52 protein-coding genes are annotated in these 57,248 nt (G+C 66.3%); 24 read left to right on the forward strand and 28 right to left on the reverse strand.

Translation table 11 applies throughout. From position 1 onward, the window contains the following. The coding region (locus AAGA11_07145) for an integrase core domain-containing protein (GenBank protein MEM9602621.1) at positions 1-141 on the forward strand (141 nt) is incomplete at its 5' end. Here AAGA11_07145 and AAGA11_07150 read toward each other — a convergent pair. Beyond that, on the reverse strand, positions 138-1,106 hold the full coding sequence (locus tag AAGA11_07150; protein ID MEM9602622.1) for an arginase family protein: 969 nt from the start codon (positions 1,104-1,106) through the stop codon (positions 138-140). The genes AAGA11_07145 and AAGA11_07150 overlap by 4 nt on opposite strands. Positions 1,107-1,293: 187 nt before the next feature. Between AAGA11_07150 and AAGA11_07155 the strand changes: the two genes are divergently transcribed. Beyond that, the gene (locus tag AAGA11_07155) at positions 1,294-2,373 is read left to right on the forward strand and encodes a patatin-like phospholipase family protein (protein ID MEM9602623.1); all 1,080 of its coding nucleotides are present in this window, start codon (positions 1,294-1,296) and stop codon (positions 2,371-2,373) included. Positions 2,374-2,580: 207 nt separating this feature from the next. Here the strand turns inward: AAGA11_07155 and AAGA11_07160 are convergent, their stop codons facing one another. Both AAGA11_07160 and AAGA11_07165 read right to left on the reverse strand, forming a co-directional pair. Continuing rightward, positions 2,581-3,813: a pyridoxal phosphate-dependent aminotransferase gene (locus AAGA11_07160; GenBank protein ID MEM9602624.1), complete on the reverse strand. Its 1,233-nt coding sequence runs from the start codon at positions 3,811-3,813 to the stop codon at positions 2,581-2,583. A gap of 162 nt (positions 3,814-3,975) precedes the next feature. Beyond that, complete coding sequence (locus AAGA11_07165; protein ID MEM9602625.1) at positions 3,976-4,872, reverse strand: MurR/RpiR family transcriptional regulator; 897 nt, start codon at positions 4,870-4,872, stop codon at positions 3,976-3,978. A 120-nt stretch (positions 4,873-4,992) separates the two neighbouring features. On the opposite strand from AAGA11_07165, the gene AAGA11_07170 reads away from it, so the two are divergent. From AAGA11_07170 to AAGA11_07185, 4 genes are all read left to right on the forward strand, one after another. Beyond that, complete coding sequence (locus AAGA11_07170; GenBank protein MEM9602626.1) at positions 4,993-7,404, forward strand: FAD-dependent oxidoreductase; 2,412 nt, start codon at positions 4,993-4,995, stop codon at positions 7,402-7,404. After that, positions 7,401-8,153 (forward strand): 3-keto-5-aminohexanoate cleavage protein, encoded by a 753-nt coding sequence (locus tag AAGA11_07175; GenBank protein ID MEM9602627.1) that lies wholly within the window; start codon positions 7,401-7,403, stop codon positions 8,151-8,153. Before AAGA11_07170 ends, AAGA11_07175 begins: the two co-directional genes overlap by 4 nt. Further along, positions 8,150-9,493 (forward strand): aspartate aminotransferase family protein, encoded by a 1,344-nt coding sequence (locus tag AAGA11_07180; GenBank protein ID MEM9602628.1) that lies wholly within the window; start codon positions 8,150-8,152, stop codon positions 9,491-9,493. Before AAGA11_07175 ends, AAGA11_07180 begins: the two co-directional genes overlap by 4 nt. A 92-nt stretch (positions 9,494-9,585) precedes the next feature. After that, positions 9,586-10,530, forward strand: coding sequence for a nitronate monooxygenase family protein (locus tag AAGA11_07185; protein ID MEM9602629.1), 945 nt, complete (start codon positions 9,586-9,588; stop codon positions 10,528-10,530). An 80-nt stretch (positions 10,531-10,610) separates the two neighbouring features. On the opposite strand, the gene AAGA11_07190 is transcribed toward AAGA11_07185, so the two are convergent. Together AAGA11_07190 and tesB are read right to left on the reverse strand one after the other, a co-directional pair. Then, a complete protein-coding gene (locus AAGA11_07190; protein ID MEM9602630.1) occupies positions 10,611-10,946 on the reverse strand; it encodes a DUF2853 family protein in 336 nt (111 codons plus the stop codon). 123 nt (positions 10,947-11,069) lie between these two features. Beyond that, the gene (gene tesB / locus AAGA11_07195; protein ID MEM9602631.1) at positions 11,070-11,924 is read right to left on the reverse strand and encodes an acyl-CoA thioesterase II; all 855 of its coding nucleotides are present in this window, start codon (positions 11,922-11,924) and stop codon (positions 11,070-11,072) included. 113 nt (positions 11,925-12,037) lie between these two features. On the opposite strand from tesB, the gene AAGA11_07200 reads away from it, so the two are divergent. Then, the gene (locus AAGA11_07200) at positions 12,038-13,270 is read left to right on the forward strand and encodes a peptidase M42 (GenBank protein MEM9602632.1); all 1,233 of its coding nucleotides are present in this window, start codon (positions 12,038-12,040) and stop codon (positions 13,268-13,270) included. Beyond that, positions 13,263-14,279, forward strand: coding sequence for an Ldh family oxidoreductase (locus AAGA11_07205; protein MEM9602633.1), 1,017 nt, complete (start codon positions 13,263-13,265; stop codon positions 14,277-14,279). Before AAGA11_07200 ends, AAGA11_07205 begins: the two co-directional genes overlap by 8 nt. Before the next feature lie 6 nt (positions 14,280-14,285). On the opposite strand, the gene AAGA11_07210 is transcribed toward AAGA11_07205, so the two are convergent. Next, positions 14,286-15,116, reverse strand: coding sequence for a DMT family transporter (locus AAGA11_07210; protein MEM9602634.1), 831 nt, complete (start codon positions 15,114-15,116; stop codon positions 14,286-14,288). Between the two features lie 112 nt (positions 15,117-15,228). On the opposite strand from AAGA11_07210, the gene AAGA11_07215 reads away from it, so the two are divergent. Beyond that, entirely contained in the window at positions 15,229-15,918 is a 690-nt protein-coding gene (locus AAGA11_07215) for a YafY family protein (GenBank protein MEM9602635.1), read from the forward strand. A gap of 15 nt (positions 15,919-15,933) precedes the next feature. On the opposite strand, the gene AAGA11_07220 is transcribed toward AAGA11_07215, so the two are convergent. After that, positions 15,934-17,025, reverse strand: a complete 1,092-nt coding sequence (locus tag AAGA11_07220; protein MEM9602636.1) for an SAM-dependent methyltransferase — start codon at positions 17,023-17,025, stop codon at positions 15,934-15,936. A 178-nt stretch (positions 17,026-17,203) separates the two neighbouring features. Between AAGA11_07220 and AAGA11_07225 the strand changes: the two genes are divergently transcribed. Next, positions 17,204-18,589: an FAD-linked oxidase C-terminal domain-containing protein gene (locus tag AAGA11_07225; protein ID MEM9602637.1), complete on the forward strand. Its 1,386-nt coding sequence runs from the start codon at positions 17,204-17,206 to the stop codon at positions 18,587-18,589. Here AAGA11_07225 and AAGA11_07230 read toward each other — a convergent pair. The 5 genes from AAGA11_07230 to AAGA11_07250 form a co-directional block, all read right to left on the reverse strand. Further along, the gene (locus AAGA11_07230) at positions 18,578-19,249 is read right to left on the reverse strand and encodes an aspartate/glutamate racemase family protein (protein MEM9602638.1); all 672 of its coding nucleotides are present in this window, start codon (positions 19,247-19,249) and stop codon (positions 18,578-18,580) included. The two genes, AAGA11_07225 and AAGA11_07230, sit on opposite strands and share 12 nt — an antisense overlap. 1 nt (position 19,250) lies before the next feature. Then, a complete protein-coding gene (locus tag AAGA11_07235; GenBank protein MEM9602639.1) occupies positions 19,251-20,087 on the reverse strand; it encodes an ABC transporter permease in 837 nt (278 codons plus the stop codon). A 285-nt stretch (positions 20,088-20,372) separates the two neighbouring features. Further along, positions 20,373-21,230: an ABC transporter permease gene (locus AAGA11_07240; GenBank protein ID MEM9602640.1), complete on the reverse strand. Its 858-nt coding sequence runs from the start codon at positions 21,228-21,230 to the stop codon at positions 20,373-20,375. 114 nt (positions 21,231-21,344) lie between these two features. Next, the gene (locus tag AAGA11_07245) at positions 21,345-22,655 is read right to left on the reverse strand and encodes an extracellular solute-binding protein (GenBank protein ID MEM9602641.1); all 1,311 of its coding nucleotides are present in this window, start codon (positions 22,653-22,655) and stop codon (positions 21,345-21,347) included. Positions 22,656-22,696: 41 nt separating this feature from the next. Continuing rightward, entirely contained in the window at positions 22,697-23,680 is a 984-nt protein-coding gene (locus tag AAGA11_07250) for an ABC transporter ATP-binding protein (protein ID MEM9602642.1), read from the reverse strand. Between the two features lie 109 nt (positions 23,681-23,789). Here AAGA11_07250 and AAGA11_07255 point away from each other — a divergent pair, with 109 nt between their 5' ends. Beyond that, the gene (locus AAGA11_07255) at positions 23,790-24,707 is read left to right on the forward strand and encodes a LysR family transcriptional regulator (protein ID MEM9602643.1); all 918 of its coding nucleotides are present in this window, start codon (positions 23,790-23,792) and stop codon (positions 24,705-24,707) included. Positions 24,708-24,711: 4 nt separating this feature from the next. Here AAGA11_07255 and AAGA11_07260 read toward each other — a convergent pair whose 3' ends face one another. Continuing rightward, on the reverse strand, positions 24,712-25,569 hold the full coding sequence (locus tag AAGA11_07260) for a DUF1989 domain-containing protein (protein ID MEM9602644.1): 858 nt from the start codon (positions 25,567-25,569) through the stop codon (positions 24,712-24,714). An 89-nt stretch (positions 25,570-25,658) separates the two neighbouring features. Between AAGA11_07260 and AAGA11_07265 the strand changes: the two genes are divergently transcribed. The 3 genes from AAGA11_07265 to AAGA11_07275 all read left to right on the forward strand — a co-directional run bounded on the left by AAGA11_07265 (position 25,659) and on the right by AAGA11_07275 (position 28,474). Beyond that, on the forward strand, positions 25,659-26,423 hold the full coding sequence (locus AAGA11_07265; protein MEM9602645.1) for a 5-oxoprolinase subunit PxpA: 765 nt from the start codon (positions 25,659-25,661) through the stop codon (positions 26,421-26,423). Between the two features lie 321 nt (positions 26,424-26,744). Continuing rightward, positions 26,745-27,485: a carboxyltransferase domain-containing protein gene (locus AAGA11_07270; GenBank protein MEM9602646.1), complete on the forward strand. Its 741-nt coding sequence runs from the start codon at positions 26,745-26,747 to the stop codon at positions 27,483-27,485. Next, positions 27,482-28,474, forward strand: a complete 993-nt coding sequence (locus AAGA11_07275; protein ID MEM9602647.1) for a biotin-dependent carboxyltransferase family protein — start codon at positions 27,482-27,484, stop codon at positions 28,472-28,474. The genes AAGA11_07270 and AAGA11_07275 overlap by 4 nt, the downstream gene beginning before the upstream one ends. 10 nt (positions 28,475-28,484) lie before the next feature. Here the strand turns inward: AAGA11_07275 and AAGA11_07280 are convergent, their stop codons facing one another. Then, positions 28,485-28,868: a VOC family protein gene (locus AAGA11_07280; GenBank protein ID MEM9602648.1), complete on the reverse strand. Its 384-nt coding sequence runs from the start codon at positions 28,866-28,868 to the stop codon at positions 28,485-28,487. Between the two features lie 67 nt (positions 28,869-28,935). Here AAGA11_07280 and soxR point away from each other — a divergent pair, with 67 nt between their 5' ends. From soxR to AAGA11_07295, 3 genes are all read left to right on the forward strand, one after another. Further along, entirely contained in the window at positions 28,936-29,382 is a 447-nt protein-coding gene (gene soxR, locus AAGA11_07285; GenBank protein ID MEM9602649.1) for a redox-sensitive transcriptional activator SoxR, read from the forward strand. Between the two features lie 195 nt (positions 29,383-29,577). Further along, positions 29,578-30,498 carry a manganese-dependent inorganic pyrophosphatase gene (locus AAGA11_07290; protein ID MEM9602650.1) on the forward strand — a complete coding sequence of 307 codons (921 nt, stop codon included), beginning with the start codon at positions 29,578-29,580 and terminating at the stop codon, positions 30,496-30,498. 26 nt (positions 30,499-30,524) lie between these two features. Beyond that, entirely contained in the window at positions 30,525-31,445 is a 921-nt protein-coding gene (locus AAGA11_07295) for a DMT family transporter (GenBank protein ID MEM9602651.1), read from the forward strand. 26 nt (positions 31,446-31,471) lie between these two features. Here the strand turns inward: AAGA11_07295 and AAGA11_07300 are convergent, their stop codons facing one another. Together AAGA11_07300 and uxaC are read right to left on the reverse strand one after the other, a co-directional pair. Next, positions 31,472-32,785 carry a mannitol dehydrogenase family protein gene (locus tag AAGA11_07300; protein MEM9602652.1) on the reverse strand — a complete coding sequence of 438 codons (1,314 nt, stop codon included), beginning with the start codon at positions 32,783-32,785 and terminating at the stop codon, positions 31,472-31,474. Then, the gene (gene uxaC / locus AAGA11_07305; GenBank protein ID MEM9602653.1) at positions 32,782-34,191 is read right to left on the reverse strand and encodes a glucuronate isomerase; all 1,410 of its coding nucleotides are present in this window, start codon (positions 34,189-34,191) and stop codon (positions 32,782-32,784) included. The genes AAGA11_07300 and uxaC overlap by 4 nt, the downstream gene beginning before the upstream one ends. A 57-nt stretch (positions 34,192-34,248) precedes the next feature. On the opposite strand from uxaC, the gene uxuA reads away from it, so the two are divergent. Beyond that, the gene (gene uxuA, locus AAGA11_07310; protein ID MEM9602654.1) at positions 34,249-35,493 is read left to right on the forward strand and encodes a mannonate dehydratase; all 1,245 of its coding nucleotides are present in this window, start codon (positions 34,249-34,251) and stop codon (positions 35,491-35,493) included. On the opposite strand, the gene AAGA11_07315 is transcribed toward uxuA, so the two are convergent. Both AAGA11_07315 and AAGA11_07320 read right to left on the reverse strand, forming a co-directional pair. Further along, positions 35,490-37,121 (reverse strand): ATP-binding protein, encoded by a 1,632-nt coding sequence (locus AAGA11_07315; protein ID MEM9602655.1) that lies wholly within the window; start codon positions 37,119-37,121, stop codon positions 35,490-35,492. The genes uxuA and AAGA11_07315 overlap by 4 nt on opposite strands. 91 nt (positions 37,122-37,212) lie before the next feature. Continuing rightward, positions 37,213-38,031 carry a phosphate/phosphite/phosphonate ABC transporter substrate-binding protein gene (locus tag AAGA11_07320; GenBank protein ID MEM9602656.1) on the reverse strand — a complete coding sequence of 273 codons (819 nt, stop codon included), beginning with the start codon at positions 38,029-38,031 and terminating at the stop codon, positions 37,213-37,215. A gap of 241 nt (positions 38,032-38,272) precedes the next feature. Here AAGA11_07320 and AAGA11_07325 point away from each other — a divergent pair, with 241 nt between their 5' ends. Both AAGA11_07325 and ettA read left to right on the forward strand, forming a co-directional pair. Further along, a complete protein-coding gene (locus tag AAGA11_07325; protein ID MEM9602657.1) occupies positions 38,273-39,586 on the forward strand; it encodes an HD domain-containing phosphohydrolase in 1,314 nt (437 codons plus the stop codon). A 103-nt stretch (positions 39,587-39,689) separates the two neighbouring features. After that, positions 39,690-41,354 (forward strand): energy-dependent translational throttle protein EttA, encoded by a 1,665-nt coding sequence (gene ettA, locus AAGA11_07330; protein ID MEM9602658.1) that lies wholly within the window; start codon positions 39,690-39,692, stop codon positions 41,352-41,354. A gap of 263 nt (positions 41,355-41,617) precedes the next feature. On the opposite strand, the gene AAGA11_07335 is transcribed toward ettA, so the two are convergent. Next, positions 41,618-42,769: an HDOD domain-containing protein gene (locus tag AAGA11_07335; GenBank protein MEM9602659.1), complete on the reverse strand. Its 1,152-nt coding sequence runs from the start codon at positions 42,767-42,769 to the stop codon at positions 41,618-41,620. 253 nt (positions 42,770-43,022) lie between these two features. Between AAGA11_07335 and AAGA11_07340 the strand changes: the two genes are divergently transcribed. Beyond that, on the forward strand, positions 43,023-43,610 hold the full coding sequence (locus tag AAGA11_07340; protein MEM9602660.1) for a hypothetical protein: 588 nt from the start codon (positions 43,023-43,025) through the stop codon (positions 43,608-43,610). Here the strand turns inward: AAGA11_07340 and AAGA11_07345 are convergent. The 4 genes from AAGA11_07345 to AAGA11_07360 all read right to left on the reverse strand — a co-directional run bounded on the left by AAGA11_07345 (position 43,607) and on the right by AAGA11_07360 (position 48,214). Continuing rightward, positions 43,607-45,505, reverse strand: a complete 1,899-nt coding sequence (locus AAGA11_07345; GenBank protein MEM9602661.1) for an ATP-binding protein — start codon at positions 45,503-45,505, stop codon at positions 43,607-43,609. The two genes, AAGA11_07340 and AAGA11_07345, sit on opposite strands and share 4 nt — an antisense overlap. A 124-nt stretch (positions 45,506-45,629) precedes the next feature. Beyond that, positions 45,630-46,508: a hypothetical protein gene (locus AAGA11_07350; GenBank protein ID MEM9602662.1), complete on the reverse strand. Its 879-nt coding sequence runs from the start codon at positions 46,506-46,508 to the stop codon at positions 45,630-45,632. Further along, on the reverse strand, positions 46,505-47,203 hold the full coding sequence (locus AAGA11_07355) for a hypothetical protein (protein ID MEM9602663.1): 699 nt from the start codon (positions 47,201-47,203) through the stop codon (positions 46,505-46,507). Before AAGA11_07355 ends, AAGA11_07350 begins: the two co-directional genes overlap by 4 nt. A 3-nt stretch (positions 47,204-47,206) precedes the next feature. Beyond that, a complete protein-coding gene (locus AAGA11_07360; protein MEM9602664.1) occupies positions 47,207-48,214 on the reverse strand; it encodes a hypothetical protein in 1,008 nt (335 codons plus the stop codon). Positions 48,215-48,514: 300 nt separating this feature from the next. Between AAGA11_07360 and AAGA11_07365 the strand changes: the two genes are divergently transcribed. The 3 genes from AAGA11_07365 (at position 48,515) to AAGA11_07375 (ending at position 51,376) form a co-directional block, all read left to right on the forward strand. After that, entirely contained in the window at positions 48,515-49,030 is a 516-nt protein-coding gene (locus tag AAGA11_07365; protein ID MEM9602665.1) for an invasion associated locus B family protein, read from the forward strand. A gap of 195 nt (positions 49,031-49,225) precedes the next feature. Next, positions 49,226-50,365 carry a hypothetical protein gene (locus AAGA11_07370; GenBank protein MEM9602666.1) on the forward strand — a complete coding sequence of 380 codons (1,140 nt, stop codon included), beginning with the start codon at positions 49,226-49,228 and terminating at the stop codon, positions 50,363-50,365. 135 nt (positions 50,366-50,500) lie between these two features. Further along, entirely contained in the window at positions 50,501-51,376 is an 876-nt protein-coding gene (locus tag AAGA11_07375; GenBank protein ID MEM9602667.1) for a DMT family transporter, read from the forward strand. A gap of 9 nt (positions 51,377-51,385) precedes the next feature. Here the strand turns inward: AAGA11_07375 and AAGA11_07380 are convergent, their stop codons facing one another. From AAGA11_07380 to AAGA11_07400, 5 genes are all read right to left on the reverse strand, one after another. Then, positions 51,386-51,787 carry an isoprenylcysteine carboxylmethyltransferase family protein gene (locus AAGA11_07380; GenBank protein MEM9602668.1) on the reverse strand — a complete coding sequence of 134 codons (402 nt, stop codon included), beginning with the start codon at positions 51,785-51,787 and terminating at the stop codon, positions 51,386-51,388. A 101-nt stretch (positions 51,788-51,888) separates the two neighbouring features. Further along, positions 51,889-53,145 carry an aminotransferase class V-fold PLP-dependent enzyme gene (locus tag AAGA11_07385; GenBank protein ID MEM9602669.1) on the reverse strand — a complete coding sequence of 419 codons (1,257 nt, stop codon included), beginning with the start codon at positions 53,143-53,145 and terminating at the stop codon, positions 51,889-51,891. A gap of 141 nt (positions 53,146-53,286) precedes the next feature. After that, positions 53,287-54,093: an MBL fold metallo-hydrolase gene (locus AAGA11_07390; protein ID MEM9602670.1), complete on the reverse strand. Its 807-nt coding sequence runs from the start codon at positions 54,091-54,093 to the stop codon at positions 53,287-53,289. Positions 54,094-54,210: 117 nt separating this feature from the next. Then, the gene (gene pntB / locus AAGA11_07395) at positions 54,211-55,584 is read right to left on the reverse strand and encodes a Re/Si-specific NAD(P)(+) transhydrogenase subunit beta (protein ID MEM9602671.1); all 1,374 of its coding nucleotides are present in this window, start codon (positions 55,582-55,584) and stop codon (positions 54,211-54,213) included. 10 nt (positions 55,585-55,594) lie between these two features. Beyond that, a complete protein-coding gene (locus AAGA11_07400; protein ID MEM9602672.1) occupies positions 55,595-57,154 on the reverse strand; it encodes a Re/Si-specific NAD(P)(+) transhydrogenase subunit alpha in 1,560 nt (519 codons plus the stop codon). Between the last annotated feature and the right edge of the window lie 94 nt (positions 57,155-57,248).

Below are 57,248 nucleotides of genomic sequence, written 5' to 3' on the forward strand. Positions count from 1 at the left end.
AACTCAGACCAACGGGCACGTGCACTCCCTCACTGGCTCCACCGCTACAACTGGCACCGCCCGCACGCCAGTCTCGGCTACCAACAACCCATCACCCGACTCGGTATCGATGTGAACAACCTACTGGCTATACACAGCTAGTTCGTCGGCAGCCCGGCCTGCTGGCGGGCGATGACGCCCATGATGGCCGCGACCAGCCGCGACACGGTCAGGCCGCCAATGCCGTCGATGTCCACCTCCGGCATGATCTCCACCACGTCGACGGCGGCAATCCGACCCCGAGTCGCCGCGCCCATGACGAGTTCGAGCACCTGGTAGTAGCTCAGGCCACCGGGCGTGCGGCCGATTGTGTTCGGCGCGATGGACGGGTCCAGGGCGTCGATGTCGATGCACAGGATGACCTCGGCGCCCGGTGCGATCCGGTCCAGCGCTGGCTGCACGCCGTGTCGGTGGATCTCGGGGCCGGTGAAAAAGCGCACACCCCACGCGAGCGCGTCGTCGACATCCGAGCTGTGACCCGAGCCGATACCGCGCGCCCCGACCTGGATGATGTGCTCGATGTGGGCCATCTCGGACGCGCGTCGCATGGTTGAGGACAACCCGAGCGACTCGCCCATGTGGCTCTCGCGCCAGTCGATGTGGGCGTCAATCTGCAGCACCGTGTAACGCGAACCGGTGTCACCCAGGGCATCGAGCATCGGGATCGGCACCGAGTCGTCGCCGCCGACGACCATCGGCACGACACCCTGTCGCGCTACCCGTGACACCGCATCGCGGATGGTGGCCCGGTTGCCGGCGAAATCCACATCGCTCCAGGGCAGGTCCCCGCAGTCGACCGCCCGCCGGGTGCCGCTCGGGAAGGTCGGCCCACCGAGATCGAAGTTGTGGCGATCGACGTTGGCGGTCAGCGAGGCGATGGCCCGCCGCAGGGAGGCCGGCCCGCCCTGCGCGTACGCCCCCACCGAAGCGTACGGCGTCGCGCACGGTGCACCGATGTACGCCGAAGACGCGTCGAGCGCATCGAGGTCGTCACACGCCGGCAAACCGAGAAAAGTGCTGGCCTCGGTGGCCCCGAACAACGCAGCCAGGTCGGGTTTGCTGCTCATGCGGTGACAGTCTCCGGGTCCGCAGGCTGCAGCCGGCTCGGCGTTGCCTTTCACGGACCCCGCACCATACCGCAGGCAGGGGTTGCTATGCTGCGCGCCGGAACCGCTCGGGTCCCGAGGCGGTCCGAACTGTGCTCGTCACTCCCGTTGCCCCACGCGCCGTTGTCGCCCGCCACACGTACCGCCCATGTCAGCTTCCAAACCGGCTTCCTGTCACGACAAGGTCATCAACCTCGGCCTGCAGGGCGGCGGTGCACACGGCGCATTTGCCTGGGGTGTGCTCGACAAGCTGCTCGAAGACGGTCGCCTCGGCATCGAGGCCCTGTGCGCCACGTCCGCCGGCACCATGAACGCCTGCGCACTGGCCTACGGCGACTTGCAGGGCGGGCCGGATCGCGCCCGCGAGACGCTGCACGATTTCTGGTGGCGCGTGCACCGCGCCGGCCAACTCTACAGCCCGGTGAAACGCCTGCCGTGGGAAAAACAGCTGTCGTGGAACATGGACACCTCGGTGGCGTTCTTCCTGTTCGACTCGATGACCCGCATGTGGTCGCCGTACCAGCTCAACCCCTTCGACGTGAACCCGTTGCGCGACGTGTTGGCCGAGACCGTCGATTTCGAAGCGCTGCGCCGCTGCCAGCGCACCCAGCTCTTCATCAGCGCGACCAGCGTGCGCACCGGCAAGGTGAAAGTCTTCCCGACCGACGAGATCACGCTGGACGTCGCGATGGCGTCCGCTTGCCTGCCCTACCTGTTCAAGGCGGTCACCATCGACGGCGAGGACTACTGGGACGGCGGCTACATGGGCAACCCCGCCCTTTTCCCGCTGTTCTACAAGACCCAGGCCCGCGACATCGTCGTCGTGCACATCAACCCGATGGAACGCGCCGATACACCGCGCACGGCCCCCGACATCATGAACCGCGTCAACGAGATCAGCTTCAACGCCTCGCTGCTGAAGGAGATGCGCGCCATCGCCTTCGTCAAACGCCTGCTGGACGCCGACATGCTCAAGGACGAGTACCGGGCGCAGTTCAAGAACGTGCTGCTGCATTCGGTGCGCGCCGACGCGGCCCTCTGCGACTTGTCCGTGGCGAGCAAATTCGATTCGGATTGGGATTTTCTCGTGATGTTGCGCGACCGCGGCCGAGAGACCATGGCGGCGTGGCTCGACCGGCACTACGCCCATATCGGCGTGCAGGACACCGTGCACTTCGACAACGCGCGCTTTGGCGAGGTGATCGGCCTGCCGGACGACGCCCCCTAGCCGAACAGCCGACGGACGCCGTCAACCGAGCTGCAACGCACCGAGCAACTGGTTCATCAGCGCGTCCAACTCGTCCGCCGACGCCGTCGCAGCGACGTAGAAGTCCGGCCGGATCACCACCTCGGTCGACACGCTCATAGCAGTCGCAGCCCTGCTGCCTCGGCAGCGTGTGATCGGCGTGCGCAGACCGTGCGCAGCAGCGCGGCACTAACCATAGGCATGCAGTCCATCGCAGAACGCGCGAATGCGGCGACACGCTTCCACGAGGGTGTCGTCGGCTGCGGCGTAAGACAAGCGGAAACACGGCGAGAGGCCGAAGGCCGCGCCGTGCACGATCGCCACCCCGTGCTCGTTGAGCAGGGCTTTGACGAAGGCCTCGTCACTGTCAATCAGGGCGCCGCCCGCGCTGCGCTTGCCGAGGCAGCCCGCGAGCGACACATACACGTAAAAGGCGCCGTCCGGCACCGGGCAGACCAGCCCCGGGCAGGCGTCGAGGTCGCGACAGACCTGATCTCGGCGGCGCAGGAAGGCCGCGCGCGATTCGCTGATGTAGTCCTGCGGACCCTCAAGCGCCGCCAACGACGCGTACTGGCTGATCGAACAGGGGTTGGTGGTCGACTGGCTCTGAAGCTTGCGCATCGCGTTGATCACGTGCACCGGTCCGGCACCGTAGCCGATGCGCCAACCGGTCATGGCGTAGGACTTGGACACCCCGTTGACGATGAAGATGCGGTCGATCAGATCCGGGGCCACCTGCGCCGGCGTTGCGAACGTGGCCGGCGCGTAGACGATGTGCTCGTAGATGTCGTCGCAGAGCCAGCCGACATGGGGGTGGGCCCGGACCACCTCGGCGAGCGCGTCGATCTCGGCCCGCGAGTAGACCGCACCGCTCGGGTTCGAGGGCGAGTTGAAGATGAACCACTTGGTGTTGTCGGTGATCGCGGCAGCGAGTTGCGCGGCCGTGATCTTGAAACCTTGCTCAAGCGAGCCGGGCACGATCACAGGCGTGGCCTGCCCGAGCCGCGCGATGTCGGGGTAGCTGACCCAGTAGGGCGACGGCACGATCACCTCGTCACCCGGGTTGAGCGTCGCGACCAGGGCGTTGAACAGCACCTGCTTGCCACCGGTGCCCACGGAGATGTTTTCCGGCGCGTAGCTCAGGCCGTTCTCCCGCTCGAACTTGCTGCAGATCGCCGCCTTGAGCTCGGCGATGCCGTCGGCCGTCGTGTAGCGGGTGTGGCCGGCTTGCATGGCGGCGAGCGCCGCGTCCTGAATGTGCTGCGGGGTGTTGAAGTCAGGCTCTCCGGCACCGAGCGCGATGATGTCCTGACCTTCCGCCTTGCGTTGCGCCGCCAACGCGGTCAGCGCCACGGTCGCCGAGGGCTGCACACTTGAAAGCAGTTGGCTTTGACAGCGGTCAGCAAAGAGGGAGGAGGCCATGGCAGCGCACATCTGAACGTGAAAGTGCACCCATGGTAGCAGGGCGTACCCGGACCGCGCCGCCCGCTTCGGGACGCGCGCGCGCAATCGGCGGTGTTTCGCATCTCCGGACTGCTGCACCTGCGCGGGCGCCGAAGCGCAGCCGTGTTGCGCAGGTGCCAATCAGAAAAAAAGTGTGTTTTTTCCGGTGCGCCAGTAGGCGTTGCTCGCCGCCCTGACCGCCTCGTAGTCGCGCGCCCGAGCCGCAGCCGGCGCGCCGCCACGCGCCATCAGCAACGCCAGCAGCGTGTCGAGCATCGCCATGGGCCCGGCGAAGCAGGCAAAGTGGTGTGTCGACTGCACCGCAGCCGTCAGCGTGTGCGCGGGTTCCAGTTCAGCCAGCGCCACCGACGAGTCCGAGAGCAGCACCAGTTGCACGCCGCGTTCGCGTGCGAAGCGACACGCCTCAACGGTCTCGCGTGAATAGGGGTTGAAGCACATCGCGATGAGCACGTCGTCGCTGCCCGCGTCAGTCAGCTCGTCCACCGCGCTGTTCATGCCACTGGGGATCAGTTGCAAGTGTGGCAACGCCATGCGGCCGACGTAATGAAAATAGTAGGCGAGCGCGTAGGTCGCCCGCACCGCGGTGATGTACACCCGCCTCGCCCCCATCAGCAGGTCGATCAGGGCCACCGTCTCGGCAGACGACAGCGTCTGCAAGGCATGACGCACATTCGACAGGCCGTTTTCGGACGCGTCGGCCTGGACCGCACCGAGGGCGTCTCGCCGGTGCAGTGCCAGCAGCCATTGCGGTGTACCCCCGCCGTCGTCGCGGGCCGACAAGGCCCGTCGAAACGGCTCGCGCAACGCGTCGAAACTGTCGAAACCAAGGTGCTTCGCCATGCGCACGAGGGTGTAGGTGCTCACGCCGCAGCGGCTGGCGGTCTGGCGAACCGAGTCGAGACCGAAGTCCACCGGGTTGTCGATGATGTAGCTTGCGACCTGGCGCAGGCGCGGCGTGAACGCGCCAAGCTCCGCGTGCAGTCGGGACAGAATGCGGTGGCGCAGGGACGGGTCCATCGGATCTCTCGGGGTCTCGCGGCACAAGAGCGACATAACATAAGTTATTTAAACCCCTACTTGAACCATCTGTGATTTCCGACCACCATCTCGTCACATCTCCGCTGCGGGCGCCCTGCCATGGCCACCCCCTCTTCGATCGAGCTGCCCTCGCACGCGTCGGTTGTCGTCGTCGGCGGCGGTATCATGGGGTGTTCGACGCTCTACCACCTGGCCAAGCTCGGCGTCACCGACGCGGTGCTCGTCGAACGCAACGAACTGACGTCTGGCACGACCTGGCATTCGGCGGCCCAGGTGCGCGCGCTGCGGCATTCGCAGAACCTCACGCGCATGATCCAGTATTCGGTCGACCTCTACGCGCAGCTCGAGGCCGAGACCGGCCAGAGCGTGGGCTGGATTCAGAAAGGCTCGCTGTCGCTCGCGACCACACCGGACAGGCTCACCCACATCCGGCGACAGGCGAGTCTCGCGCAGCTGTTCGGTGTGCGGGCGCAGGCAATCTCGACAGCAGACGCGCTCGAGCGCTGGCCACTGATGCGGGCCGACGACGTGCTCGGCGCGGTGTGGTCCCCGGATGATGGGCGCGTCTCACCGAGCGACGTGTGCGCCGCGCTGGTGAAGGCGGCCAAGGCGCTTGGCGCACGGGTGTTCGAACACACCGCCGTCACCGGCGTGCACACAACCAGCGGTCGCATTCGCGGCCTGGAGACAGACCGGGGCACGCTGCGGTGCGACGCTGTCGCGCTCTGCGCCGGACTCTGGTCACGCGAGCTGGCGCGGATGGCCGACAGCCACGCCCCGCTGCTCGCCTGCGAGCATTTCTACCTGTTGACCAAACCGGTCGACGGCATCACCGGCAACATGCCAACCCTGTCTGACCACGACAACCACCTGTACATCCGCGACGACTCCGGCGGCTTGCTGGTCGGGTGCTTCGAGCCACACGCGCGTGCCCTCGACCCGACACGCCTGTCCGGCGAGGTGGGCTTCGAGCTCCTGCAGGAGGACTGGGAACACTTCGAGCCGATGATGGTCAACGCACTCAACCGACTCCCCCCGCTCGAACACGCGGAGGTCAAGTTGTTGCTAAACGGGCCGGAGAGCTTCACACCCGACGGCAGTTTCATGCTCGGCGAGACCGCCGAGACGCGCGGACTGTTTCTCGGCTGTGGTATGAATTCGGTCGGGATCGCGAGCGGAGGCGGTGCAGGTATGCACCTCGCGCACTGCATCGTCAACGGCCACACCGCCTACGACCTCGCCGACACCGACGCCCGGCGCTTCGACCCCACCTTCGATTCGCTCGAACACCTGATGGCGCGCGCGCCCGAGGTGCTCGGCACGCACTACGACATCGCCTACCCCGGCACGCAATTCCGCACGGCACGCGGCATCCAGACCTTGCCGGCGCACGACCACCACCGCGCCGACCGGGCACACTTCGGCCAGACCGGGCACTGGGAGCGGCCGCTCTTTTTCGGCAAGCAGGCAGAGCCACGCTTGCGGTTCACTCGGCCGGACTGGTTCGCCCGGGTCGCACGCGAAGTCGACGCGGCCCACACTCGGGCAGCGGTGTTCGACGCCAGTTGCTTTGGCAAGATCGACATCAGCGGCACCGACGCGGCACAGGTGGTGGCGAGGCTGTGCAGCGGCGCCGTCACTCGGCCGCCCGGTTCGCTCAGCTACAACCTCATGCTGAACGCGGGCGGCACAATCGAACTCGACCTGACGGTGCATCGGCTCACCACAGACCACTACCGCCTGCTCGTCGGCACCCAGGTCACGCGCAAGGCCGTCGCGCTGGCCCGGGACGCCGCGGTGGGCAGGGATGTCCAGGTCCGCGACGTCACCCACGAGCACGCGCTGTTCAGCCTGAGCGGCCCACAGGCCATCGCCCTCGCTCGGCAGCTCGGCGCCACCACCGTGCCGGGACTCGGCTACTTCAAATTTGCACCCGACACCCTTGCCGGCCGGCCCGTGACCCTGGCCCGCCTGTCCTACGTGGGCGAGGCGGGCGTGGAGATCAGCTGCGCCGAGGCGGACGCCGTCGCGGTCTACAGCGCCCTGCGGGACGCGGGCGCGGCCCCGGCCGGCCTCTTTGCGCAAACCGCCATGCGAATCGAGAAGGGCTTCTGTGCCGTTGGCCACGAACTCGACAGCGATACGATACCGGCCGAGGTCGGGCTGGGGTTCGCCTGCCGCGCGTCGGGCGGCTACCTCGGCGCCGAGGCGGTGGCAGCAGCGGGCACTGTCGCCACGCGGCTGCGCACGCTGGTGTTCGACAACGACCACGCCGTGCCCATTGGCCACGAACCGGTCGTGCACGGTGATCGGATCATCGGGCAGACGACCTCGGCGGGCTTCGGCCACCGCATCAACGCACCGATAGCGCTGGCGCTGATGCGCGCTGACAGCGGTGACCCGGACCGCGTCGATGTCGACATCGCCGGTGAACGCTTTCCTGCCCGCGTGCTGACACACGCGGCCTTCGACCCCGACGGCCACCGACTGCGAGAGTACAACACACCATGATCATGGTTGCCCCCAACGGCGCACGCCGCCAGACATCCGATCACCCGGCACTGCCGGTCACCGCCGAGGCGGTCGCCGACACCGCCGCGGCCTGTGCTGCAGCGGGTGCCGACGCCGTGCACGTGCACGTGCGCGAGGACGACGGTAGCCACTCGCTCGACACCGGGCGCTACCGGGACACCCTGGCCGCACTGGCCGAGCGCGCGCCGTCGTTGCGGGTGCAGATCACCACGGAGTCGGCCGGGGTCTTCTCACCGTCCGAGCAGCTCGCCTGCCTGCTCGACCTGGCGCCGGCCTGGGCAAGTGTCTCGGTGCGCGAGATCGCCGCGGACGACAGCGTTGCCGACCGCTTGTACCGTGCCTGTATTGACCAGGGCACCGAGGTTCAACACATTCTGTACAGCCCGGCGTGTGCGGCGCAGCTCGCCCGGTGGTGGTCACGCGGCGTGGTCGACGGCGAGCAGAACAGCGTGATCCACGTGCTGGGCCACTACACCACGGGTGAACAGGGTGACCCGGCCAGCGTCGCAGCGCGCAGCACGCTGCCGGGCGCCGGCCGCTGGATGGTGTGCGCGTTCGGCGACCGCGAGCACGACTGCCTGGTGGCGACCCACCGCGCCGGTGGCGACGTCCGCGTCGGTTTCGAAAACAGTCTGGGACGCGGTGGCGGCCACCGCTGGACCGACAACGCCGAATCGGTTGCCGCCTTGCGCAGAGCTCTCGATGCCCACCAGGAACCCAACGCATGAGCCACGTCTTCCCTCGCCACTGCCACACCGACTACCCGATCGCGGCTGCCGGTGACGGCTGTTGGCTCGTCGATCAGAGCGGCAAGCGCTACTTTGACGGGTCGGGCGGCGCCGCCGTCTCCTGCCTCGGCCACAGCAACACGCGGGTGCGCGAGGCCATCAAGGCGCAGGTCGACGCCTTGGCCTTTGCCCACACCGGCTTCTTCTCGAGCGAGCCGACCGAGCGACTGGCGGAGCTGCTGATCGCCAACGCCCCCGGCCGGCTCGACCGCGTGTATTTCGTTTCGGGCGGATCCGAGGCCGTCGAGGCGGCGCTCAAGCTGGCACGCCAGTACCACATCGAGAACGGCGAACCGGAGCGGCAGCACGTCATCGCCCGGCGACAGAGCTACCACGGCAACACGCTCGGTGCGCTCGCCACCGGTGGCAACGCCTGGCGGCGCGCGCCCTTCGAGCCGCTGCTGACCCCCGTTTCGCACATCGCACCGTGCTACGCGTACGCCGACTGCGCCGAAGGCGAGACGATCGAGGCCTACGTCGAACGCGTTGCAGGTGAACTCGACACCGAAATCGTGCGGCTCGGTTCCGATCGGGTCATGGCCTTTGTCGCCGAGCCGGTCGTGGGTGCGACCCTTGGCGCGGTGACGGCACTGCCGGGCTACTTCAAACGCATCCGCGAGATCTGCGACCACCACGGCGTGCTGTTGATCCTCGACGAAGTGATGTGTGGCATGGGGCGCACCGGTCACCTGTTTGCACACGCCGCCGACGGCATCGAGGCCGATATCGTCTGCATCGCAAAGGGACTCGGCGCGGGCTACCAGCCAATCGGTGCAACGCTCTGCACCGACGCCGTGTACGCCGCGATCGCCGCCGGCAGCGGTGCGTTTCAGCACGGTCACACCTACCTCGGGCACCCGGTTGCGACCGCGGCGGGCCTCGCGGTGTTGAACGAGATCCTCGACCGGGCTCTGGTCGACGAGGTCAACGGGCTCGGCGACCACCTGCACACCGTCTTGTGTCAGCGCCTCGGCCAGCACCCGCACGTCGGCGACATCCGTGGCCGCGGCCTGTTTCGAGGCATCGAACTGGTCGCCGACCGCGACACCAAGCGCCCGTTTGCAGGCACGTCGGGCCTCGCCGCCCGCATCAAGCGCACCGCCTTCGAATCCGGCTTGATCTGCTACCCGATGGGCGGCACCCGCGACGGCAAGCGGGGTGACCACATTCTCCTCGCGCCCCCCTTCGTCGCCTCGCGTACCGACATGGAACTCGTTGCAGAACGCGTTCATCGTGCCATCGACACCGCCATCGCGGGGCTCGATCAGACGGCGAGCTGAAGCCAATTGCCGACTGCCCGGCGCCGCGCAATTCGCGGGCGCCGTGGCCGATCTGCGATACACTGTCGGGCCGACTCCCACGCTCTCAGACCATGACGCTGCCCGCCGTTTTCGACACCTTGCGCATCCCGGTCATCGGATCGCCGCTTTTCATCATCTCCAACCCGAAGCTTGTCATCGAACAATGCAAGGCCGGTATCGTCGGCTCCTTCCCGGCGCTCAATGCGCGGCCTCAATCCATGCTCGACGAGTGGTTGGCCGAGATCACCGAGGCGCTCGAGGCGCACGACCGCGCCAACCCCGATCGCCCAGCCGCCCCCTTCGCGGTCAACCAGATCGTGCACCGCTCCAACAGCCGCCTCGAAGCGGACATGGAGATCGTCGCAAAGTACAAGGCTCCGATCGTCATCACGAGCCTCGGTGCACGGGAAGAAATCAACGCTGCGGTGCACAGCTACGGCGGCATCACGTTGCATGACATCATCAACAACCGCTTCGCACGCAAGGCCGTCGAGAAAGGCGCTGATGGCCTGATCGCGGTGGCCTGGGGGGCGGGCGGCCACGCCGGCACCCTGTCACCCTTCGCGCTGGTTCAGGAAATCCGAAGCTGGTTCGACGGGCCGCTGGTGCTCTCGGGGTCGATCGCCACGGGCGGCGCGGTGCTCGCGGCGCAGGCCATGGGCGCCGACCTTGCCTACATCGGCTCGCCGTTCATCGCCACCGACGAGGCGAACGCCACCGACGCGTACAAAAACGCGGTTGTCGACGGCACTGCCGACGACATCGTCTACACCAACCTCTTTACCGGGGTGCACGGCAACTACCTGCGCACGTCGATCGAGCAGGCGGGGCTCGACCCCGACAACTTGCCCGAAAGCGACCCGAGCAACATGAATTTCGGCACCGACCGCAAGGCGTGGAAAGACATCTGGGGCTGCGGCCAGGGTATCGGCCGGGTGTCGGCAACCCGGCCGACAGGCGAGCTCGTGGCGGAGCTCGAGGCCGAATACGCTGCCCGCCGGGCTGCGCTGGCCTGATTCAACCCAAGGGGACGCGCGCCGCCGCGTGCAGCGCAGCGGAGGTCGGGCTGCTCACAGCCCGACCGGCCTGGACACAGTCAGCCGTAGACGGCTTCTTTGCCGAGGTGCTTGACGATCAGGTAATAGAACACCGGGCGCAGCTTCTGGCGGTTCGACGAACCGATCTTGTCCACCGCGTGTGCCACGGCCGCATCGGCTGCGGACCCGTCGACACCGAGCTTCTTGGCGATCAGGCGGTCCTTGATGTTGTCCACTTCGCCCTTGTCACCGGCTGCTACCAGCAGTGAATCCTTGTTGTAAATCGACGGGCCGAGCGACTTGCAAATCGACTTCAGCAGCGCCTCGTCGCAATCGATGCCACAGCTGTCCATCTGCGCCTTGCACTGATCCACAACTTCATCAAACTTAGACATACACCCTCCGCTATCACAATTGACGTGCTACTTGCTCAAGAGACTAGCACCGTGTTAGGTGCCGATCCATCACAAAAAGGCAAAGTCGTGACAGGGTTCTGACACTCGGGCACGCACCGAGACTCAGCGCGGGCGCAGCAGCCCCTCCTGGACCACCGACGCCACCAGCCGCCCCTGCTCGTCGAACAGGCTGCCGCGACAGAAGCCGCGCGCACCCGACGCGCTCGGGCTGTCCATTGCGTACAGCAACCATTGGTCGGCACGAAAGGGGCGATGGAACCACATCGCGTGGTCCAAACTTGCGATTTTGGTGTTGCGCAAGTTGGCTTTTTCGGCGTGCGGATTCAACGCCGTCATGAGCAGATTGTAATCCGAGGCGTAGGCCAGCACACACTGGTGAAATGCATGGTTGTCCCCGAGATCGATCTTGCTGCGCAACCAGATGTTGCTGTAGGGCGCCTCGGATTGCGGGTTGAACGGGTCATTGACGTGGCTCGCGCGGAACTCGATCGGCCGTGATCGCAGCAGGTGCCGGCGCGCGCCCTCGGGCCAGGCGGCGGCGTACTCGGCCAGGATATCCTCCACCGGTCTCAGGGTGTCCGGGCCGGGCACATCGGGCATGTCGATCTGGTGGTCATGGCCGGCCTGCTCGACCTGGAACGAGGCGGACAGAATGAAGATGTCCCGGCCGTTCTGGATTGCGCGCACACGGCGCGTGACAAAGCTGCCTCCGTCGCGGGTCATGTCGACGTGGTAGACGATGGGCTTGTGGAAATCGCCGGGCAGAATGAAGTAGGCGTGCAGCGAGTGCGCACAAAAGGCGTCGTCCACCGTGCCCTGAGCGGCAGCGAGGGCCTGGCCCAACACCTGACCGCCAAACACCTGGGGGCTGCCGATGTCCTCGCTCTGACCACGAAACAAATTGGTCTCAAGCGGTTCCAAGGTCAGCAACGCTACCAGGCCTGCACCGTCGGTCATGAGCACGCTCGCGTGGTCGAACACACCGCCATGTTAGCAGCCCACCGTCACGGCGGACGGGGTTGGCACGCGGCCTGACATATACTTCCAACCACGTGTTCTGGAGAAACCCGATGCCGACCGAAACGCCCTGGACCCAACCCATGCCCGACGCGCAGTTCGAGCTCATGCGCGACATCATCGGCGCACCCAGCCCCGTGGGATTCGAAGGCGCGATGACGCTCGGCGTGTTGCAGCCGCAGTTTGACCGGTTCATGCCGGCAGGGTGGGCGATGCACCAATTTGTCGGCAACGCGGGCGTGGTCTGGGACAGCCACCCCGGCCGCGACGACCTGTTCAGCGTGATGATCTGCGGCCACGCCGACAAGATCCGCCTGCAGGTGCGAAAAATCGGCGCGGACGGCAAAATCTGGATCAACAGTGACTCCTTCCTGCCCTGCACGCTGCTCGGCCACGAGGCCGTGCTCTTCAGTGAGGATCCCGAGGCCCCGGGGAGCTACCGGCGCATTCGCGGGGGCACGATCGAAGCGCTCGGCGCCATTCACTTTTCCGAGGCGGCGCACCGCACCGGGGAGCGCGGCATCAAGCCAACGCAGCTCTACCTCGAGTTGCAGTTGCACGGCGCCGACCGCAAGAAGCAGGTCGAGGCGCTCGGTGTTCGCGTGGGCGACGTGCTGTTGCTCGATCGGCCGATCAAGCCGGGCTTCGCACCCGACACCTTCTACGGCGCCTACCTCGATAACGGCCTCGGGTGTTTCGTCACCGCCGAAGTCGCGCGGGTGGTCGCCGAGGCCGGCGGCACCGAGAACGTGCGCTGCCTCTACGCCTGTGCAAGCCACGAGGAAATCGGCCGCTTCGGCAGCCGCGTACTGGCCGGTGAGCTGCGCCCGGACGCGCTGATTGCGGTCGACGTCGACCACGACTTCGACGCGGCACCGAACATCGGTGACCGGAACATGCAGCCGCTCAAGATGGGCGGCGGCTTCACGCTCAGCACCGGGGCGATCGTCAGCGAGCAACTCAACCGCCGTATCCAGGACACCGCCAGGACACACGGCATCCCGTTCCAGATGGACGTCGCCGGCCGGGACACCGGCACCGACGGCATGGCGGGTGTGCTGGCCAGCGTCGACTGCGCTGCCACCTCGATCGGTTTTCCGATCCGGAACATGCACACCATCTCCGAGAGCGGTCACACCGGCGACGTGCTCGCGGCGATACACGTGATTGCCAACACGCTGCTGGCACTCGACGGCGAAACCGACCTCGCTGACGGGTTTCGCCGTGGCCATGCGCGGCTGGACCAGGCGACGGCACTCGCGCACCACAGCCTCACCGATGACTGAGGTCAACCTCAGCCTCGAGGCCTGCCACGCGCTCGCCACGTCGGCCCTGCAGCACCAGGGGTTTTCCACTGCCCAGGCCGACGCGATCGCCGCAACGATCACGGCAGCCGAGCGCGACGGGTGCACCTCGCACGGGCTGTTTCGGGTCCCGTTCTACGTCAACGCGCTCGCCAACCCCGGCACCGACGCCAAGGCAAAACCGGTGCTGAGCCAGCCCGCGCCCGCGCTGGTGCGGGTGGACGCGGCCAGCGGCTTTTGCCCACTGGCCCTGCAAGTCGGATTGCCCGCGTTGCGCGACACCGCGCGCGCGCAAGGCATCGCCGCGCTCGCGATCAACAACGCCTACAACATCGCCGCGCTGTGGCCAGAGGTGGAAACCCTCGCGACCGAGGGCCTGGTGGCAATGGCCTTCACGGCCGCCAACGCCTTTGTCGCACCGGCGGGCGGCACCAAGCCGCTCTACGGCACCAACCCGATGGCGTTTGCCTGGCCGCGCGGCGATCAACCGCCACTGGTGTTCGATCAGGCCTCGAGCGTCTCGGCCCGTGGCGAGATCCAGCTGCACCTGCGCGACGGCAAACCGATACCACCGGGTTGGGCGATCGACGCGGACGGCAAGCCCACCACCGACCCGGCCGCGGCGCTCGCCGGCGCGCAGTTGCCGTTCGGCGGCCACAAGGGGGCGTCAATCGCCTTGATGGTCGAGTTGCTGGCGGGCGCGATGATCGGGGACCTGTTCAGCTTCGAGTCGTCCGCGCGTGACACGCACAACACCGGCGCGCCGTTCGGCGGGGAATTCCTGCTCGCCATCGACCCGGCCCGTTTCGGCAACGGCGACCTCGCCGCGCGCCAGGCGCACGCGGAACAGCTGTTCGCAGCCATCCTCGAGCAACCCGGCACCCGCTTGCCGGGCGACCGCCGTCGCACCGCGCGCGTGCGCACGCAGGCCGAGGGTATTCGCATTCCAGCGGCCCTGCACGACCAGCTGACCGCGTACGCCGACACCTGAGTCCGGTCACCCGCGCTCGGCGCACGAGGCGAGCATCACGGCGACAACGATCAGGCCACCGCCCAGCACGGTTGCCGTGGTCGGCACTTCGGCGAGTAGCCACCAGGCCAGCGCCGGCGCGATCGGGGTTTCGAGTGCACTCAGCAGACTGGTGTGGGCCGGGTGCAGGCCGCGCGCGCCAATCATCAACGCGATCGAGGCGAACAGGAACACCGCCGCAAACGCCGCGAGCACGGCAATCGCGCTCCACGGCGTCGCGGTCACCGACGCCACCGGCGCGAAGGCCCCCACCAGCAACAGCGACGCCAGCCAGGTCGGCCCGGCCACCGGGGTTGCTGGCCAGCGTCGATACAGGCAGATCACCACCGCCATGCACACCGTCATGACCGCGGCGAGTGCGTCACCCAGGAGGCCGCCGGTGGTCAACGAGCCCGAGACCACACTCGCCGCCCCGACCAGGCTCAGCGCACTGCCAAGCAACAGTGACCGGGACGGCGGCGTGCGCAACCAGAGCCAGGCGAGCGCCCCCGCGACAAAAGGCGCCGTCGCCCAGATGACCGCGACGTTGGCAATCGACGTGTGCAGAAAACTCGGGATGAAGGCCGCCGTGCCGAGCGCGGAGACCCCGGCGATGGCGAGGCCGGGCCACCCCATCCGCACTTCCTGGCCAATCTGCCCGCGGGCACCCAGCCAGAGTCCGAGCAACACCACCGAGAACGCGCTGCGCCACCAGACCACGTCCGGCCCGTCCAGCGCCGCCAAGCGCACGAACACCCCCGCACTGCTGAAGGCCACAGCCGACGCAACCAGCCACGCCACCGACACCCCTGTACTCACCGCCCTTCCCCGCGCTGCCCGACGAGCGAGCAAGCATGCCGACACACCCCTGACAGCGTGTTGGCAGGGGTGGGGTGGTAGGGTGGATACGTCAGACCCACGAGGACACGCCATGGCCACCGTGGACCGGCTGTTCAGCCTGATCCAACTGTTGCGCCGCCGCCGGGGGCCGACCACGGCCAGCGACATCGCAGCCTCACTCGGCGTCTCGGTGCGAACGGTGTACCGCGATATCCAGCGGTTACAGCGCAGCGGCACGCCGATCGCCAGCGAGCCGGGTGTCGGCTACCGCCTGTTGCCGAGCTACGATCTCGCCCCGGTCAAGCTCACGACAGAGGAGCAACAGGCGCTCGACCTCGCGCTGCGGCTGCTCGCGCGCACAGGCGACTGCGGCCTCGTGCGCACCGCCGACCGGCTGCGCCAGAAGCTGCCGTGCACCGATTCCCTCGTGGACCCAGTGCTGCACACCTCAACCTGGTCACCGCTCTTCCCCGCCACCGCCTCGCCCTGTGCGTTGCGCGAGGCCATCGACGACGAGTGCGAAATCGATATCGACTACACCGACGAGCAAGGTCTGACGAGCACGCGCCGGTTACGGCCGGTTGCGGTGATCTACTACATCGACGTAACGGTGCTAGCCGCCTGGTGCCACCTGCGCAGCGACTTCAGGCATTTCCGACTCGACCGCATCACCGCGCTGCGTCGCTGCCAGACCCGTTTTCCCGGCGAGGGGCCGCGCTTGCGCGCCCGCTGGCACGCCGTGCAACGCGACAACCCGAGGCGCGTTGGCTCGTTGCACTGAGCTGGCGCGACCGTGTCACGCCGTCTTGACCACCGTCATGTAGGCGTGCACGTAGTCCATGCCGTGACCGGTCGGGTCGTCGAGTACCCGTACACGGTAGGCTTCGTAGTAGTCCTCGATAATGGCCTGCCGTTCGTCCCATGACCGGCTGCCGTCGAGCGCCCCGAGAAAGGTGCTCTGGTTCCAACTGCGAACCGTGCCCACCAGACCGGCGGCGAAGGTCTCGAGGTCGCCGTCGAGTTGAAACTGCGCCGCGTACGGGCACGCTACGTGGGCGGTCTCGATGGACTCGAGCTGCATACCGGGAACGGCCCCCGATTCGAACGGCCTGGCGAATTCGTCAACCGTGCGGTAGTACTGGGGCAGCGTCATCCGCGCGAGCTCCTCGGCGTTGATGACACCGTCGGCGACGAATTCCCGCCAGATGTCCCGCAAGGTGTCGAACATGTTCACACCACCGGTGTTGCCGAGGTAGTGCCCCGCCGAATCGCGGCAGAAATTCACGAACACGGCGCGCCCACCCGGTCGGAGTTCGGCGTTCCGGTGCTGCAAAATTGTCGACCAGTCCGTATCGGCCTGGGCTGAAAACGCATCCAGCTCGGCGCTGGACGCGCCCACCATGTGGACGTGCTCCTGGATGTCGCAGGGCTTTTCGGACAACCAGTGCATCGCCGTGGCCGAGAACACGAAGTCCAGCGTGGCATCCGGCACGGCCTGCAGGTAGAAGGACGAGCCCGACACCAGTGGCCAGACGTTGGCCAGACGCTGCGACCAGCTGTCGAACGGGCCGAGGCCATGCGCCATGTGCACCAGGGCGTTGAAGTCGTTGTGAGGCTGGTCTGCATACACCACGGTCGACTGCACAGCGGGCGCCGTGTGCTGCACCGCATCGAGCACAGCCGAGACCATGTCGAGCGAGGTGCCGCCGTCGGCACAGCCCATGTCTGCCATGGCAAAGCGCGTGCTCGTCGGCGACAACGCCAGCGCACCCACCGCCGCCAGCACCCGGGGCGTGGCCCGGTCGATCACGTCCTTCGCACCGCGCGTCGCCAGCGAGTAGGTACCGCCGGCGGCCATGGTGATGTTGTCTGCCTGTTTCTTGGCCATTGCGTGCTCCCTGATGCGCGCATTGTGCGCACTGCCCACCCAGCGCAGCAAGGTTTGACAGGCGCCCGTCCGTGCGCCGCCGCCCCCGCGCGTCCGGGTTGGTCATCGCCGCGACAGCGCTTACCATGCGGTTCCCCCGACCCCGAAGCGACCCGGAGGACAGCAGGTGACACGCGACATTCCGGCAGCGGTGGCTGCCCTGACAGCCCACTTCGGCGCGCGCGCAAGCACGGGCACCTCCCAGCGCGAGCAACACGCCCACACCACCACCTGGATTGCGCCGCAACTGCCGGATCTGGTGGTCTTTGCCGAGTCGGCCGAGGACGTTCAACACACGGTTGCCGTGTGCGCCGAACACCGCTGCCCGATCATCCCGTTCGGCGTCGGCACCTCGCTGGAAGGGCAGCTGAACGCGCCCGAGGGCGGCGTCTGCATCGACTTCAGCCGCATGGACAAGGTGCTCGAAGTCAACGCGGCCGACCTGAACGTGACCGTGCAACCGGGCATCACCCGCGAGGCATTGAATATCGCCTTGCGAGACACCGGCCTGTTCTTTCCGATCGACCCGGGGGCCAACGCCTCGATCGGCGGCATGACCGCCACCCGCGCAAGCGGCACCAACGCGGTGCGCTACGGCACGATGCGAGAGAACGTTCTCGCCCTTGAGCTGGTCAACGCGCAGGGTCAGATCGTGCACACCGGCACGCGCGCGAAGAAGAGCGCCGCCGGCTACGACCTGACTCACCTCATGGTCGGCTCCGAGGGCACCCTGGGGCTGTCGACCGCCATCACCTTGCGACTGCAAGGCATCCCCGAGCGGATCGTGTCCGGCAGCGCGACCTTCCCGAGCATCGATGCCGCTTGCAAGACCGTGATAGACACCATTCAACTCGGCCTGCCGGTCGCCCGTATCGAGCTGCTCGACCCGATGCAAGTGCAAGCCTGCAACCGCTACTCGAGTCTCACGCTGCCCGAGGCGCCGTTGCTGCTGGTGGAGTTCCACGGCAGCGACGCGACCGTCGACGAGCAGATCGCGCAGTTCGGCGAATTGGCCGCCGACCACGGTTGCAACCAGATCGACACCGCCGACTCGCTCGAGGCGCGCAACCGCTTGTGGCAGGCGCGACACGACGCCTACTGGGCCGCACGCGCGCTGAAACCGGGCTGCACCGCGCACTCGACCGACGCCTGTGTGCCGATCTCACGGCTGGCCGAATGCATCGCCGAGACCCGCGAGGACCTCGATGCCAACCGCCTCACGGCCCCCATCCTGGGCCACGTCGGCGACGGCAATTTCCACGTGCTGCTGTTGCTCGACGAGTCGGACACCGAGGAGATCGCCCGCGCCAAGGGTGTGGTCGAACGCCTGGCGGCGCGCGCGATCCGCATGGGCGGCACCTGCACGGGCGAGCACGGCATCGGCCAGGGCAAGCAGGGCTACCTGCGCGACGAACTCGGTGAAGCGGTGCCGATGATGGCCGCAATCAAGCAGGCGCTCGATCCCGACAACATCCTCAACCCCGGCAAGATCTTCCGGCTCGACGGGTTACCGTCAGCCGTGTGAAGCCGGTGCAAGCCGCACCACCGACTCCGCCAGCGCGACCGCGGCCTTGACGCCGTCGATCACCGGCAGCCCGTAGCGCTGCTCGAGGCGCACCGCGATGTCGGCCATGCCGGCACAGCCGAGCACGATGGCGCCGACCCCGTCCTCGTCGCGCGCCTGCTCGAGGCGGCTGCTCAGTTTGCGCAATGCCACCGCTGGCTTGCGCTCGATCTCGAGCACACCGACGTTCGCCGCGTAGACGCGCGCGCACCGGCTGGCAAAACCGTAGGTCAGCAGGTTCTGTTCGATGACCGGCACCGAAATCGGCAGGGTGGTGACCACGGCAAAACGCGGCGCGCGCAGCATCGCGAGGTGAAATGCGCACTCACCGATGCCGAACACCGGCAGCGCAAACTGCTGCCGGAGCTCGGGCAAGCCGGTGTCATCAAAGCAGGCGACCACCGCCGCGTCGACCGGCCCGGCTCCGAGCGCCGTGCGCAGCTCCGCCACCACGTGCGGCACGGCGGCGGCCCCGTCCTCTGAACCCTCGATCGCTGGCGGGCTGCCGGCCGGGTTGCGCGCAACCACCCGGGTGGTGGGTCGTGCCACCGCACGTGCTTCACGCGCGATGAGCTCGGTCATGGCTGCCGTGCTGTTCGGGTTGATGAACACCAACTGCATGTCAGCGCCCGCCGCGTTCGAGGGGTTGCGTGCACCGGGCGACCCGTTGCCGTTGCATGCGCGCCACGACCAGGAACGCCACGATGATCGACAACGAAAATACCGTCGTGACAGTGCCAAGTGCGTAGAGCACCGGGGTTGTCACGTTGGTGGTCATGCCGAAGATCTCCAACGGCAAGGTGTTGTAGGAACCCGAGGTCAACAAGGTCCGTGCGAACTCGTCGTAGGACAGGGTGAAACCGAACAGCGCCACGCCGATCAGACTCGGCGCAATCAACGGCAGCACAACATGGCGAAGCGTTTGCCACCAGGTGGCGCCAAGGTCGCGCGCGGCCTCTTCGTAGGCGCCGTCGAAGCGATTGAAAACCGCAAACATGATCAGCAGGCCGAACGGCAGTGTCCAGGTGAGCTGAGACCCGAAGCCGCTGGTGCTCCAGTGCACTTCCCAGTCGAGCACGTTGAAGACGAGGCCGACACCGAGCGAGACCAGAATCGACGGAATCACCAGACTGGCGATGACGAGGTAGAAAAGTACTGTCGCGCCGCGAAACCGCTGCCGGAACGCGAGCCCGCCCATGACGGACACGACCACCGTGGTCACCATGACCATCAGGCCAAGCGCCAACGAGCGACGGAAGGCGCCCCAAAAATCCCCGACCGCCTGCTCCTCGAACAGGTCGAAGAACCAGTGCAGCGACGCCCCGTTCATTGGAAAGGTCAGGCCACCGCGCGGCCCCTGAAAGGACAGAATGCCGATGGTGATAACCGGCCCGTAGAGGAACAGCACGAAGCCACAGAAGAAAAAGGCAAGCGGGAAGAACGAGCGTGAGCGGCGCATTAGTGCTCCATCCATCTATAACCTGCGAGTTCAGTTGGCGTGTCAGCGTTCACAGCAAGGCGCGCCTCTTGCCCATAGCCACCCGCCACCCTATGGGCAAGAGGCGCAACGCTGTCGGTGGGCGCCCGGCTAGGGGCGCTGACACGCTAACCCTACGGGCGTCCCTGTGGTGTCCCGCCGCGTCGTTGCAGCGCTCGACAATGGCTCGGCCATTGCCTTCGCGCTGCGCCTTGCGGCGACACACTATAGGGGCGCTGAATCCGTAGTTTATAGATGGATGGAGCACTAGAGTTCCTTGCGGATGTCGACGTAGCGCAGCATGACCGACACGATCAGCAACACGGTGGCGAGCAGAATGACCGCGTTTGCTGCGGCAGCCGGGTACTGGAGCAAGGCGATCTCGTTCGAGATGACACGCCCGACAGAGGCGCTCTGCCCGCCCGACATGAAACGCACGGTGATGAAGTCGCCCATCACCAGGGTCACGATGAAGATCGATCCGATCATCAATCCGGGCTTGGTCAGCGGCAGGATCACGTGCACCAGCGTTTGCCACCCACTGGCACCGGCGTCACGGGCCGCTTCGATCAGTGAGTGGTCGATGCGCATCATGGTGTTGAAGACCGGCACCACCATGAACAGCGTGTAGAGGTGCACAAAGGCGAGCACCACCGCAAAGTCGGAGAACAGCAACCACTCCAGCGGTTCATCGATCACCCCGACGTCGATCAGCACCGAGTTGGCGATGCCGTTTCGGCCGAGGAAAGGAATCCAGGAGATCATGCGGATGATATTCGACGTCCAGAACGGGATCGTGCACAGCAGGAACAGCGCAATCTGCCAGGTCTGACTGCGCACGTGAAACGCGAGGAAGTAAGCGACCGTGAAACCGATCGCGGTGCAGAACACCCAGGTGATCACGGTGTATTGCAGCGTTCGCAGGTAGGTCGCCCAAGTGACCTTCGAAGAGAAGATGTACGCGTAGTTGTCAACGATGAAGGCCGGAAAGAAATGCCATTCGTTGTAGTCCCAGAAACTCACGACAACGATCAGACAGACCGGCACCACCAGAAACAGGGTGAGCACCGCGACCAGCGGGAGCACCAGGAGCCCGCTCAGGCGGCTAGCGGCGGAAGCAGACATGCAATGGGGACGCCGGTGCGATAGGGAGTGGGATGAAAAAAAGGGCACGGCCCTCCCCGCACAAGGAGGGAGACGCCACGGGAGGGCCGTGCACAAACAGCGTCAATCAGTGCGTCAGGCGGCGATGAACTCGTTCCACTTGCGCACCATGTATTTATTCTCATCCATGACCGCGTTCCAGCACGCGACAGCCCCCATCCGGTCGTAGAACGACCCGCCGTCCCTGACCGAGCCAGCCTTCTCCATCACATCGCCAAAGGGGTTGGTGATGTCCCCCGTTGCAGCCTTGCCTTCGAACCAGAAACCCCACTCGTCTTCGGACATGTAGTTCTTCGAGGTCTCCGGCACCGCCGAGTAGTAGCCCTGGCGCATCAGGAAGCCGCCGACCCAACCGTCGAGGTACCAGTTGATGTACTCGTACGCCGCGTCCAGCTCGAGGCCGGAGAGGTTGGCCGACAGGCCGAGACCACCACCCCACGACCGGTAGCCTTCTTTCAGCGGCTGGTACACGCAGGGGATGCCCTTCGAGCGCACCGCGGTGATCGCCGGCGACCACATCGACTGGATCACCACTTCGCCCGAGGCCATGAGGTTCACGCTCTCGTCAAAGGACTTCCAGAACGCCCGGAACTGACCGGCTTTTTTCGCCTCGGTGAAGATCGCCATGGTCTTGTCGATCTCTTCCTTGGTCATGTTGCCCTTGTCGCCGTACGTGACCTCGCCCATCGCCTCACAGACCATGGCGGCGTCCATGATGCCGATCGAGGAGATGTCGAGGATCGAGGCCTTGCCCTTGAACTCGGGATTCAACAGCTCCGTCCAGCTGCTGATCGGGCGACCGATCAGGTCGGGCCGGATGCCGAGGGTGTCGGCGTTGTAAATCGTCGGAATCAGCGTCATCCAGCCGGTTTCGGAATCGGCGAAGGTCTTGCCATCCGGTCCTTCGACAAAGCCGACCGTGTGTGGCGCCGTGCCCTGGGCAATGACCGAGTCGGGTGTCAGCTTGCCACTCTTGAAGGTGCCAACGATCTTGTCGTAGTTCTTGATCTTCGAGGTGTCCATCGCCTGCAGGTTGCCGGCGCCCCAGACCTTCTTGCAGATCCAATACTCGATGTCGGCGATGTCGAAGGACTTCGGCTGAGTCGCCGCGCGCTGGGTGACCGAGTCGGAATCGAGGGCCGTCATCTCGAGCGTGAAGCCGAGGTCTTCCTTCACCTTGGCGGCCACCTCGTTGAGGTTGGAGACACCGGTGCCGAACTGCCGCAGCGTGACGTTCTTGATGTCCTGTGCCCAGATCATCGGGAAACCGGTGATGGCCCCGGAACCGACGGCGGCACCCGCAGCCGCAGCCGACCCCTTGAGCAGCGCGCGGCGCGTGATGCCCTTGGGCTTTGCCGACGTGGGTGTATTGGTGTCGTCTGTCATCACTCTGTCCTCTGGTCTGTTCAGGTTGCGGTGCAGTGGGCTCAAGCGGCCAGGGCGTGGGCGTCCTGTTCACGCCACGTCAGACAGACCGGCTCGCCCACCGCGAAAGGATCTTCAAAGAAACGGTCGTCACCGAGCTGAGCGACCACCGGTTCCGAATTGCCGTTGAGCTCCGAGGTGATCAGCACCGTCGCACCGAGGAACTCGATGTCGGTGACCGTGGCCATCAACCCGTCGCGCGAGGGTCGGCCGATGCCCATGCGGTCGACGCGGATCGAGACCCGCTGATCCTCAAAAGTCAGCACGTTGTGTCCGCCGATGAAGCGCGCAACAAACTCGCTGTCGGGCTTGTTGAACACATCAAAAGCCGACGAGGATTGCTGAATCTCGCCGTGGTTCATGACCACCACCTGGTCCGCCAGTGCGAGCGCCTCGTCCTGGCTGTGGGTCACGTGCACAAAGGTCACGCCGAGGTCTCGCTGCAACTGGCGAAGCTCACTGCGGATCTGCACGCGCAGGAAGGGGTCGAGGGCCGACAACGGCTCGTCGAGCAGCAACACCTGCGGTTTGGTGATCATTGCGCGCGCGAGTGCAACACGCTGCTGCTGGCCGCCCGACAGTTGTGCCGGGAAGCGGTCGGCGTAGGGGTGCATCTGCACCCGTTCGAGCATGGACTCGGCCTCGCGGTGGCGGGCGGCGAGCACCTCGCCCCGCATGCGCAAGGGGAACGCGACGTTGTCGCGCACGCTGAGGTGGGGGAACAGCGCGTAGCTCTGAAACATCATGGCGGTGCCGCGCTGCGCCGGCGCCAATGATGTGATGTTCCGGTTCGCCAACACGATATCGCCAGCCGTCACGGTTTCGTGGCCCGCCACCATTCGCAGCAGGGTCGACTTGCCACAGCCAGACGGCCCGAGAATGCAGACGTACGCACCCTCGGCCACAGTCAAGCTCACACCCGAGACGGCGGGTGTCGCGTCAAAACGCTTGCTGACGTTGACCAATTCGAGGTGACGGTTGTTCACGGCAGGGCCTGTCTGGACCGGTTGCGGCGCAGTGTGCCGACGGTGAGCTGTGCTGAGAACAGTTAATTTTGCACTTGACCGATGCATTTATTGCAGCGGTAATAACGCCATGCGAAACCTGGACTTGCTCAAGAGCGTTGAGCAGATTGCACGCCTCGGCTCCATTCGGGCCGCAGCGGAGGCCCAGTCGATCACGTCGACCGCGCTCAACCGGCAACTGATCGGCCTCGAGGACGAGCTCGGGCAACCACTCTTCGAACGCTTGCCGCGTGGCGTCCGACTGAACACGGCCGGCGAGATGTTCCTGATGTACGCCCGCCAGCAGATCACCGATTACGAACGGCTCAAGGTGCAACTGGCCGATTTGAGCGGGGTGAGGCGCGGGCACATCACCGTGGCCTCAACTCGCGCGGCGATCCCCTACTTTCTGCCGAGCCAAATCAACCGCTACCTCGACCAGCACCCGTTGGTATCCTTTGCGGTGAACCCCTGTGACATCGACACGGCGCAAGCGCAGCTGATCTCGCTTGAGGCCGACATCGCGCTGATCTTCGAGCCCCCGCTACGACGGGAATTTCAGATCATCGACAGCCTGGACCAGGACATCGTCGCGGTGTTTCCGGCACACCATCCGCTGGCCGCGACCTCGGGCCCGGTGCGGCTGACCGAGTGCCTCAACCACCCGTTGGCCTTGCCGGCCCGCTCGACCGGTGTGCGCACCCTGCTCGAGCGGGCCGCCCAGCGCGCCGCGTTGCCGATGACGGTTGCCGTCGAATCCGAGGACGCACAGTTCCTGCTCAACACCGTCAAGGACGGCCAGTTGCTGACCTTCGACATCCCGCTGAGCCTGTCCAAGCAGGCGCTGGTGCAGAGCGGCCTCGCCTGGCGCCTGCTGCGGCCCTCGGACGTCACCGCCGGGCGGTTGTACATCGGCCAACTGGCCAACCGCACCCTCTCGATCGCCGCGATGAAATTCGCCAACCAGCTGATTTCAGCGCTGCAGCACCACACGTCGCTCTGCGACTGAGCCCTCAGCGCGCGGGCACCCCATGGCCACCGCCGTAGCGGCCGTCGAGCCGAGGGTCGGTGCCGGCCACCACCGCGTGCGCCGGCGCCAGGATTTCCACGTCGAGCGGGTAGCAGGGTGTGGCGTCGTCGGAGTGGCTGCTGCCGCAGTTGCCCCCCGGGCACGCCGAGAGGCCACCGAGCAACGCTGTGTGAGCAAAGAAGGTGATGCTGTCACCGGCCCGTGCAGGCGTCGCCTTCATGAAGTACTGGTGGGTGTCGAGTGTGAAGCCGGTGCACATGAACACGTTGATCACGTCGTGCACGTGTTGCTCCGCCGCGTCGAGCGCGAGGCCGGTGTGGGCCGCGAGCGCGCGCGTGAGGTTACTGTGGCAACACTGGTGGTAATCCTCCCCGCGCAGGCGGAAGTTGGTGTACGGGTCGCAGCGGGTGCCGATGACGTCGTGCACGCTGCCACCGTACTCGTCGATGCCGTACCAGGCGAGCGAGTCTGCAACGACGGTGGCGAGCGGGTTGAGGTGCGGCAGATTGCTCCACACGTGGTCGCCCACCGTGATGTGACTGGCTTGCAATTGGCGGGTCTTGCCACTGTAGAAGCGCTCGTCGAGGTTGGCCAGCGACCAGAGATTGAGGTCGCCCACCTGGTGGCCGTCGGGGTTCACGATTCGGAAGTAGTGCCCCGCCGGCACCTCGAAGCAGGCGGCGTCGCGCGGTGGCACCCGAACGGTGTCGACGGTGCGCGCGCCGGCGAGACCGGCTTGCATCGCGTCGAGGTCGAGATCGGGCAGCTTGCTGGTCTCGTAGCAGACGACGGGTTTCACGCCGCGGCGCGCGTCGGCATCGGGTGGGGCGCTGGTCACCATGCAAAAGGTCCTCTGGTTGGCCCCGCCAAGTTTGCCATCGATGCGCCGCTGTCCATAGACTGCGCTGTCCCCCGACACGGAATGCGAGTATGGCCGGCACCTCCATTGACCTCAACGCCGACCTCGGCGAAGGCTATGGGCCGTGGCCGCTGACCGACGACGCCGGTTTGATGTCGGTGATCAGCAGCGCCAACATGGCCTGCGGTTTTCACGCCGGCGACGCAAACCACATGGCGTCGGTGTGCGCGCTCGCGGTCGAGCACGGCGTCTCGCTGGGCGCCCACCCCGGCTACGACGACAAACCGTATTTCGGCCGCCGGCCGTTGAGCCTGCCGCTGGCCGATATCACCCGCATGGTGGCCTACCAGATCGGCGCGGCGCAGGCGATGGCGGCGCTGGCCGGGACCCGCATTCGCTATGTCAAGGTGCACGGCGCTCTCTCGAACCAGTCGGCCGAGAACCCCGCGCTGGCTGCCGCGCTGGCCGACGCCATCGCTGGCGTGGACCGCGAGCTCGTGTGGTTGGTCATCAGTGGCAGCGCCCACATTGACGCCGCCGAGAAGCAGTCGCTGAGCTACCGCCAGGAGGCGTTCATCGACCGCGCCTACGCCGCCAACGGGCAACTCGCGCCCCGGAGCCAAGCCGGCAGCGTGCACACGGATGTCGATGTGATGCTGCGCCAGGTCGAGCAGATCGTGACCGCCGGCACGGTGACAACCATCGACGGCGAGACCCTGCCGCTCGCCGCCGACAGCCTGTGCCTGCACGGCGACGGGGTGCACGCATTGGAAACCGCGCAGCGGGTGCGCGCCCACATCGAGCAGCTCGGGGTGGCGGTCGCACCCTTCTGTTAGCGGCCTCTGCGCGCAACGTGCAATCCCGAGCGTCGCTGCCCGGCGAGCCCGCGCTGCAACCGCCTGAATGCCCGCGCCGGCGCGCAGCGGAGTCGGGCACCGGCGGACTTATGCACCGCGCCGTGGTGGACCGTCGAACGGGATTTGTATGTGGTGCGCGGAGTTCGGCAAAATGCCCCCCAGTCCGTTGCGACGCAGGGCGCGCTGCCGTTCGCCGAGACCATGCTTGCCTCGACGCTCGCCTTGATCGCTCTGTGTCGCTCGCACAGTGGTTGCCTGGCGTCCTCGGCGGGCACTGACCACCAAGCGATGACCTGTGCAATGACCCCTCCCACCTCACTGGACGCCCGACCGGACTGGCGAGCCGTGCCCCTCGGCGACGGGGCATTGCACATCGAATTCGGCCGCACCGCCAAACCGGCGTTTCAGCACCGAGCACGCGCCTTGTCGCGCGCGCTCGGCGAGGCCGACCTGCCCGGCCTGCTCGACCACTTGCCGAGCTACGCAGCGGTGTTGGTGCGCTACGACCCTGACCGCCTGGCGCACGGTGACCTGCTCGCCGCCGTGGCGGAACTGATCAGCCGTGCCGACACCGGCACGACCGCGGGCACGGCCTGGCGCGTACCCGTCTGCTACGACCCTGCCGTCGCCGAGGACATCGGCGAGGCGGCAGACGTCCTCGGCATCAGTGTCGACGCGCTCGTGCGCGCCCACACAGGCACCCGCTTCGAGATTGCACTCTACGGTTTCGCCCCGGGGTGGGCCTACCTCGCCGGCTGCCCCGACAGCCTGAACCTGCCGCGGCGTGAGAAACCGCGCCCACCGACGCCGGACGACGCGGTGATGATCGCCGGGGGTCAGGCCATGATCACCGCCCGCGCGATGCCCACCGGCTGGTATGTCATCGGTCGCATCGCGCAGCCGACACTGCAGCTCGAGGCAGACCCACCGGTGTGTTTCGACGTCGGCGACAGCGTGCAATTCGACGCCGTGGGCCTCGATGACTGGCGCGCGCTCTACGCCCGCGCTTGCGCCGGTGAACGTGTGGCGACCCCGCTGTGAGCCTGCACATCGTCCAGGCCGGGCCGCTCACGACGCTGCAGGACCTCGGGCGGACCGGCTATCTGCGCTACGGCATCAACCAGGCCGGTGTCATGGACGCGGTCGCCGCCGCCGCTGTCTGGCGCCTGCTCGGCCACGCACCGGGCGAGACGCCCCTGATCGAAATACCACTCGGCGGACTGAGCGTGTCGGTCGACAACCCGACCACCGTCGCGGTAACCAGCCCCGGCTTCCGCGTCAGCCTGGACGGTGAGGCTTGCGGTGCGAGCGCCAGGCTCACACTGCAGCCCAATCAGGTACTTGATATCAAGCCCGGCCCCAACGGCCGCTTCGCGTATTTCGGCGCACACGCCGACTGGTCCGTGGCACCCGTGCTCGGCGCCTACGCCACACACCTGCGCTCCGGTGTGGGGCCACATGGGCCGCTGAGCGCCGGCGATCGATTCGAACTGCGCCCCCACGCGCCACTGGCCGAACGCCGCTCACTGCCCCCGCTGGACCACGGTGCACCGGAGCTGCGCGTGCTGCCGGGGCCACAGCTGGATTACTTTCCCGACGAGGCGGTGGCACGGTTCTACAGCCAGACCTGGACTGTCGGGCCGGCCAGTGACCGCATGGCGACCTCGCTGGTCGGCGACGCACTCACCCACCGTGGCAGCCACGACATCCTCTCCGACGGCATCGCGTTTGGCGCTGTCCAGGTGCCCGGCAGCGGTCAGCCCTTTGTGCTCATGGCTGACCGCGGCACCACCGGAGGCTACCCGAAGATCGCCACCGTGATCAGCGTCGACCTGCCGCGGGTCGCGCAGGCCCGGACCGGCGACACGCTGCGCTTCGTCCCGTGCTCCCTGGACGAGGCTGCGCACCTGCGCACAGCGCAGGCCGCCGCACTCGCGGATTGGCTTCGCACACCGGGCGCGCTCGACGGGACGCGCCTGCTCTCTGCAAACCTCATCAGCGGCGTGGTGTCTGCCACCCGGACGCCGTGACAGCGCACGCTCAGACGTAGCTCACGACCTCCACCTCGAGGCCATTGGGCAGTTTGAAGTAGAACCGCCGCCCGGGCTCGTAGTCGGCATGGCTGTGCGGCTCGAGCCCGGCCGCGACTACCCGCGCTTCGACGGTGTCCAGCGCCTCCACCGTCACGCTGACGTGGTTTAACCCACGGGCCGTGTTGTACGAATCCACCGCATCCGCTGCGTCCCCTGCCGGCGTGTACAGCGCGATGTAGCTCGACGGGCCACCCACGTGCATCGAGAAGCCGCTGTAGATCGAGTCGCCCTGCCACCGGACCTGCCAGTCGAACAGCTCACACAGGAGGGATGCCGTGCTCTCGATGTCCGGCACGGTCACGTTCAGGTGTTCGAGTACGGCAGGTTGCATGTCGGTGCTCCTTGAGTCAGTGTGGCGACAGTCTACGATCTAAAGTCAACTTGAGATCAAGCCCCGCATGAAAGAACCGCATCTGGCCATTGGCCAGCTCGCCAAACGCAGCGGCGTCGCGGTCTCCGCGATTCGGTACTACGCCGACGCCGGCCTGCTCCAGGCCCGCCGCAGCACCGGCGGCACGCGCCTGTTCCCGCGCTCCAACCTGCGGCGGCTGGGGTTCATCCGCATCACGCAACAACTGGGCTACAGCCTGGAGACCATCGGGGCTCTGCTGCGCCACCTGCCAGACGAACGCACGCCGACACAGGCTGACTGGCGGCGGCTGGCGCAGCGCATACGGCATGATCTCGACGCCCGCATCGCCACGCTGGAACGCACCCGCGACGCGCTCGACGGCTGCATTGGCTGTGGCTGCCTCTCGCTGAAACGCTGCCACCTCTACAACCCTGACGACCGGGCGGCGAGCGGCGGCGCGGGTCCGCGGTACGTGCTGCCCGATGACGGCTGAAGCGACGCGCCGATACACCGCACGCCGTCGTCATGACGTGCGGGCGCGCACGGTACAGCCTTGAAAAAAGGCGCTACAATGCGCGGTTTGCGCCGTCCGGCGCCTGCTGACGGCACAGCCCGTGCAGTCTGCCGGTAGCGGCGTGTGCGGGTCGACCCGCCGCCCCCTAGCGACACGTTTCAAGTTGAGGACCTCATGAGCACCCTGATTTTTGGCCACAAGTCACCGGACACCGATTCCACCGGGTCGCCGATCGTGTGGAGCTGGTACCTCAACGAAGTCAAGGGGATCGCCGCCGAGCCGCGGCTGCTCGGTGAACCGAACACCGAGGCCGCATTCGTGCTCAAGCGCTGGGGCTTCGAGCAACCCGAGATCATTGACGACATCGACACCGACGCCGACTGCGTCATCGTCGACACCAACAACCCGGCCGAATTGCCGGCCAACATCAACAACGCCAACGTCACGGCGATCATCGACCACCACAAGCTGGTCGGCGGACTCGAAACCCGCGGTCCGATCGACATCACGGTGCGGCCGCTGGCTTGCACCGCAACGATCATGATCGATCTGATGGGCGACGACGCCGCGCGCATGCCCGACCCGATCAAGGGCGCGGCCCTGTCGTGCATCCTCTCCGACACGCTCGCGTTTCGCAGCCCGACCACCACCGACCACGACATCGCCGTCAGCCGACAACTGGCCGACGACCTCGGCGTCGACATCACGGCCTACAGCGACGAGATGTTCGCGGCCAAATCGGACGTCTCGCGCTTCTCGGACGCCGAGCTCCTGCGCATGGACTCGAAGGAATACAGCGTGGGCGGCACCGCGTTCCGCGTCTCCGTGCTCGAGACCACCTCACCCGACACGGTCCTCACGCGCAAGGCGAGCCTGATGCAGAGCATGGCAACGGTCGCGGCCGAGGACGGTGCGGACCAGGTGCTGTTGTTCGTGATCGACATCCTCAAGGAAGAAGCCACCCTGCTGGTGCCCAACGACACCGTCAAGGCGGTGGCCGAGAAATCCTTCAACGCGAGCGTCGACGGCGACACCGTGGTCCTGCCCGGCATCATGAGCCGCAAGAAGCAGATCATCCCGAGCCTGAGCGTCTGAGCCGACGCGCACGCTGAGTGCGCGGCATGGCATCGCACGACTTGTCGGCCTCGCGCACCGCGGCGTGCGTGCTGACGGCGATGTTCATCCTCGGCATCGCCGACAACCTGATCCGCCTGATCGCGGCCGACATCGGCCTGCACCAATTCCACCTCCTGCGCTCGCTGCTGGCCGGCTGCGGTCTGCTTGCGTTCGCACGCTGGCGTGGGCTGCCGCTCGGGTGGCAACGCGGCGCGCCAGTCGTGTGGCGCGGCGTGCTGGTCGGCCTCGCGATGTACCTCTATTTCGCGTCACTCGCCTTCCTGCCGATCGGCACCGTGGTCGCGGGCCTCTTCACCGCACCGGTCTTTGTCGTCCTGATCAGCAGACTCGGGTTCAAGCACCCCCTCCGGCGCCGCCACGTGGTCGCTGTCGCACTCGGCTTCGCCGGCATGGCCTGCATCACGCTGCCTGGCGGTGGTGAGGCCAGTGCCATTCTGACCCTGCCGGTGCTGGCCGGCTTCTTCTACGCCTGCGCCAATGTCATTGCCCGGGAGTACTGCCCTGACGAATCCACCGTGGTGCTCTCGATTGCGGTATTCACCGCGCTCGGCGCCCTTGGGGCCGTGGCGTTGGTGGGGATCGCCGTCCTGTCACCGGCGTTGCCGGCATCGGCGCCAGCGTTCGTGACGCTCGGTTGGCAACCACTGACTCTGCAGGCAGCCGGGCTGACTGCCTTCCATGCCCTGTGTGCCAGTCTTGCAATCGGTCTCCTGACCTTCGCTTACCAGCACGGGCTGCCCACGCGCGTCGCGGTCCTCGAGTACACCCTGCTGGTGTTCGCCTCCGCCTTTGCCTGGTTGTTCTGGCGCGAGTGGCCGAGCGCACTCGCCGTGACGGGCATGGCACTCATCGCCCTGTCGGGTTGGCTGATTTCCCGCCCGGGCCAGACGCCGCAACGCGGTTGAGTCGGGCCGACGCGCTGTGTGCAGCTTCAGGTCGGCGGTGCGGGCCAGGCGGACACCACGTTGTCGACGTGCGCCTCGGTGTCGAGCGCTGATGCCACCAACGACACAGCCGCACGCACCTGGTCGTTACGCGACCGACCGGCGTCGAGCGCCGCCTGCAGCGTGGACCGGGCCGGGTCGGCGACCCCGACACCCTGCGCGATGTCGGCCGCGCTTTGTGCAACCCAGGCAGCCAGTGCCCGGTAGCACGCCGGGCTTGGCAGGCCCCGCGCAGCGCGCTCAAGCAGCACCGGTGCCACACGGACACCGAGCTTGATACTGCTGTCGACGGCGATCTGCGCCAGCGCGTGGCGCAACGCCGGGTTCGCGTAGCGTGTTTTCAATGCACTGCAGTAGGCCACCACCCCGTCGGCCGCAGTCCCCACGAGGGTGTCAACGGCCTCGGCCATCAGGTCGTCGACTGCGGCCTCGACCACCGGGTCGGCGATGGCTTCGTGGACGTACGTGTGTCCTCGCCAGCGGCCAAGGTGCGCCATCAGCGTGTGCGTGCCGTTCAGCAACCGCAGTTTGCGCTGCTCGAACGGCGCCACGTCGTCGACCCACTGCACCCCGACGGCGCCCCAGTCGGGCACCGTGCCAACGGTGCGGCGCTCGATGACCCACTCACTGAAGCGCTCGGTTTCCACCGCCGCCCGACTCGGGCCCGAGGCCTGCGCCTCGCACTCCGCCTCGAGCGCCGGAGTGGTCGCTGGCGTGATGCGGTCCACCATGCTGTCCGGAAACGCCGCGATCGAAGCCAACGGCACCTCGATGCCGGCGAGCGCACAGAAGCGGGCCACAGCCCGCTGCAGTTTCCGCCCGTTGCCGGGCAGGTTGTCACAGCTGAACACGGTGATCGCCGGGGCTCGCTGCGCCACCCGACGCGCCAGCCCGCGTGCGAGGTACCCGACCAGCGTGCGAGGTGACGCGTTCTGCAGGTCGTGCTGCACGTCCGGGTGCTGTGTGTCGAGCTCGCCCTCGGCGTCGAGGGTGTAGCCTTTCTCGGTCACCGTGATGGTGACGCAGGCGGTGTCCACAGCTGCGACGGCGTCGAGCACCGCCTCCGGGGACTCCGGCGCGACCAGCACACCGCGCAACACACCGAGGGTCTCGTAGTGGGCACCACGGTGGTCCTTGATCGCGAGTGTGTAACGCCAGCCCTGCGCGGCGAGCGCATCGCGCACCGACGCCGAGCGCAACGACACCCCGAGAATCGACCACGTTCCGGGCGCGTGGGCGGTGTACCAGGCCTGGTGCGCACGGTGAAAGTTGCCAAGCCCGAGGTGCAGCACCGTGGTCACGCGGCGCGCTCCGCGTCGATTGCCTGCATCACCGGGCCCAGGCAGTAGGCGTCCACCGCCAGGTCCACTGACAGCCGACGTGCCAGCACCTCGGCGTCCGTGCGGCCAAAGTGGCCGCGCGCCACTTGCCCGGCGAGGTGGTTCGCGACGCAACGGCGCCACAGGTCATGCCGTGCCGGGATGGAGAGAAAGGCCCGCGTGTCGTCGTTGAAGCCGGCGAGGTTGCCGTACCCGGCGGTCTCGACGACCTGATCGAAAAACCGCGCGATGCCGTTCGGGCTGTCGTGGAACCACCACGGCGGTCCGAGGCGAAGCGCGGGCCAGTGCCCAGCCATCGGCGCGAGTTCCCGAGCATAGGCTGACTCGTCAAGGCTGAACGCGATCAAGCGCATCGACGGGTCGTTGCCAACCACGTTGAGCAGCGCGTCCAGGCCGCCGACCCAGTCGGCACGGTGCGGAATGTCCGCGCCCATGTCGGGCCCGTAAGCCTCAGCGAGTGCGCGGTTGGTCGAGCGGGTGGCGCCGACGTGCAGCTGCATGACCAGGCCATCGTCGCGCGACATCAGGGCGAGTTCGACCAGCATGTGGCCGTACAGCTCACGCCGCTGTGCAACCGAAGCCTGCCCGGCACGCACCCGACTGAACAGCCGATTCGCCTGTTCCTCGGCCAGCCACTGTGTGTGCAAGTGCGGCACGTCGTGGTCGGTCGCGGTCGCGCCGTGGGCCAGGAAGTGGGCACGCCGCGCCCGCAGCGCATCGCACCAGCTGCGGATGTCGATGATGGCGAGGTCAGTCAGCGATTCGAGGGCAGCGAGGTCGGTATCGAAACGGGGGTGTTCGGGGTTGACCACCGAGTCCGGCCGGAAGGTCGGCACCATGCGCCAGCCCCGTGTCTCGGCGGCGACGCGCGCGTGGGCCGCCAAGTCGTCGAGCGCACCGTCGGTGGTGGCCAGCACGCGCACGTCCATCTGCTCGATCAGGGCCCGCGGTCGCAACGCGGGGGTCTGCAACGCGGCGTCGATCCGGTCGTAGACCGTGTCCGCTGTCTCGTCGTTCAGGGCACCGTCGTAGCCAAATTGTGTTCGCAGTGTGTGACCGATCCAGAGCCCGCTCGGGGTGCCGAGAAAGTGGTGCCAATGACTGGCAAAGCGCCGAAACACGGTGCGCGGGTCACTCTCGGCGCCAGGACCGATGCCGAGTGCACCGAGCGACACACCGTGGCTGTAGAGCAGCCGGAACACGTAGTGATCCGGCGTCACCAGCAGTGCCGCCGGGTCACTGAAGGGGGAATCTCCGGCAAACCAGTGCGGGTCACAGTGCCCGTGAGGCGACACGATGGGCAAGTCGGCCACGGTTTCGTACAACGCGGTCGCGCCGGTGTCGAGCGCCAAGACAGGGGTCGCCATTGCATTATCCTGGTGTTGCCAGAGCGGCAAACGGGCCGCTAGCATAGCAGTTCCCAGATGCACGAATTCAGTGAGGCCCCGATGCAACAGACCTGGCGTTGGTTCGGCCCGGACACCGACCCGGTGCACGTTCAACACATGCTGCAGGCCGGCGTCGAGGCGGTGGTCACCGCGCTCTATGACGTGCCCAACGGCGAGGTGTGGACCGAACCGGCCATCCGCGCCCGTCAGGCGGCACTGCAGCAGCGCACGGACGGTGGCGAGGGCGGGCTCGCCTGGTCGGTGGTCGAGAGCCTGCCGGTGTCGGATGCGATCAAGCGCAAGGCCGCCGACTTCAGCCGACACGCAGCGAACTACCGCACCAGCCTCGAGAACCTGCACGCCTGCGGCATCGACACGGTCTGCTACAACCTCATGCCGGTGCTCGACTGGACCCGCACGTCGCTGCGCAAACGCCTGCCACACGGCGGCACGACGATGGCCTTCGACCTCGTCGAGTTCGCGGTGTTCGACATCCACCTGCTGGCCCGCGAAGGAGCCGCAGACGACTTCGACGACGCCACCGTCGCCGCAGCCGACGCGCGCCTGTCCACGCTCTCCGAAGAGGACAAACAGACCCTGATCAACAACGTCGTCGCCGGCCTGCCGGGTGCCAACGATCAACTCAGCCTCGGCGAGGTGCGTGACATGCTCGCGGCCTGGCAGTGCGTTGACGCCGCAACACTGCGGGCCAACGCCACCGATTTTCTCGCCGAGGTGGTGCCCACCGCCGAGCGGCTCGGCATGCGCCTGTGTTGCCACCCGGACGACCCCCCGTTCGCCCTGCTCGGGCTGCCGCGTATCCTCTCGACCGAAGCAGACTACCGCTGGCTTGTCGACGCCGTGCCGTCGGCCGCCAACGGCATCACCTTCTGCACTGGCTCACTCGGGGTGAGCCCGGGCTTCGACCCGGTGGGTTTTGTCGAACGCCTGGGATCGCACATCCACTTCGTGCACCTGCGCACCACGCGTCGCGACGGCCCGGTCGGTGGCGGCAAGGTCTCGTTCTTCGAGGATGAGCACCTCGCCGGTGACACCGACCTCGTGGCCACCCTCGGCGCCTTGCTGGACGAGGAAGCCCGCCGGCGCGCGGCAGGGCGAGACGATCACACGATCCCGTTCCGCCCGGACCACGGCCACGACCTGCTGGACGACCTCGGCCGCGATGGTATGCCGGGCTACCCACTGATCGGCCGGCTGCGCGGCCTCGCCGAGCTCCGCGGCGCGATGGCCGCGTTCACGCACTCGCGCGCCTCGATCTAAGCAGCCACGGGCTCCGACGCGCCAGCCTGGATCGGCAAGCGAATCGTGAAGGTCGTGCCACGCCCAAGCTCGCTGTCGACGCTGATCTCGCCGCCGTGGTCGGTGACGATACCGTAGACGATGGCCAGCCCGAGACCGGTACCCTGCCCGACCGGTTTGGTCGTGAAGAAGGGTTCAAACAGCTTGTCGAGGTGCGCCTGCTCGATGCCCGTGCCGGTGTCGGCGATGGCGATTGACACGGCATCCCCCTGGTGTTCGGTGGTCACCGTGATCGCGCCCCGCTCCTCGATGGCGTGACTCGCGTTGACGATCAGGTTGAGTACAACCTGGTTCAACTGCCCCGCGTTGCAGTGAACCGCGGGTATGTCCGCGAGCGACGTGATCACCTCGCACTTGTATTTCAGTTCGTTGGCCGCGACCTTCAGCGCCGAGTCGACGCAGGCGTTGACATCAACCCACTCGCGCTCGGTGCTGTCGGCGTGCGAGAAGTTCTTCATGCCCTGGACGATCTCGCGCACGCGCTTGGCGCCCTCGATCGAATCACTCAACAACGAGCGGATATCGTCGTTGACGAAGTCGAAGTCCTCGTCGTCCTCCAGTGTGGCAATGTCGGCGGCCAGCGCGGCGCGCGCGTCGGCGTCGTCGAGCTGCGCCAACTCGGCGTAGCGCGCGATCAGGCCCTGGTAGAGCACAATGTAATCTCGCAGGGTCTCGAGGTTGCTGTTGATGAAGCCGACCGGGTTGTTGATCTCGTGCGCCACACCCGCAGCCAGCTGACCTACCGACGCCATCTTCTCGGACTGCAGCAACTGCGCTTGCGCCGACTTGATCGTCTCGTAAGCGTCTGACAACTCGTCGTTTTTTTCCTGCAATGACAGCGTGCGCCGCGCGACCCGGTCCTCCAGGGTGCGGTTGAGCTCCTCGAGCTCGCGGTCGTACTGGTCGCGCCGTTTGCGCGTCTCGCGCAGGTTGCCGACCATCGCGTTGAACGCCACCGCCACGTCCGCGACCTCGTCACGGCCCCGCACCGGCACGTCGACTTCCAGCTCACCTTCGGAAATCTGCTGCGCGCCGCGGTGCAGCGCCTTGAGCTGGTGCGTCAGATAGGTGCCGAGGAAAAACGAGAACAACGCCACAAGACCCATCTCGGCAAGCGCGATTGACCCCGCCAGCTTGCGCGCCTCGGCCAGAGCCACAGCGATGCTGTCGGTGCTCAGCCCGAGTTGGACCTGGCCGTAGGTCACACCGCCCTCTTCAATGGCGGCAGACTGGTCGAACACGCCGTCGGTGACGCCCTCGAGTGTGGCGTCGCTCTCGAACGGGCGCGTCAGGGCCTCGGCGTCGCCCGCTTCGGCAAACACCGAGCCGTCCGACCCAACCACGCGCGCGTACACCATCCCCGGGTTTTTCAGGGCCTCGAGCGTAAACGCGTCCAAGGAGGCCAGGTCGAAAGACAGCACCGCGTCCTTGGTGGTCGTCGCAAACAACGCAGACGCGGTTTCCGCGCGCTGGATCAGCGCTTGCTCGCTGTCACTTCGCATGAAATTCAGCACGGTGGTGACCAGCAGTGCCAGCAGCACCGCCTCGATCGCGGCCACCCCCAGGATGGTTTTGAGCCTCAACGACACACAGTCACCCCGCTACTCCAGTGATGGACTGGTACGTCAACCGCGGGCACGCGCCACCCGGTGCGGGTTGACGCGTGCGCGCTGTGGACACCTATTGGACGAGATCAGCGAGCAGCTCGATGCCGAGCCCGCGCACGTCGTTCCAATCGGCGTTGACGGCCGTCTGCATGCCCGTGAAATTGATGGACTTGAGCAAGGCCTGACCTTTGGGGTCGCTGTTCATGTCGAGCATCGCCTGCGCGATGTCATCGACCACCGCTTGCGGCACGCGTGGGTGCGCCGCGAAGGCGTGCGGTGTGTAGGTCTTGGTTGTCCACAGCACCTTGAGTTGGTCGCGCACGGCCTGATCGGTGTTGTTGAACGTGCGCATCACACCACCGCCGGCCGGGAACAGGCCCCGGGCAACACCAAGGTACACCGAGTCGTGAGACGACACGTACTGAGGCGTGAAGTCGATCGCTTCCGAGCGCAAGTGGGAACGCGGCAGCACGCTCGCGGCGAAGGCGGCAGGCGACGGAAAGGCCAGCTTCTCGCCCTCGAGCTCCTCGAGCTCGGTGACAGGACTGTCTTTGCGCACGATCATGATGCCCTTGATGCGCTTGTCTTGCTGCCGTGCAAAGGCCTCGTAGCCAGGTGACGCGCTGAACACGGTGTAGTGGTACGGGTTCATGTACGCGAGATCGTATTGCCCCTCTGACAAACGCTGCTCGAATGTCGGAATGTCCTTGGCGGTGGTGAACCGGACATCGTGTCCTGTCTTCTCACTGAGATAGACGACGATCGGCGTCCACAAGCGCGCCAGCTTGCTGGCGGACTGTTGCGGTACAACGCTGAACGTGACGGTCTCGGCCTTGATCACACCTGACAGCGTGAGACACAAGGCAGCAGCAACGAAAGGGGTTTTCTTCACAGGCAATGGCTCCGATGGTTTGACCCGACCCCGGTTGTCGACCGCTCGAGCACGAACTTGAGTGACATCCCAGCCAACCTCTACCCCTGAACCGGTGGCCAACCACGCTCAAGTTTCCGCTGGCGCTGCCGCCTTGTGGGGAGCACGCAGCGCGACCGGAACCCCTGTGTTTCCAGTTGGCAAGCTGCCCACACCGCCACGCAGGGACGCCTGGCCCACTGACGCAAACGGAGGACGTCCCATGCAAACTGCACACGAAATTCACCCTGTCTCAGAGCCACCGACCCGCCCTGTCGTGCTGTGCGTCGACGACGAAGCCAGCATCCTCGCCTCGCTCAAACGCGCGCTGCGCAAGCAGTCGTTCGAGCTGCTGATCGCCAACAGCGGCGAAGAAGCCTTGGCGGTGTTCGAGGAGCGCACAGTCGATCTGGTCATTTCCGACATGCGGATGCCGACCATGACCGGGGCCGAGCTGTTGGCCCGGATCTACAAGCAGTGGCCGGACACCATGCGCATCCTGCTGACCGGCTACGCCGACATGGAGTCCACCGTGTCGGCCATCAACGACGGTCAGATCTTCCGCTACCTCAACAAGCCCTGGAACAACGACGACCTGACAGTCGCGATCCACAGCGCGCTGGAACACAAGCGGCTGCGCGACGAGCACGCCGCACTGACGGCACTCACCCAACAACAGAACGCCGAGCTGCAGTCGTTCAACACCGAACTTGAGGCCAAGGTGGCTGCGCGCACCGAGGAGCTTGCGAGCGCCCACGCCGATCTGCGCGACAGCTACCAGCGCGCCATCGGCGTGTTCGCCCAGCTGATCGAGCTGCGCGAAGGCACGAGCTACAACCACAGCCAGGTGGTGGCAGACTTGTCACTGCAGCTGGGCCAGGCCCTGTCGATGGACGACACCGCACTGGCAGACCTGCAAAACGCGGCCGTGCTGCACGATGTCGGCAAGATCGGCTTCACCGATGCGCTCACCTCGACCCCGTGGGTGAAGATGACCCCCGATCAGAAGCGCACCTACCAGACGCACCCCGGTATCGGTCAAGCGGCGCTGCTGTCGATTCCGGCGCTGGAGAACACCGGGCGCATCATTCGCGCGCACCACGAGCAGATCAACGGTGGCGGCTTCCCGGACGGTCTGGCTGGCGACGCCATCCCGCTGGCGGCGCGGATCATCAGCGTCGCAGCGGATTTCGACGACCTGCAGACGGGGATGTTGCTCGAACGCCCGCTGTCGACCAGCGAGGCACTCGACCACATCAAACGCGGCGCCGGGTCGGTGTACGACGTCGCGGTGGTCGAGGCACTGGAGGCCTTGGTCAGCTGCGATGCAGACGACAACGCCAGCCCGATCCAGGAGTACACGGTCCACCTCAACGACCTACAGCCCGGCATGCGCACCGCGCGCAACATCAACGCCCTGAACGGCATGCTCCTGCTCGGCGCCGGGCAGGAACTGACCGAATCCCTGATCGAGCGGATCAACCGCTGCCTCGACGACACCGGCGGTTCGAAACTCATCTCGGTGATCAAACAGTGATCTGCACGCGCGCTGTGACGGCCTTGCGTTGACGTCACGGCGCGCGCGGCGGTGAAAATCGGCGATAATACGGGCCAGCGAATCCGCACACCGAACAGGCACCATGGCCCAGTACATCTACACCATGAACGGGGTGGGCAAAGTCGTCCCACCCAAGAAGGAAATCCTCAAGGACATCTACCTGAACTTCTTTCCCGGCGCGAAGATCGGCGTGCTGGGCTACAACGGCGCAGGTAAGTCGACGCTGCTTCGCATCATGGCAGGCGTGGACACCGACATCATCGGCAAGGCCCGCCCACAACCGGGCATCAACATCGGGTACCTGCAACAGGAGCCGGAGCTCGACGACGCCAAGACGGTGCGCGAAACGGTCGAGGAGGCGCTGGGCGAGATCAAACAGGCCCAGGCCCGACTCGACGAGGTCTACGCGGCCTACGCCGATCCGGACGCCGATTTCGACGCGCTGGCCGCCGAACAGGCCAAACTCGAGAACATCATCGAGGCCGCCGACGCCCACAACCTCGAACGCAAACTGGACGTGGCCGGTGATGCCTTGCGGCTGCCCGCCTGGGACGCGGTGGTCGGCACACTCTCGGGCGGCGAGCGGCGACGCGTCGCGCTCTGCCGCCTGCTGCTGTCAGCCCCGGACATGCTCATCCTCGATGAGCCCACAAACCACCTCGACGCCGAGTCGGTCGGCTGGTTGGAGCAGTTTCTCGGCGAGTTCACGGGCACGGTCGTGGCCGTCACGCACGACCGCTACTTCCTCGACAACGTCGCAGGCTGGATCCTCGAGCTGGATCGCGGGCGCGGCATCCCGTGGGAAGGCAACTACTCGAGCTGGCTCGACCAGAAAGAGACGCGGCTCTCACAGGAGGCGAAATCCGAAGCGGGCCGCCAGAAGGCCATCAAGGCCGAACTCGAGTGGGTCCGCTCAAACCCCAAGGGCCGACGCAGCAAGAGCAAGGCACGCCTCGCGCGCTTCGAAGAACTGCAGAGCAAGGAAGTCCAGCAACGGTCCGAGACGCAAGAAATCTACATTCCGCCCGGCCCCCGACTCGGCGACCTGGTGATCGAAGCCGAGGGTGTGTCGAAGTCCTTCGGCGACAAGCTGCTCTACGAGAACCTCTCCTTTTCCCTGCCGAAGGGCGGCATCGTCGGCATCATCGGGCCGAACGGTGCGGGCAAGACGACGCTTTTTCGTCTGATGACCGGCCAGGACCAACCGGATTCGGGCAGCTTCCGTGTTGGCGAAACCGTCGACGTCGCCTACGTCGATCAGAGCCGTGACGCGCTCGACGCCAACAAAACCGTGTTCGAAGAGATCTCGGACGGCCAGGACACCATCCGCGTCGGCACCTACGAGACCGCCGCACGCGGCTACGTCAGCCGCTTCAATTTCAAGGGCGGCGACCAGCAGAAAAAGGTCGGCGACCTGTCGGGCGGTGAGCGCAACCGAGTCCACCTGGCCAAGCTGCTCAAGCGCGGTGGCAACGTCCTGCTGCTGGACGAACCGACCAACGACCTCGACGTCGAAACCCTGCGCGCACTCGAGGAGGCGCTGTTGAGCTTTCCGGGCTGTGCCGCGGTGATCTCGCACGACCGCTGGTTTCTCGACCGCATCGCCACCCACATCCTGGCGTTTGAGGGCGGCAGCCAGGTCACTTTCTTCGACGGCAACTACAGCGAGTACGAAGAGGACTACAAACGGCGACACGGCGATGACAGCGGCCCCACGCGAATTCGCTACAAGCGCATCGACGCCTGACCCCCGAGCCACAACAGGCACGCACGATCCTCTGGCGCCGCTGCGCTGCGCACAAAACCGACGCCGCGTTCAGACCTGGGGGCAAAACTGTTGGGCAGACCGCACCCGCGGTGAGCGCACGGTTGGGCGGGTGAATACCCATACCATTGCGCTGCGGCCCGAGAGCAGCGAGCGCCCGGCGCGCTTGGGGCCAGGGATTGCCCCCTCTCGGGTCGCACCCGAAGCCTGCCGGGTCGACGTTGTGGCTGAGCGGCGCGCGTCGCTCAGGCGACGTCCTCGAGGGTTTCCAACCAGGTGTCAGCGAGGTCGCTGTCCTGCGCGAGGTGCGCAAACGCAGGCTGAAGCCGCGTCGCCACCGTGTCGGGATCGGCCGCATCGTCGGCCTGGCTCGCCTCCAGGGCCAGCCAGGCTGCCCGCACGCAGTCTGCCGCACTGACCCCGGTCGGGTTGGGTGCGTCCTCGGTGTTGACCGCCGTCCGGTGTCCGGCGACGGCCTCGACAATCGGGTCTGCCATGGCCCACAAGCTGAGCAGGTACGCGGCGATCAGCGGCGGTTCGATCTGATCGTCGCCACCTCCGGGCGCACCGCGGTCGAGCAGAATCATGTCACCCAGGCCCGACACCATGCCGGCGAGCTGAGTGTGGTCGGCGTCGCGTTTGCTCAATTTGGCGGATCGGGCAAATCGGTGGGAAAGCGCACTGAGCGATTTCGAGACACCGTTGATACGCTCCAGCTCATCGGTGTCGGCCTTGTCAAATTGCTTGACAAGTTTCTCGGTGAGCACGATGTTCTTGATCGTGTCGGAGCCGAGCATGGACACCGCTTGTTGCAGCGATTCGATGGAGCCGAAATTGCCGAAGAAGGCCGAGTTCACGATCTTCAGCACCGTTGCCGAAAGCCCGACATCGGCTTCGATCAGCGCCGAGACATCCTCGAGCGCAAAGTCGTCACTGCTGATGAGTTGCATCAGTTCATCGTAGATGTGCGGCAAGGACGGCAAGGCGCCGAGTGCCCCGACGTAGCCGTGCAAGGACGGTTGTGAGAGCTGCTCCTGCAGCGTCATGCTGCGCGTGACCGCCGCACAAATCGTGTCGATGTCTGCCGGTTTCGCGATGTAGCGGTGGATGGCGTGAACCGATTCGAGTATCAATTCCGAGTCGGCGTAGCCCGACAAGGCGAGGCGCAAGGTCTCAGGCCGCGTCGACTGCACCGACTGCAGCAGCTCAGCCCCGTTCATGCCAGGCATGCGCATGTCGCTGACGATGGCGTCGACGGGGTTGGCCTGCACGAACGACAAGGCCTCGGCCGGCTCGGCAAAGAAGTGCATGTCCCACTCTCGGCGCATGCGGCGCAAATTGCGCCTCAAGCCCTCTAGAATGGACACTTCGTCGTCAACAAAGATGACGGTTTTCACGCTGGCATTCCCTTGCACTGTGAAATGGGGTTGACGTGGTCGCCATCAGCAACCGGGAGCGAATCGAATGACCCGCTTCAGAGCGGTGTGGGCCACCGGGCGACGGCGCCTGCGGGGCAGGCCCGGCCGCCGGAGCGGTCCGCACGATCCTGTGCAAAACCGGTTCAGCAATCCGTGGCGCACGCGCTATCTCACTATAGCACTTGTCATTCCGGCCACCCGGCCGCAGCACGCCCACTGATTCATTCAGGCTATGCAACCCCGTTTTCGACTGGCAGCCTTGATCACGCTCGCGGTGTTGAGCATCGCGGCGATGGCGTGGGTGTGGGCCACCCAGCACGCGGTGCTGTGGCCGGCGATCGTGGGTACCGTGCCGCTGTTGAAGAAACTGTTGACCTGGAAAACGCTGGTCGCACTCGCGAAAAAAGTGCCCTGGTTCTTCGCCGCCGGGTTGAAGAAGTACGTGCTGAAAATTGTCGGCTCGCTGACCACGGTGCACATCGGGCTGCGCTTCCCGTGGGTCCGTGCCCAGATCGACGCGATCAAGGCGCACGCCACCGTGCTGCTGACCCGCGTGCGCGACCACTGGCAAACCTGCAGCCTGTTCGAGAAGTGCCTGATCGTCGTGTTCAGCACCATGCTCGCCCTGCTGGCGATCGCGTTGATTCTGTTGTCGAAATCGGTGCAATTGCTGACCCTGCGAAAAGGCAGCGAGACCACCGCCGAGCAGCTGATCAAACGCGGTGTGCCCAAAGCCGTCGACTCGAAGTTGAAGAAACTGACCAAGCAAGAGGACACGCACGAGGCAGCCGAGTCACGTGAACCGACCGACAGCCGCTAGGCGGCGCGGTCCGAGTCGAGGTTCGCCGAGGCCAAAGCGGGCAAGCGAATGGTGAAAATCGTTCCGCTGCCCACTTCACTGTCGACGGCAATCGTCCCGCCGTGTGCGGTGATGATCTTGCGTGCGATGGACAAGCCCTGGCCCGTTCCCTTGCCCTGTGCCTTGGTGGTGAAGAACGGGTCGAACATGCGCTGGATCGTGTGCTCGCCCATGCCCATGCCGTTGTCTTCGATATAGATGTGCACGTGGTCGTCGAGCGTGCGCGTCGACACGCTGATGCGACCCTGGTGGTCGGGCGACTGCTCGCGCCGCTCGGCGATGGTGTGGCCGGCGTTGACCACGAGGTTCAACACCACCTGGTTGATGTCTGACGGTATGCACTCGACCATCGGCATATCCGAGCCGAAATCGGTAACCATCTCGGCGTGGTACTTCCACTCGCCCTTGGACACCGTGATGGTCTTTTCGATGTTGACGTTGATGTCGACACGCTGCATCGATTCGCCCGGATGGGCGTAGTGCTTCATCGCCTGCACGATGTGGGCGACGCGGTTGATCCCGTCCAGGGATTCAGACAACGCGCGCGGCAACTCCTGCATCACGAAATCGATATCGGCCGCGTTCAGCGCGCTGTGGACATCGTCGCGCAGCGACGTGTCCTCGGTGTTGGCAACGCGGAACTTGATCGACTCGACCGCGGCCAACAGGTCGCCCGCGGCCTCGTCGACAAACTGCAGGTTGTCACCAATGAACTGCGCTGGTGTGTTGATCTCGTGGGCGATGCCCGCAGCCAGCTGGCCAACGGACTCGAGTTTCTGTGCCTGCAGCAGTTCGGATTCGAGCCGCTTGAACGGGGTCAGGTCCTGCATGATGACGGTGTACATGCGCGCGCCGTCGGCGAGCACGACTTCACTCACGGCCAGTCGCAACGAGAAAGGCCGGTCCCCGCGACGCCCCTTGAGCTCTTTGCCCTCGGCCGAGTCCAGCAACGCATCGAGCTGCACGTCTTCAACAAACAACGTCGAGAACGGCGTGCCGACGAGCTCGGCGTCACCGAGTTCGAACACCGAGTTCACGGCGCGGCTGGAGAAACGGATGGTGCCGTCGCGGTTGACCAACACGATCGGATCCGGTGCGTGCTGGGTCACTGCCTTGAAGAACGCCAGGCTGTCGGTCAGCTCGCGCTCACGCTCGAGCAGTTGTGCGTTGTTGGTTTCCAGCTCGCGCACAAGGCCCAGCGCAGCGCGACGGAGGTACCAGAAAATCGGCGTCATGATCAGGATGATCAGCGCGAACTGCCACATCTCGTCGCGCAGCAGCACCGTGTGTGCCGCCTTGATCTCAGCGCCGTCGATGCGCGTGCCAACGACGATCGACCACGGCGAGAACCGCTTGGCAAAGTAGATCGCGTCGAGGTTCGCCGGCATCACCTCGGCGCCCTCGACATTCGAGGTCGCACTGAACACGGTGCTCTCGCCGTCGGAAAAAGCTTCGCGCAGGAGTTGCTTGATCACGGACTTGCCGTGGGCGTCGGTCAGGCCGTAGAGGTTTTGCCCGACGAGGTCGGGGTCGGCGCCGTTCACCAGCACCACGCCGTTGAGGTTGAAGACGAAGAAATGGCCACTGCCACCGAATTCGAGGGCCTGTATCTCTTCGAAAGCCAGCTCGCGCGCCTCGGTCACGCCAAGGTCACCGCGCAGCCAGCGCGCGTGGTAGGTTTGCACGATATCGTGCGATATATCAGAGACTTGCCGGGCTCGATCGACAGACAGGTCAATCAATTCGCGGTCGAGCTGGCGCACAATCATCAATTCGACGGCACCGATAATCAGGTAGCCGAGCAGCAACAGGCCCGGCAGATAGACTGACAGGAACCGCAGATTGACAATGTTCACTCGCGGCACCGCACAACTCCGTTTGCCCCGCAACGTCAGAGAGCAAATGCCAGAGGCGTGCCACGCGCACCGCTCTGGTCCGACGAAACCCGCGCGGTAATGTTGCGTTGGGGACAGGGGTGTGTCAGCGAGGCCCGAAGGTCTGCTCGTACCGGTGGTGTGTCACGCGGTTTCGCAGATACCCGTGGCCAGGTTCACGGGCATGGCAGTGCACACAGAGGCTTTGAAGTTGTGCAAAGTGCGGGAACCCCGGGATGCTGCCTGCGTAATGCGCTTGCATGAAGCCCTGCATGGTCTCATCCGAACAGTCAGGGTGCGGACACTGCTCACCCTGGCACTGGAAACCGGTCAGGCTGAGAAAATGCTTCTCGATTCTCGCCCAGTCGTCACGCAAGGACTCCGGCACATCACGACAGCTGATGTTGGGAGACGTCGAGCCCAGTGGCACCCGCTCGAACGGTCGGCCGAGCAGCTTGCCGGGCACGAAATCCGCCGCATCGAGATCGCCGTGTCGGCCAAGCCGGGCGTTGAGCCGGCTCAGGCACTCCGGACACGGGCGCAGGCGTTGGTCGTCGATTTCAATCACGGTTTGCGCGCCGCGCGTGAAGCGCACGCGGAACCGACCATCGGCACGTTGGCTGATAGCGTACTCACCCGGCCAATTGTGCAAGGCCGCTTGGACGAGCGCCGGACATTCAGTCACGTAGTAGGGGTGCAGCGCAGTGACGACAGGCTCGGCATTAAACCCCCCGTGGTGTGCGTGCTTGTCGAACAACGGCCCCAGCGTCTCGCTGTCGATGTCGTTGTCAACGCGGTACAGCACAACCTGCGTCAGTGCGCCGCCCGGGGTCAGACGGTAGATGCCTGTCTCGCCAAACACGAGTGTGTCCGGGTCGACGTACTCGACGTCATCGGCAAGTTGGTGCGCCAGCAGGCTCACGCCCGGTTTGCCGCCGACCAACGACACCGCGTACTCCAGACGCGAGAAGCGGGTCAGCCTCACGCAGCGTCACCGGCTTGCTGCAGGATGCGGTAGATCTTGTCCTCGGTGCGGGTCAGCACGCGAAATTCGACCCGACGAGAGCGTTCGGAGTCTTCACGCCCGTCGGCGTGCAACACCGGGACGGCGTACGACAGGCCGTTTGCACGCAGCACCGACACCAGCCAATCGCGTGTGCCGCCGGTCTCCGCCTGCAGGCTGAAGACGTAGTCGAGCACGGAAAACGACCGGTCCTGGGACAACTTGGCGTTCTTGATGTACACCTCGCCGGGGTCGCTCGCGCCCTGCCAGTCGGACGAGGTGTGGCCCTCGATGCGGATCTCGGACACTTCAGTCTGGAACGCCGGCCGCTCGAGGATACCGATGTAGCGCGGGAAGAAATCGTCGAGGATCGTGCGGAACGCCGGCTTGATCGAGGCGCTGTTGACGTCAAACAGCACATCGGGCTCGCGGAAGCGCACGGTGTTGTCAGGCAGGATCTCCGCGTCCCAGCGCGGCAGGTCGTCGGCGAACTCTTCGATCAAGGCCCGGTTCAGCGCCGTGCGCGACTCGTCGTAGGCCACCGCGATCTCGGAAATCGCGTTCTTCTCCTGCTGCACCTGCCACATGAAGCCGATGGCGATGAGCATGAACACCATCATCAGGCCCGCCATCATGTCGGTGATCGACACCCACTCGCTGTCGCTGCGTCGTGCCATGCCTCAGTCCTCGGTCACCAGTTGACGGTAGCGGTTGAGAAACTGGCGGTAGTCTTCGGCGAAGCGGCTGGTCAGGCCGGTCAGAGTATTCTCCAGCTGCCCCAACGACTGCGGCACCTGCCGCTCGAGTTCGCGGGTCAGGCGCGCCACGGTGTCGCTCTGTGCCTGCAGACCGCCCTGCAGGTTGGCGAAGGCCTCATCGAGTTGGTGGAACGCGGCACTGGCGCTGTCGCTCAGACGGGCGTACTCGGCGGTCTGGGTCTGCAGCATCGCGAGCTGGCTGTGGCTGGTGTTGATGATGTCGGCCAGGCCGTTGTACACGGCTTGCGTCTCGGCGTTGCGCTCGGCGACAACGCTCAGCGTCTGCGCCGAGGTGTCGAGCGAGTCCTGCACCTGCTGCATCAGCACGGCGTCACGCGAGAGGATGTCGCGGTAGTTCTCCTGCCACTGCAGAAGCGCGGTCACACCCTCGTTGAGCTCGCGGAAGTTCTCGCCGAATTGCGCTGTCAGGTTGGCGTTGAAGTCCGCCACCACCGACTCGAGCGCGGCGACGATCTCCTGTGTCGCCCCTTCGCTGACCTTGTCGAGCGCCGCGTTCATCGAGCTCAGGGTTTGCTCCTGCGCGTCGCGCAACAGCCGCGCCTCGCTGGCGAGGGTCGGCAGGGCATCGAGTTTGTCGCGAATCTGGGCGAGCAGTTCGGGCTCGTCGGACGCGCCGGTGCGCAGGCGCATCCAGATGCTGAGGATGACCGACAAGCCCATGCCGACGATCGACGTGAGAAAGGCGGTCTTCATGCCCTCGAGCAGCAACGGCACGCTCGCGCCTATGTCGGCGGTGTTGAAACCCTGCAGCCCGATGAACACCCCGACGAAGGTCCCGAGCACCCCGACGGTGACAATGATGGACCGGCAGTCCCGGTGGTGCCGCACACTGAAGGACGAGAGAAAATCAATGACGAACAGGACGCCCATCACCGCACAGAAGGCGAGTGTGACGGTGTTGAATTCCATAGCGATTCCGAGTTGTGCGGGCGGGCGGAGGCGCGTCCGTGGCGCCAGGGAGTCCGTGCCGGGGCGATGGCGCGGCCCCCCGATCCGCGGCGCGCTGCCGGCGGGCTCGGCGTTGCCCTGACTTGCCCCGCAGGACGCTGATGCAGCGGCACACGCAACGGTGTCACAGCGTTGCCGCCATGCTACCGCCAGCGCCTGGCGCAGGCAATCGCGCGGACCTATCCAACTGGCAAGGTTGCCGTGGTTGCACACGAGACTGGACTAAGCTCATGGTCCTGACCTGACAACCCGAGTTCTGCCATGCCCACGCTCACCGCCCGGTCACTGCTGCTCTGTGCCCTGCTGCTCAGCGGTTTCGCCCTGCCCAGCCACGGCGTCGACGACGGTCAGGCCTTTCGGGACTGGACCGCACGCTGCACAGTGGAACCCAACACCCAGTCCAAAGTCTGCGTGCTGGAGCAGGTCGTGTTCAGCGACGATGGCCAGCGGCCGATGCTGCGCGCGGCGGCCGGCTACCTCGAACAGCCCGGCGGCGTCTTCGAACCGGCCATCCTGACCACGGTGCCGTTGATGGTGGCGCTGCAACCCGGCCTCGCGGTCAGCGTCGACGGCGGCGACGCCTTCATTGCCGACTTTCACCACTGCACCCCTGAAGGCTGCGTCGCCGGCCTGCCGCTCGACGAGCGCGTCATGGGGGCGTTTCGCCGCGGCGCCGACGCGGAGATCCGGGTGGCGACGATCGACGGCGCCACCGTTGCGATGACCCTCTCGCTGCGCGGCTTCTCGGCCGGCTTCGACGCCCTGCCCGCGCTCTGAGCCACCGCGCGCCCGGCGCGATCCGGCCCGCGTTTGCACGTGCCCGCGCCGCGGGTGCGCCGTGCCAATGGCGACCCCGTTCACCACACAACCGGCAAGGTCTTGCCGAGCGGAGTGGCAAAGCGGCACGCAGTTTGCTGATTCCCTCCCAGTCAGCGCGCCAGCGCCAAAAATCCGTGACAGGGAGCTTATCTCGTGAACTCGACCCTCGCCGCAGTCAAACGCCTTGCGATTGCCACAGGCACCGTCGTGGCCGCGTTCGGTGTCAGCCCACACGCCCACGCGCTCGCGCTAGGGAACATCAGCGTGCTCAGTGGCCTCAACCAACCCTTGCGCGCCGTCGTCCCCTTGTTGTTCGAAGACGGCGAGAACGCCGAGCTGCTCGAGCTGGACATCGCCGGTGACGCCGACGCGATCAAGCTCGGCGCCCTGCCCAACCTGCTCGGTCAGGAGGTCGATGTCGTCATGTCACTGCAAGGCGACCGCATCGAGGCCCTGATCACCACCGAGTACCCGGTCAAGGAGCCGCACCTCGACGTGGTGTTGCGGGCCGAGATCGGGGGCACCCGCCACATGCGTGTCTACCCTGTGCTGCTCGACCTGCCGTCCGGCTTCTTCGAGATCGAGTCCGTCGACGACTACAAGATCACCGAGTTCTCCGACGGCACCATCTGGAACGGCAAGCCGTCGGACCGCCAGCGCGAACAAATGAATGAACCGGCCGAACTCGCATCACTGCAGGTCGGGGGCACCGAGAGCCTGCCGATCGCCGTGGGTGGCCTGCCACCGACCGGCTACGACGACCCCTACGAGGAGACCGTCTCACTCGCCAGCGGTGACGACGTCGAAGCCGTGCGGGCGCACCAGCTCAAACGTGTGGAGACCGACGCGACGGCCTACGCCGCCGACGCCGAGAACGTCGGCACGGTGTTGCCTGAAGCCTCCACCCTCGCCACTGCCGAGGTGAGTGACAACCTGGGAGCACGCCTGCCCACCGCCGGCATCGACGAAGCCATGGAGTCGCTGGCACCCGACACCGCCGACACCCGGTTGGCCGCGCTCGATATCGACGAGCCTGACCTCGCGCCTCGGCAGGACCCGGCGGCCGACCCGAACCTCAAGTCGTGGACACTGTCGTCGCAGGCTGCGACCCCGGACACCGGCGTGTCACCGCAGCTCGATCTCGCCAATTGGTCGAGCCGCAAGGCCGTGCTGCCCTTGCCTGAAGCTGTGTTGCTGGCCGAGGTGCCCGATGACATCGGCGCCGCCGTGGATCAACCCGCGCCCACCGTAGACGCCCTCTACTCGTCACGCTGGGATCGGCCCTACGACTGAGCCGGCTCGGAGACTGCGCACCCCCACCGACACCCTGCTTTTTCTGGCCGGCGCAGCGCGTAACACGCATCCCGTCTGCCGCACGGTGCGTGCGCCAAGCTGGTAATCTGGGGGATTGCCATCGACGCAGCCCCGATGCCCGCCACCGACCGCAGCCGACTGACCGCACTGGGCTTGATGTTCGGTGCCACCCTGGCCCTGTCCTGCATGCACGGGATCATCCGCTTGCTGGGCGACGACGTGCACCCGTTCATCATCCTGTTCCTGCGCAACCTCTTTGGCCTGGTCGCGGTCACGCCGCTGCTGCTGCGCACCGGTTGGAGCGGCCTGCACACCCCCGACATGCCGTGGTTTCTGTTGCGCGGTGTGATCTCGGTCGTTGCCATGGCCTCGTGGTTCTACGCGTTGACGCGCGCCCCCATCGCCGAGGCCACGGCGCTGAGTTTCACTGCCGCACTCTTTGCAAGCCTGGCAGCTGTCATTCTGCTTGGCGAGCGCATTCGGGCTCGTCGGATCACGGCACTGGCGCTCGGTTTCCTCGGCGTGACCGTCGTGCTTCAGCCCGGCCAGCAGGCGCTGTCACCGGCCATGTGGATGGTGTTGTTCTCAAGCGTGTGCTGGGGGATATCGGTGGTCCTGGCCAAGCGGCTCACCGTGCGCAACAGCAGCACGACCGTCGTTGCCTGGATGACCATCATCCTGTCGGTGGTCTCCCTGCCCATGGCGATCTGGGCCTGGCATCCGCTCGAGCCCGCGCACTGGCTCTGGATGGGGCTCGGCGGCGCACTGGCCACGCTGGGGCACCTGAGCATGACGCAAGCGCTGAAGATGACCGACACCACCGCCGTGATGTCGATCGACTTCTGCCGTCTGCTCTGGACCACCCTGATCGGCGCTCTGGTGTTTGGCGACCCGATGCACCCGAGCACCTACCTCGGCGCGGTCATCATTTTCGCGTCGGGGTTGTATATCACCTACCGCGAGTCGCAACTTCAGCGAGACGCGCGTTGAGCGTGCCAATCAGAGCCAACGGCGAACGCGCTGGCAGTACTGCTCGTAGGCAACGCCGAAACGCGATTGCAGCGCCACTTCCTCCGGCACGATCTGGAAGCGCGAGATGTAGACGACAAACACCACTGGCCCGAGCAACGCCGGCACCGACCCGAGAAAGACCGCCCAGGCGAGCAGCAGCAATGCCACGCCGAGGTACATCGGGTTGCGGCTGCGGGCGAACACGCCCTCGGTGACCAGCGTACTCGCACGGTCGGGCCGCCGTGGGTCGACTGTCGTGCGTGCACCCCGAAACGCCCAGAGCGCCGACACACCAACGTAGATTGCCGACGCAAGCAAGGTGGCGATGAGCAACTCGCGCAGCGCACCGGGCAGGGCGAATGACCCACCCAGGGTTGCAACAAACCACATCGTCACCGCACAGATGAGCGCCACAAGCGGTGGCGGAACAGTGTTCTCGAGGGCAGACATCGGGGCGTTGCGGGTCGATTCGGGTGAGTGGAACGCCGGGGTCAGGCGGCCCCGGCGATGGGTCGCATCACGTCCAGAAACCGGGCGACCTCGTCGGTGGTGTTGTAGTGGCACATCGACACCCGCACCGCCGCATCGAGGCCGAGCGGGCTGAGCACGTTGGCCGAGTAGTGGTCCGCTTTGCGCGTGTGGGTGCGGATGCCAGCGTCGTTCAGGCGCGTGACAACGTCCGCCGCGGCGACGCCGTCGACGGTCAGGCAGACCAGGCCTTCCCGGTGAGGGTTGTCAACGCCACCGATCACGGTCACAGCCTCCATGTCGGCGAGTCCCGGGAGGTTTCCGGTGCCGTGCAGCATGGCCCCGGTGAGCGCCTGTTCGTGTGCCGCAATGGCGTCGGCGGCCTGGCCGATGTTGCTGCGGCGGTTGCCGCGGTCCTGCCCGACCTGCTGGCCAAGCCAATCGAGGTAGGCCGCGACCTCGGTCCAGCACGCGTAGGCCGAGGTGTCGCGGGTGCCGAGCTCCCACTGCGACGGCGGCGTGCCGTAGAGCTGGTCGTGCGGCAGCTCGCTCAGCCGGTCCGATGCCCAGGCGATGCCGTAGTTGTGGCGGGAGAACACCTTGTAGGGCGAGATCACATAGCCGTCGATGCCGTAGCCGTCGATGTCAACGTGGCCGTGCGCCGCGTGCTGGATGCCGTCGATCACGATGAAGCACTCGGGAGCGCGCTCGCGGATCAGCGCCGCGATCGCCGCGACATCGACACCGATACCGGTCACGGGGCTGGCCTGGATGATCGTCGCGACGCGCGTGTCAGCCGTCACATACTTGGCATAATCGTCGACAGTCACGCCGCCGGTCGCGTCGCTGTGCGGCACGTTGACCAGCCGCTTGCCCGCCACTGCGGCCCAGCGGCGGCGCGCGCTCGCCGTGGCCGGGTGCTCGAGCGTGGTGCCGACCACATCGCCGCCCTCAGGCGAGCCAAGGCAGGCTGTGCGCACCAGGCGGAACAAGAGCTCCGTGCCACTCTCGCCGATGAAAACGGGGCCCGCTGCGCAGCCGAGGAAGGCCCGCATGTCGGCCCGGCCCTGCTCGATGATCGACACGAGCGCATGAGAGGCGGGGTTGTCGCGCCCCTGGTTGTCGGGCACGCCGAGCAGTTCGCCTGCCCGCTCGACCACCGACGCCAGGGTCAGCGCGCCCCCGGCATTCTCGAAAAAGACCCGTTCGCCGGTGAAGGGGCAGCGGTCGGTGTGCATGAATCGATCACGGACAGCCGCTTGCAACGATGGCGTGAACATGGTCCGGCTTACCTGTGCGGTGGATCTGATAACGGGCCGCTAGGGTACCGTATTCGAGGCGCACCGTGCGCCCAAAACGGCCGCGTCACACCCGCCCGACAGCGTCCACGGCCGCGGCCGTCTCGCCATCCAGCCGGCCGATTAGCTCAGCACGATCTCGAGCCCGTCGAAGCCCACCTCGATGCCGTCGGGCAGCTCGGCCGAGAGCGTTGCGTAATCGAGGTCGGTGTGCATGTTCGTCAGCACCGTGCGCCGCGGGCGCAGCTCGTCGATCAGAGCCAGGGCCTCCTCGACGTTGAGGTGGCTCGGGTGCGGCGCGCGGCGCAGGGCGTCGAGCACCAGCACCTCGAGCCCGCTCAACGCCGCGCGACTCGACGCGCGCAGGACGGTCTTGATGTCGGGCACGTAGGCGAAGTCGCCGACCCGCACCCCGAGAGCGTGGATGTCACCGTGCTCGACCTGCAAAGGCCGAATGGACAGCGGCCCGCCGGCGCCGTCGACCTCGAAGGGGTTGTCCGCTTCGATCCGGTGCTCGATGCAGATCGGCGGGTAGCTGCTGCCCTCGGGCTGGCGAAAGCAGTAGTCGAACGCCTGCATCACACGCTCCGACGTGGCGTCATCGAGGTAGACGTCAACGCACTCGCGCATGCGGATCTTGACCTGGCGCAGGTCGTCGAGACCGAAGATGTGGTCGGCGTGGGCGTGCGTGATGACCACGCCGTCGAGTCGCTCGACCCGCGCATCGATGAGCTGTTCGCGCATGTCGCAGCCGGCGTCGACGAGCACGGTGGTGCGGGCACCGTCGTCGGCCTCGCGTGTCATCAGCAGCGCGCAGCGGCGACGGCGGTTGCGCGGCTCGGTCGGGTCGCAAGCGCCCCAGTCGTTGCCAATGCGCGGCACGCCGCCCGACGATCCGGTACCGAGCAAGGTGAATCGAAGCGCTGTCACGTCCTGCCCTGCTCCGTGGTTTCACGGGTGGCGTTCAACCCGCAGATCCGCGTCGGCAACGCCCATCTCCGGCCGGTCTGTGCGTTCCCTCGACGTGGTGTCACCGCGCGCAACCGATCAGCTGATCTGCTGCAGCAGGGCGTCGACCGAGGCTTTCGCATCGCCGTAGAACATTCGCGTGTTGTCTTTGAAGAACAGCGGGTTCTCCGCGCCGGAATAGCCCGCGCCCGAACCGCGCTTGGAGACGAACACCTGTTTGGCCTTCCAGACCTCCAGCACCGGCATGCCGGCGATGGGGCTGTTCGGGTCGTCCTGTGCCCCCGGGTTCACGGTGTCGTTGGACCCCACGACCATGACGACGTCGGTGTCCGGAAAGTCGTCGTTGATCTCGTCCATCTCGAGCACGATGTCGTACGGCACCTTGGCCTCGGCCAGCAGCACGTTCATGTGACCCGGCAGGCGCCCGGCCACCGGGTGGATGGCAAAGCGCACCGACTTGCCCTGGGCGCGCAGGCGGCGAGTCAGTTCGGAGATCGATTGCTGCGCCTGCGCCACGGCCATACCGTAGCCCGGCACGATGATCACGCTGTCGGCGTCCTCGAGCGCCGCGGCCACACCACCGGCGTCGATCGCGATCTGCTCGCCGTCGATCTCCATCGCAGGCCCGGCACTGCCGCCGAAACCGCCCAGGATCACCGAGACGAAATTGCGGTTCATCGCCTTGCACATGATGTACGAGAGGATCGCGCCCGACGAACCGACGAGCGCGCCGGTGACGATCAGCAGGTCGTTGCCGAGCATGAAACCGGTCGCCGCTGCCGCCCAGCCGGAATAGCTGTTGAGCATCGACACCACCACCGGCATGTCGGCGCCGCCGATCGCCATGACGAGGTGCGCACCGATCACGAAAGCGATCAGCGTCATGAGGATCAAGGTCCAGATGCCGGCGTGGTTCAGGAACAACGCACCGAGTGCCAGGCAGGCGATCAGCATGCCGAGGTTGAGCGCATGGCGGCCGGGCAGGGTCAGCGGCTTGCCGTCGATACTGCCTGCGAGCTTGCCGTAGGCGACGATCGAGCCGGTGAAGGTGATCGCGCCGATGAACACGCCGAGGAAGATCTCGACCTCGTGGATTGTCTTCTCAACATCGCTGAGCCCGGGGGGCGGCGCAATCTCGGAGTTGATGCCGATGAAGACGGCGGCCAGACCGACAAAACTGTGCAATGCCGCGACGAGCTGCGGCATGCCGGTCATCTCGACGCGCTGCGCGACGACCGTGCCGATGCCCGCACCGATGACCATCATCGGGATGATCCAGCCAAGGCCCGTGACCGCTTCGGAGCCAACGGTCGCGAGCACCGCGATCGCCATGCCGACAATGCCGAACCAGACGGCGCGCTTGGCGCTCTCCTGGTTGCTCAGGCCGCCGAGGCTGAGAATAAAGAGCACACTTGCCGCGATGTAGGCTGCGGTAACCAATCCAGAACCCATCTCGCTCTCCTCAGCTCTTCTGAAACATCGCCAGCATGCGGCGCGTGACCATGAATCCGCCGACGATATTGATCGTCGCGATCAACACCGACACGGCGGCGAGAAAGGTCACAAGCCCAGAAGGCGACCCGACCTGCAGCAAAGCCCCGACAATGACGATCCCGGAGATCGCGTTGGTCACGGCCATGAGCGGCGTGTGCAACGAGTGCGACACATTCCAGATCACCTGGAAGCCGACGAAGCAGGACAGCACGAAGACAATGAAGTGCTGCATGAAGCTCGCGGGTGCGTAGGCACCGATCAGCCACATCAGGGCCCCGCCCGCGCACAGCAGCTGAATCTGCTGCTTGCCGCGCGCCCGCTCGGCGGCGAGTTCGGCGGCCTTGATCTCCTCGGGCGTGGGTTCGGCTTTCTTCGGTTGCGGTTTGGCCTGCGCCGCCACCTTGAGCGGCGGGGGCGGAAAGCTCAGCTCGCCGCCGTGGGTCACCGTGGCGGTGCGGATGACGTCGTCGTCCATGTCCCAGACGACCTTGCCGTCCTTCTCCGGCGTGAGGTCGGCCATCATGTGGCGGATGTTGGTCGCGTAGAGGCTCGACGCCTGGGTTGCCATGCGGCTCGGGAAATCGGTGTACCCGACCACGCGCACGCCGTTGGCCGATTCGACGATCTCGCCGGCGACGGTGAGGTCGCAGTTGCCGCCCATCTCGGCCGCGAGGTCGACGACCACCGAGCCGGGTTTCATGGCCGCGACCATGTCGTCGAGCCAGAGCTTGGGCGCGGCGCGCCCGGGGATCAACGCAGTGGTGATGACGATGTCGATCTCGGGTGCCAGCTCGCGGAAGCAGGCGAGCTGCTTCTCGCGGAACTCGGGCGAGGACGGTGCGGCGTAGCCGCCCTCCCCGCCACCGTCCTCCTCGAAGTCGAGGAAGACGAACTCGGCGCCCATGGACTCGATCTGCTCGGCGACCTCGGGGCGCACATCGAAGGCCTTGACCACCGCGCCGAGCGACTGCGCGGTGCCGATGGCGGCAAGGCCTGCAACCCCGGCCCCGATCACCAACACCTGGGCGGGCGGGACCTTGCCCGCCGCGGTGATCTGGCCGGTGAAGAAACGGCCGAACTGGTTGCCTGCCTCGATGACCGCGCGGTACCCGGCGATGTTCGCCATGGACGACAGGGCGTCCATTTTCTGCGCGCGGCTGATCCGCGGCACCATCTCCATGGCGATGGCGCTGGTGCGCTTGACCCGAAGCGCCTCGAGCAACTCGGGCGACTGGGCCGGCGCGAGAAAACCGATGAGCTGCTTGCCCTCCGGCATGGCCTCGACCTCGGCCAGCGAGGGCGCGCGTACGCGGGCGATGATGTCGGCGGCGTTCAAGACCGCGTCGGCCGAATTGACAACCTCGACACCGGCCTCCCGGTAGGCGTCGTCCGCAAACCGCGCGGCGGCGCCGGCGCCGCTCTCGATCACGCAGTCGTGACCGAGCTTCTGCAACTGCCTGGCGCTGTCCGGGGTGAGCGCAACGCGTTGCTCGCCGTCAGCGGTTTCTCTCAACGCACCGAGTTTCATAACAACCTCGTCGGGTGAATCTGGCGGGGGGCGCCGTCACGCACAGGGCACGCGCCGACGCGCTGGACCGCAGCCCGGGCACTCCGGCGCGGTT

The organism is Pseudomonadota bacterium (assembly GCA_039196715.1).
GTDB lineage: Bacteria > Pseudomonadota > Gammaproteobacteria > CALCKW01 > CALCKW01 > CALCKW01.

What these genes read in the sequence shown, in the direction of transcription:
- AAGA11_07150 (MEM9602622.1), bottom strand. Translation starts at nt 1,106, where the DNA reads ATGAGCAGCAAACCCGACCTGGCTGCGTTGTTCGGGGCCACCGAGGCC.
- AAGA11_07155 (MEM9602623.1), top strand. Translation starts at nt 1,294, where the DNA reads ATGTCAGCTTCCAAACCGGCTTCCTGTCACGACAAGGTCATCAACCTC.
- AAGA11_07160 (MEM9602624.1), bottom strand. Translation starts at nt 3,813, where the DNA reads ATGGCCTCCTCCCTCTTTGCTGACCGCTGTCAAAGCCAACTGCTTTCA.
- AAGA11_07165 (MEM9602625.1), bottom strand. Translation starts at nt 4,872, where the DNA reads ATGGACCCGTCCCTGCGCCACCGCATTCTGTCCCGACTGCACGCGGAG.
- AAGA11_07170 (MEM9602626.1), top strand. Translation starts at nt 4,993, where the DNA reads ATGGCCACCCCCTCTTCGATCGAGCTGCCCTCGCACGCGTCGGTTGTC.
- AAGA11_07175 (MEM9602627.1), top strand. Translation starts at nt 7,401, where the DNA reads ATGATCATGGTTGCCCCCAACGGCGCACGCCGCCAGACATCCGATCAC.
- AAGA11_07180 (MEM9602628.1), top strand. Translation starts at nt 8,150, where the DNA reads ATGAGCCACGTCTTCCCTCGCCACTGCCACACCGACTACCCGATCGCG.
- AAGA11_07185 (MEM9602629.1), top strand. Translation starts at nt 9,586, where the DNA reads ATGACGCTGCCCGCCGTTTTCGACACCTTGCGCATCCCGGTCATCGGA.
- AAGA11_07190 (MEM9602630.1), bottom strand. Translation starts at nt 10,946, where the DNA reads ATGTCTAAGTTTGATGAAGTTGTGGATCAGTGCAAGGCGCAGATGGAC.
- tesB (MEM9602631.1), bottom strand. Translation starts at nt 11,924, where the DNA reads ATGACCGACGGTGCAGGCCTGGTAGCGTTGCTGACCTTGGAACCGCTT.
- AAGA11_07200 (MEM9602632.1), top strand. Translation starts at nt 12,038, where the DNA reads ATGCCGACCGAAACGCCCTGGACCCAACCCATGCCCGACGCGCAGTTC.
- AAGA11_07205 (MEM9602633.1), top strand. Translation starts at nt 13,263, where the DNA reads ATGACTGAGGTCAACCTCAGCCTCGAGGCCTGCCACGCGCTCGCCACG.
- AAGA11_07215 (MEM9602635.1), top strand. Translation starts at nt 15,229, where the DNA reads ATGGCCACCGTGGACCGGCTGTTCAGCCTGATCCAACTGTTGCGCCGC.
- AAGA11_07220 (MEM9602636.1), bottom strand. Translation starts at nt 17,025, where the DNA reads ATGGCCAAGAAACAGGCAGACAACATCACCATGGCCGCCGGCGGTACC.
- AAGA11_07230 (MEM9602638.1), bottom strand. Translation starts at nt 19,249, where the DNA reads ATGCAGTTGGTGTTCATCAACCCGAACAGCACGGCAGCCATGACCGAG.
- AAGA11_07235 (MEM9602639.1), bottom strand. Translation starts at nt 20,087, where the DNA reads ATGCGCCGCTCACGCTCGTTCTTCCCGCTTGCCTTTTTCTTCTGTGGC.
- AAGA11_07240 (MEM9602640.1), bottom strand. Translation starts at nt 21,230, where the DNA reads ATGTCTGCTTCCGCCGCTAGCCGCCTGAGCGGGCTCCTGGTGCTCCCG.
- AAGA11_07245 (MEM9602641.1), bottom strand. Translation starts at nt 22,655, where the DNA reads ATGACAGACGACACCAATACACCCACGTCGGCAAAGCCCAAGGGCATC.
- AAGA11_07255 (MEM9602643.1), top strand. Translation starts at nt 23,790, where the DNA reads ATGCGAAACCTGGACTTGCTCAAGAGCGTTGAGCAGATTGCACGCCTC.
- AAGA11_07260 (MEM9602644.1), bottom strand. Translation starts at nt 25,569, where the DNA reads ATGGTGACCAGCGCCCCACCCGATGCCGACGCGCGCCGCGGCGTGAAA.
- AAGA11_07265 (MEM9602645.1), top strand. Translation starts at nt 25,659, where the DNA reads ATGGCCGGCACCTCCATTGACCTCAACGCCGACCTCGGCGAAGGCTAT.
- AAGA11_07270 (MEM9602646.1), top strand. Translation starts at nt 26,745, where the DNA reads ATGACCCCTCCCACCTCACTGGACGCCCGACCGGACTGGCGAGCCGTG.
- AAGA11_07280 (MEM9602648.1), bottom strand. Translation starts at nt 28,868, where the DNA reads ATGCAACCTGCCGTACTCGAACACCTGAACGTGACCGTGCCGGACATC.
- soxR (MEM9602649.1), top strand. Translation starts at nt 28,936, where the DNA reads ATGAAAGAACCGCATCTGGCCATTGGCCAGCTCGCCAAACGCAGCGGC.
- AAGA11_07290 (MEM9602650.1), top strand. Translation starts at nt 29,578, where the DNA reads ATGAGCACCCTGATTTTTGGCCACAAGTCACCGGACACCGATTCCACC.
- AAGA11_07295 (MEM9602651.1), top strand. Translation starts at nt 30,525, where the DNA reads ATGGCATCGCACGACTTGTCGGCCTCGCGCACCGCGGCGTGCGTGCTG.
- uxaC (MEM9602653.1), bottom strand. Translation starts at nt 34,191, where the DNA reads ATGGCGACCCCTGTCTTGGCGCTCGACACCGGCGCGACCGCGTTGTAC.
- uxuA (MEM9602654.1), top strand. Translation starts at nt 34,249, where the DNA reads ATGCACGAATTCAGTGAGGCCCCGATGCAACAGACCTGGCGTTGGTTC.
- AAGA11_07325 (MEM9602657.1), top strand. Translation starts at nt 38,273, where the DNA reads ATGCAAACTGCACACGAAATTCACCCTGTCTCAGAGCCACCGACCCGC.
- ettA (MEM9602658.1), top strand. Translation starts at nt 39,690, where the DNA reads ATGGCCCAGTACATCTACACCATGAACGGGGTGGGCAAAGTCGTCCCA.
- AAGA11_07340 (MEM9602660.1), top strand. Translation starts at nt 43,023, where the DNA reads ATGCAACCCCGTTTTCGACTGGCAGCCTTGATCACGCTCGCGGTGTTG.
- AAGA11_07355 (MEM9602663.1), bottom strand. Translation starts at nt 47,203, where the DNA reads ATGGCACGACGCAGCGACAGCGAGTGGGTGTCGATCACCGACATGATG.
- AAGA11_07360 (MEM9602664.1), bottom strand. Translation starts at nt 48,214, where the DNA reads ATGGAATTCAACACCGTCACACTCGCCTTCTGTGCGGTGATGGGCGTC.
- AAGA11_07365 (MEM9602665.1), top strand. Translation starts at nt 48,515, where the DNA reads ATGCCCACGCTCACCGCCCGGTCACTGCTGCTCTGTGCCCTGCTGCTC.
- AAGA11_07375 (MEM9602667.1), top strand. Translation starts at nt 50,501, where the DNA reads ATGCCCGCCACCGACCGCAGCCGACTGACCGCACTGGGCTTGATGTTC.
- AAGA11_07380 (MEM9602668.1), bottom strand. Translation starts at nt 51,787, where the DNA reads ATGTGGTTTGTTGCAACCCTGGGTGGGTCATTCGCCCTGCCCGGTGCG.
- AAGA11_07385 (MEM9602669.1), bottom strand. Translation starts at nt 53,145, where the DNA reads ATGTTCACGCCATCGTTGCAAGCGGCTGTCCGTGATCGATTCATGCAC.
- pntB (MEM9602671.1), bottom strand. Translation starts at nt 55,584, where the DNA reads ATGGGTTCTGGATTGGTTACCGCAGCCTACATCGCGGCAAGTGTGCTC.
- AAGA11_07400 (MEM9602672.1), bottom strand. Translation starts at nt 57,154, where the DNA reads ATGAAACTCGGTGCGTTGAGAGAAACCGCTGACGGCGAGCAACGCGTT.